This is a genomic window from Streptacidiphilus alkalitolerans (assembly GCF_042511045.1).
In the GTDB taxonomy this organism is placed as follows: Bacteria; Actinomycetota; Actinomycetes; order Streptomycetales; family Streptomycetaceae; genus Streptacidiphilus; species Streptacidiphilus alkalitolerans.
Genome location: NZ_JBHEZX010000008.1, coordinates 112042 through 168846, shown reverse-complemented (window position 1 = coordinate 168846; position 56805 = coordinate 112042). Strand labels below are relative to the sequence as shown.

The 56805-nt window shown below is 70.8% G+C and carries 48 protein-coding genes and 4 pseudogenes (1 of these 52 only partly in view); 25 read left to right on the top strand and 27 right to left on the bottom strand.

Features of this window, described 5'->3' with window-relative positions:
- Window positions 1-31: 31 nt before the first annotated feature.
- Both ACEZDG_RS20085 and ACEZDG_RS20080 read right to left on the bottom strand, forming a co-directional pair.
- Window positions 32-1393, bottom strand: a complete 1362-nt coding sequence (locus ACEZDG_RS20085) for a M20/M25/M40 family metallo-hydrolase (RefSeq protein ID WP_380511437.1) — start codon at window positions 1391-1393, stop codon at window positions 32-34.
- A gap of 77 nt (window positions 1394-1470) precedes the next feature.
- On the bottom strand, window positions 1471-1908 hold the full coding sequence (locus tag ACEZDG_RS20080; RefSeq protein WP_380511434.1) for a MarR family winged helix-turn-helix transcriptional regulator: 438 nt from the start codon (window positions 1906-1908) through the stop codon (window positions 1471-1473).
- Between the two features lie 78 nt (window positions 1909-1986).
- Here ACEZDG_RS20080 and ACEZDG_RS20075 point away from each other — a divergent pair, with 78 nt between their 5' ends.
- The gene (locus tag ACEZDG_RS20075) at window positions 1987-3624 is read left to right on the top strand and encodes an ABC-F family ATP-binding cassette domain-containing protein (RefSeq protein ID WP_380511431.1); all 1638 of its coding nucleotides are present in this window, start codon (window positions 1987-1989) and stop codon (window positions 3622-3624) included.
- 66 nt (window positions 3625-3690) lie between these two features.
- Here ACEZDG_RS20075 and ACEZDG_RS20070 read toward each other — a convergent pair whose 3' ends face one another.
- Window positions 3691-4368 carry a winged helix-turn-helix domain-containing protein gene (locus ACEZDG_RS20070; RefSeq protein WP_380511428.1) on the bottom strand — a complete coding sequence of 226 codons (678 nt, stop codon included), beginning with the start codon at window positions 4366-4368 and terminating at the stop codon, window positions 3691-3693.
- Window positions 4369-4814: 446 nt separating this feature from the next.
- On the opposite strand from ACEZDG_RS20070, the gene ACEZDG_RS20065 reads away from it, so the two are divergent.
- Window positions 4815-6443: an MFS transporter gene (locus tag ACEZDG_RS20065; RefSeq protein ID WP_380511425.1), complete on the top strand. Its 1629-nt coding sequence runs from the start codon at window positions 4815-4817 to the stop codon at window positions 6441-6443.
- Between the two features lie 98 nt (window positions 6444-6541).
- On the opposite strand, the gene ACEZDG_RS20060 is transcribed toward ACEZDG_RS20065, so the two are convergent.
- The gene (locus ACEZDG_RS20060; RefSeq protein ID WP_380511423.1) at window positions 6542-6820 is read right to left on the bottom strand and encodes an isoamylase early set domain-containing protein; all 279 of its coding nucleotides are present in this window, start codon (window positions 6818-6820) and stop codon (window positions 6542-6544) included.
- 300 nt (window positions 6821-7120) lie between these two features.
- Between ACEZDG_RS20060 and ACEZDG_RS20055 the strand changes: the two genes are divergently transcribed.
- The 3 genes from ACEZDG_RS20055 to ACEZDG_RS20045 all read left to right on the top strand — a co-directional run bounded on the left by ACEZDG_RS20055 (window position 7121) and on the right by ACEZDG_RS20045 (window position 9908).
- On the top strand, window positions 7121-8362 hold the full coding sequence (locus ACEZDG_RS20055) for a permease (RefSeq protein ID WP_380511420.1): 1242 nt from the start codon (window positions 7121-7123) through the stop codon (window positions 8360-8362).
- Window positions 8363-8370: 8 nt separating this feature from the next.
- Complete coding sequence (locus ACEZDG_RS20050; protein WP_380511417.1) at window positions 8371-8967, top strand: GNAT family N-acetyltransferase; 597 nt, start codon at window positions 8371-8373, stop codon at window positions 8965-8967.
- Window positions 8968-9098: 131 nt separating this feature from the next.
- Window positions 9099-9908, top strand: coding sequence for an exodeoxyribonuclease III (locus ACEZDG_RS20045; protein WP_380511414.1), 810 nt, complete (start codon window positions 9099-9101; stop codon window positions 9906-9908).
- A 218-nt stretch (window positions 9909-10126) separates the two neighbouring features.
- Here the strand turns inward: ACEZDG_RS20045 and ACEZDG_RS20040 are convergent.
- Window positions 10127-11317, bottom strand: a pseudogene (locus ACEZDG_RS20040) (IS3 family transposase).
- Between the two features lie 679 nt (window positions 11318-11996).
- On the opposite strand from ACEZDG_RS20040, the gene ACEZDG_RS20035 reads away from it, so the two are divergent.
- On the top strand, window positions 11997-12662 hold the full coding sequence (locus ACEZDG_RS20035) for a hypothetical protein (protein WP_380511411.1): 666 nt from the start codon (window positions 11997-11999) through the stop codon (window positions 12660-12662).
- 68 nt (window positions 12663-12730) lie between these two features.
- On the opposite strand, the gene ACEZDG_RS20030 is transcribed toward ACEZDG_RS20035, so the two are convergent.
- Window positions 12731-13798, bottom strand: a complete 1068-nt coding sequence (locus ACEZDG_RS20030; protein ID WP_380511877.1) for a polymorphic toxin-type HINT domain-containing protein — start codon at window positions 13796-13798, stop codon at window positions 12731-12733.
- Between the two features lie 134 nt (window positions 13799-13932).
- A pseudogene (locus tag ACEZDG_RS20025) lies at window positions 13933-15173 on the bottom strand (IS256 family transposase).
- Between the two features lie 78 nt (window positions 15174-15251).
- On the opposite strand from ACEZDG_RS20025, the gene ACEZDG_RS20020 reads away from it, so the two are divergent.
- The 4 genes and pseudogenes from ACEZDG_RS20020 to ACEZDG_RS20005 all read left to right on the top strand — a co-directional run.
- Window positions 15252-15986: an SDR family oxidoreductase gene (locus ACEZDG_RS20020; protein WP_380511875.1), complete on the top strand. Its 735-nt coding sequence runs from the start codon at window positions 15252-15254 to the stop codon at window positions 15984-15986.
- Window positions 15987-16013: 27 nt separating this feature from the next.
- Window positions 16014-16328, top strand: coding sequence for a cupin domain-containing protein (locus ACEZDG_RS20015; protein ID WP_380511408.1), 315 nt, complete (start codon window positions 16014-16016; stop codon window positions 16326-16328).
- A 16-nt stretch (window positions 16329-16344) separates the two neighbouring features.
- Window positions 16345-17217 (top strand): aldo/keto reductase, encoded by an 873-nt coding sequence (locus ACEZDG_RS20010; protein WP_380511406.1) that lies wholly within the window; start codon window positions 16345-16347, stop codon window positions 17215-17217.
- A gap of 551 nt (window positions 17218-17768) precedes the next feature.
- Window positions 17769-17969: pseudogene (locus ACEZDG_RS20005) on the top strand (hypothetical protein); the annotation flags it as partial.
- A 114-nt stretch (window positions 17970-18083) separates the two neighbouring features.
- On the opposite strand, the gene ACEZDG_RS20000 reads toward ACEZDG_RS20005, so the two are convergent.
- Window positions 18084-18443: a winged helix-turn-helix transcriptional regulator gene (locus ACEZDG_RS20000; protein WP_380511403.1), complete on the bottom strand. Its 360-nt coding sequence runs from the start codon at window positions 18441-18443 to the stop codon at window positions 18084-18086.
- Window positions 18444-18492: 49 nt separating this feature from the next.
- Between ACEZDG_RS20000 and ACEZDG_RS19995 the strand changes: the two genes are divergently transcribed.
- Window positions 18493-19227: an alpha/beta fold hydrolase gene (locus tag ACEZDG_RS19995; protein WP_380511400.1), complete on the top strand. Its 735-nt coding sequence runs from the start codon at window positions 18493-18495 to the stop codon at window positions 19225-19227.
- A 14-nt stretch (window positions 19228-19241) separates the two neighbouring features.
- Here ACEZDG_RS19995 and ACEZDG_RS19990 read toward each other — a convergent pair whose 3' ends face one another.
- Window positions 19242-21458, bottom strand: a complete 2217-nt coding sequence (locus ACEZDG_RS19990; RefSeq protein ID WP_380511397.1) for an MMPL family transporter — start codon at window positions 21456-21458, stop codon at window positions 19242-19244.
- 126 nt (window positions 21459-21584) lie between these two features.
- Here ACEZDG_RS19990 and ACEZDG_RS19985 point away from each other — a divergent pair, with 126 nt between their 5' ends.
- The gene (locus tag ACEZDG_RS19985; protein WP_380511394.1) at window positions 21585-22175 is read left to right on the top strand and encodes a TetR/AcrR family transcriptional regulator; all 591 of its coding nucleotides are present in this window, start codon (window positions 21585-21587) and stop codon (window positions 22173-22175) included.
- Between the two features lie 60 nt (window positions 22176-22235).
- Window positions 22236-22442: pseudogene (locus ACEZDG_RS19980) on the top strand (IS5/IS1182 family transposase); the annotation flags it as partial.
- Between the two features lie 42 nt (window positions 22443-22484).
- On the opposite strand, the gene ACEZDG_RS19975 reads toward ACEZDG_RS19980, so the two are convergent.
- The 3 genes from ACEZDG_RS19975 to ACEZDG_RS19965 form a co-directional block, all read right to left on the bottom strand.
- Window positions 22485-22883 (bottom strand): hypothetical protein, encoded by a 399-nt coding sequence (locus ACEZDG_RS19975; protein ID WP_380511391.1) that lies wholly within the window; start codon window positions 22881-22883, stop codon window positions 22485-22487.
- 147 nt (window positions 22884-23030) lie between these two features.
- Window positions 23031-23876, bottom strand: a complete 846-nt coding sequence (locus ACEZDG_RS19970; protein ID WP_380511388.1) for a helical backbone metal receptor — start codon at window positions 23874-23876, stop codon at window positions 23031-23033.
- 212 nt (window positions 23877-24088) lie between these two features.
- A complete protein-coding gene (locus ACEZDG_RS19965; RefSeq protein ID WP_380511385.1) occupies window positions 24089-24964 on the bottom strand; it encodes a hypothetical protein in 876 nt (291 codons plus the stop codon).
- Between the two features lie 291 nt (window positions 24965-25255).
- On the opposite strand from ACEZDG_RS19965, the gene ACEZDG_RS19960 reads away from it, so the two are divergent.
- From ACEZDG_RS19960 to ACEZDG_RS19950, 3 genes are all read left to right on the top strand, one after another.
- Window positions 25256-26950, top strand: a complete 1695-nt coding sequence (locus ACEZDG_RS19960) for a xylosidase (protein WP_380511382.1) — start codon at window positions 25256-25258, stop codon at window positions 26948-26950.
- A 224-nt stretch (window positions 26951-27174) separates the two neighbouring features.
- Window positions 27175-27303, top strand: coding sequence for a hypothetical protein (locus ACEZDG_RS19955; protein WP_380511379.1), 129 nt, complete (start codon window positions 27175-27177; stop codon window positions 27301-27303).
- The gene (locus tag ACEZDG_RS19950; protein ID WP_380511376.1) at window positions 27300-28274 is read left to right on the top strand and encodes an aldo/keto reductase; all 975 of its coding nucleotides are present in this window, start codon (window positions 27300-27302) and stop codon (window positions 28272-28274) included. Before ACEZDG_RS19955 ends, ACEZDG_RS19950 begins: the two co-directional genes overlap by 4 nt.
- 40 nt (window positions 28275-28314) lie before the next feature.
- On the opposite strand, the gene ACEZDG_RS19945 is transcribed toward ACEZDG_RS19950, so the two are convergent.
- From ACEZDG_RS19945 to ACEZDG_RS19935, 3 genes are read right to left on the bottom strand one after another with little or no spacing between them, the layout of a single operon-like run.
- A complete protein-coding gene (locus ACEZDG_RS19945; RefSeq protein ID WP_380511373.1) occupies window positions 28315-29067 on the bottom strand; it encodes a phosphotransferase family protein in 753 nt (250 codons plus the stop codon).
- 52 nt (window positions 29068-29119) lie between these two features.
- A complete protein-coding gene (locus ACEZDG_RS19940; protein WP_380511370.1) occupies window positions 29120-30388 on the bottom strand; it encodes an APC family permease in 1269 nt (422 codons plus the stop codon).
- 54 nt (window positions 30389-30442) lie between these two features.
- On the bottom strand, window positions 30443-32476 hold the full coding sequence (locus ACEZDG_RS19935) for a heavy metal translocating P-type ATPase (protein ID WP_380511367.1): 2034 nt from the start codon (window positions 32474-32476) through the stop codon (window positions 30443-30445).
- Between the two features lie 93 nt (window positions 32477-32569).
- Here ACEZDG_RS19935 and ACEZDG_RS19930 point away from each other — a divergent pair, with 93 nt between their 5' ends.
- Complete coding sequence (locus ACEZDG_RS19930) at window positions 32570-32944, top strand: ArsR/SmtB family transcription factor (protein WP_380511365.1); 375 nt, start codon at window positions 32570-32572, stop codon at window positions 32942-32944.
- Window positions 32945-33013: 69 nt separating this feature from the next.
- Here ACEZDG_RS19930 and ACEZDG_RS19925 read toward each other — a convergent pair whose 3' ends face one another.
- The 4 genes from ACEZDG_RS19925 to ACEZDG_RS19910 form a co-directional block, all read right to left on the bottom strand.
- The gene (locus ACEZDG_RS19925; protein WP_380511362.1) at window positions 33014-33838 is read right to left on the bottom strand and encodes a hypothetical protein; all 825 of its coding nucleotides are present in this window, start codon (window positions 33836-33838) and stop codon (window positions 33014-33016) included.
- 240 nt (window positions 33839-34078) lie between these two features.
- Window positions 34079-34513 carry a hypothetical protein gene (locus ACEZDG_RS19920; protein ID WP_380511359.1) on the bottom strand — a complete coding sequence of 145 codons (435 nt, stop codon included), beginning with the start codon at window positions 34511-34513 and terminating at the stop codon, window positions 34079-34081.
- A 229-nt stretch (window positions 34514-34742) separates the two neighbouring features.
- Entirely contained in the window at window positions 34743-34979 is a 237-nt protein-coding gene (locus ACEZDG_RS19915; RefSeq protein ID WP_380511356.1) for a hypothetical protein, read from the bottom strand.
- Entirely contained in the window at window positions 34963-35235 is a 273-nt protein-coding gene (locus ACEZDG_RS19910) for an alpha/beta hydrolase fold domain-containing protein (RefSeq protein WP_380511874.1), read from the bottom strand. The genes ACEZDG_RS19915 and ACEZDG_RS19910 overlap by 17 nt, the downstream gene beginning before the upstream one ends.
- A 675-nt stretch (window positions 35236-35910) precedes the next feature.
- On the opposite strand from ACEZDG_RS19910, the gene ACEZDG_RS19905 reads away from it, so the two are divergent.
- Window positions 35911-37833, top strand: a complete 1923-nt coding sequence (locus tag ACEZDG_RS19905; RefSeq protein WP_380511353.1) for a putative Ig domain-containing protein — start codon at window positions 35911-35913, stop codon at window positions 37831-37833.
- Window positions 37834-37924: 91 nt separating this feature from the next.
- A complete protein-coding gene (locus ACEZDG_RS19900; RefSeq protein ID WP_380511350.1) occupies window positions 37925-38383 on the top strand; it encodes a hypothetical protein in 459 nt (152 codons plus the stop codon).
- Window positions 38384-38404: 21 nt separating this feature from the next.
- Here the strand turns inward: ACEZDG_RS19900 and ACEZDG_RS19895 are convergent, their stop codons facing one another.
- From ACEZDG_RS19895 to ACEZDG_RS19885, 3 genes are read right to left on the bottom strand one after another with little or no spacing between them, the layout of a single operon-like run.
- Window positions 38405-39766 (bottom strand): sensor histidine kinase, encoded by a 1362-nt coding sequence (locus ACEZDG_RS19895; RefSeq protein WP_380511347.1) that lies wholly within the window; start codon window positions 39764-39766, stop codon window positions 38405-38407.
- Window positions 39767-39772: 6 nt separating this feature from the next.
- The gene (locus ACEZDG_RS19890) at window positions 39773-40465 is read right to left on the bottom strand and encodes a response regulator transcription factor (RefSeq protein ID WP_380511344.1); all 693 of its coding nucleotides are present in this window, start codon (window positions 40463-40465) and stop codon (window positions 39773-39775) included.
- Between the two features lie 27 nt (window positions 40466-40492).
- Window positions 40493-41362, bottom strand: a complete 870-nt coding sequence (locus tag ACEZDG_RS19885; RefSeq protein ID WP_380511341.1) for a helix-turn-helix transcriptional regulator — start codon at window positions 41360-41362, stop codon at window positions 40493-40495.
- 158 nt (window positions 41363-41520) lie between these two features.
- Here ACEZDG_RS19885 and ACEZDG_RS19880 point away from each other — a divergent pair, with 158 nt between their 5' ends.
- Window positions 41521-42363, top strand: coding sequence for an SDR family oxidoreductase (locus ACEZDG_RS19880; protein WP_380511338.1), 843 nt, complete (start codon window positions 41521-41523; stop codon window positions 42361-42363).
- Window positions 42364-42440: 77 nt separating this feature from the next.
- Here the strand turns inward: ACEZDG_RS19880 and ACEZDG_RS19875 are convergent, their stop codons facing one another.
- From ACEZDG_RS19875 to ACEZDG_RS19865, 3 genes are all read right to left on the bottom strand, one after another.
- Window positions 42441-43835, bottom strand: coding sequence for a glycoside hydrolase family 16 protein (locus ACEZDG_RS19875; protein ID WP_380511335.1), 1395 nt, complete (start codon window positions 43833-43835; stop codon window positions 42441-42443).
- A 393-nt stretch (window positions 43836-44228) separates the two neighbouring features.
- A complete protein-coding gene (locus ACEZDG_RS19870) occupies window positions 44229-45038 on the bottom strand; it encodes an alpha/beta fold hydrolase (RefSeq protein ID WP_380511332.1) in 810 nt (269 codons plus the stop codon).
- A gap of 13 nt (window positions 45039-45051) precedes the next feature.
- Complete coding sequence (locus ACEZDG_RS19865) at window positions 45052-46077, bottom strand: GNAT family N-acetyltransferase (protein ID WP_380511329.1); 1026 nt, start codon at window positions 46075-46077, stop codon at window positions 45052-45054.
- A gap of 129 nt (window positions 46078-46206) precedes the next feature.
- Between ACEZDG_RS19865 and ACEZDG_RS19860 the strand changes: the two genes are divergently transcribed.
- A complete protein-coding gene (locus ACEZDG_RS19860) occupies window positions 46207-48927 on the top strand; it encodes a helix-turn-helix transcriptional regulator (protein ID WP_380511326.1) in 2721 nt (906 codons plus the stop codon).
- A gap of 140 nt (window positions 48928-49067) precedes the next feature.
- A complete protein-coding gene (locus ACEZDG_RS19855) occupies window positions 49068-50099 on the top strand; it encodes a 2-dehydropantoate 2-reductase (protein WP_380511323.1) in 1032 nt (343 codons plus the stop codon).
- 16 nt (window positions 50100-50115) lie between these two features.
- Here the strand turns inward: ACEZDG_RS19855 and ACEZDG_RS19850 are convergent, their stop codons facing one another.
- On the bottom strand, window positions 50116-51003 hold the full coding sequence (locus ACEZDG_RS19850; RefSeq protein WP_380511320.1) for an alpha/beta hydrolase family protein: 888 nt from the start codon (window positions 51001-51003) through the stop codon (window positions 50116-50118).
- A 93-nt stretch (window positions 51004-51096) separates the two neighbouring features.
- Here ACEZDG_RS19850 and ACEZDG_RS19845 point away from each other — a divergent pair, with 93 nt between their 5' ends.
- Both ACEZDG_RS19845 and ACEZDG_RS19840 read left to right on the top strand, forming a co-directional pair.
- Window positions 51097-51879 (top strand): TetR/AcrR family transcriptional regulator, encoded by a 783-nt coding sequence (locus tag ACEZDG_RS19845; protein WP_380511317.1) that lies wholly within the window; start codon window positions 51097-51099, stop codon window positions 51877-51879.
- A gap of 16 nt (window positions 51880-51895) precedes the next feature.
- Window positions 51896-53647 (top strand): ATP-binding SpoIIE family protein phosphatase, encoded by a 1752-nt coding sequence (locus ACEZDG_RS19840; protein WP_380511314.1) that lies wholly within the window; start codon window positions 51896-51898, stop codon window positions 53645-53647.
- Between the two features lie 49 nt (window positions 53648-53696).
- Here the strand turns inward: ACEZDG_RS19840 and ACEZDG_RS19835 are convergent, their stop codons facing one another.
- Window positions 53697-56369: an ATP-binding protein gene (locus ACEZDG_RS19835; RefSeq protein ID WP_380511311.1), complete on the bottom strand. Its 2673-nt coding sequence runs from the start codon at window positions 56367-56369 to the stop codon at window positions 53697-53699.
- Between the two features lie 195 nt (window positions 56370-56564).
- On the opposite strand from ACEZDG_RS19835, the gene ACEZDG_RS19830 reads away from it, so the two are divergent.
- On the top strand, window positions 56565-56805 hold the 5' portion of the coding sequence (locus tag ACEZDG_RS19830) for a peptidase inhibitor family I36 protein (RefSeq protein WP_380511308.1). 158 nt of this gene lie beyond the right edge of the window; only the first 241 of its 399 coding nucleotides appear in the window; its start codon is at window positions 56565-56567; its stop codon lies off the right edge, out of view.

Below are 56805 nucleotides of genomic sequence, written 5' to 3'. Positions count from 1 at the left end.
GGTGGCGATTGTTCCGGATGGCCGGACCCGCCTACCCCAAGGTACTGAGGAAGTCGTCCAGCACCGCGGCACCGAAACGCAGCGCGTCGGCGGGCACCCGCTCGTCCACGCCGTGGAACAGTCCCTGGAAGTCGTAGCCGGGCGGCAGCCGCAGCGGCGAGAAGCCGTAGCCGTGGATGCCGAGCTGGGAGAACTGCTTGGCATCGGTCCCGCCGGTCATCGAGTAGGGCACCACCACCGCGCCCGGGTCGTGCGCCAGGACGGCGTCCCGCATCGCGGCGAAGATCGGCGCGTCGACGGGCGCGGTCAGGGCGGTGGAGCGGTGCAGGTAGTCCCAGTCGACGTCGGGCCCGGTCAGCAGGTCGAGTGCCGCCTCGAACTCGGCTGCCAGGCCCTCCCCGGGCAGGGTGCGCCCGTCCACCTGGCCGGTGGCCAGGCCGGGGATCACATTGGTCTTGTAGCCCGCCTGAAGCACCGTCGGATTGGCGCTGTTGCGCAGCGTTCCGGCGATCAGCTTGGCCGCCGCCGGGTCCAGCCGCTCCAGGTAGCCGTCCACGTCGAAGCCGGGGTCGTCGACCTGGTCCGGGCGCAGCGGTACGCCGGTCGCCGCGCCGAGCGCGAGCAGCGCCGCCCGTACGGTGGGGGTGATCCGGACCGGCCAGCGGTGCTCGCCGATCCGGGCCATCGCCGCGGAGAGCCTGGTCACGGCGTTGGCCTGGTTGGGCTTGGAGCCGTGTCCGGCCGTGCCCCGCGCGGTCAGCCGCAGCCACCCGGTGCCGCGCTCGCCGGCGCCGACCGGGTAGAGCCGCTGCCCGGCGGCGGTGTGCACGGTGTACGCGCCGGACTCGCCGATCGCCTCGGTGCAGCCCTCGAACAGGTCGGCGTGGTTCCGGACCAGCCAGTCGGCACCGGCCTCGGCGCTGTCCTCCTCGTCGGCGGTGAAGCAGAGCACCACGTCCCGGCGCGGGCCGCGTCCCTCACGCCCCCAGGCGCGGGCGACGGCGAGCATCATCGCGTCCATGCCCTTCATGTCGACGGCGCCGCGCCCCCACACCACGCCGTCGCGGATCTCGCCGCTGAAGGGGTGCACGCTCCAGTCGGACGCCTCGGCCGGGACCACGTCCAGGTGACCGTGCACCAGCAGCGCGGGCAGGCCGGGCTCGCTGCCGCGGATCCGGGTGACGACATTGGCCCGGCCCGGCGCGGACTCCAGCACCAGCGGGGACAGCCCCGCCTCGGCCAGCCGCTCGGCCGCGTACTCGGCGGCGGGGCGCTCCTTGCAGTCGCCGCCGCCCCGGTTGCTGGTGTCGATCCGGATCAGCTCGGAGGTGAAGCGCACGGCTTCCTCTCCCCTGGTCCTGCTGCCGGTGTTCTCGTCCGCGACCGTAACCATGCCACCCATGCTTCCCTCGACGTCCGGAGCCGTGACCACGCCACGCCACCCCGATGGTAGTCACCGGCCGCCGCGCCTCAGATGCTCTGGGCGAGCCGCTCCAGCAGCGGTGCGGCCGCCATCAGCTGTCCGAGTTCCTCCTGGGTGAACCCGGTCGAGAGGGCCTGCGCCAGCTGCTCGGTCCGCGCGGTCCGGCGCTTCTGCAGGGCCTGCCGCCCAGACGTGGTGAGCGAGATGACGATCCGTCGGCCGTCCTCCGGGTCCGGACGCCGCTGGACCAGGCCGCGCGACTCCAGCGCGCCCAGCGTCGCGCCCATCGACTGCGGGCTGATCTGCTCCAGCTTGGCGAGCGCGCTGGACGTGGCCGGGCCGCTGCGGTCCAGCCGGGCGAGCGCCGCGGTCTCCGGCAGCGTCAGTTCGCCGTCGGCCTGCGTCTGGCGCAGCCGACGCCGGAGCAGCCCGATGCTCACCTGAAGCGCACCGGCCACGAGATCGGCATCGAGATCCTGATTCATCTCGTCAAGCTAGCCTTATCAGTCTGGGCTTAGCAAATACATATTGCGCGGTTTCGCGCCGGATATGATCGGTCCCTCATGACTGCCACCCTCGTCGCCAAAGACCTCGCCGCCGGCCACGGCGAACGCGTCCTGTTCACCGACCTCGACCTGGTCGTCGCCCCCGGCGACGTGATCGGTCTGGTCGGCGTGAACGGCGCGGGAAAGTCCACGCTGCTGCGCCTACTGGCCGGCCTGGACACCCCCGAGTCGGGCACCCTGCGGCTCAGTCCGCCCACCGCGACCGTCGGCCACCTCCCGCAGGAGCCCGAGCGCCGCCCGGGCGAGTCCGTACGCGCCTTCCTCGGCCGCCGCACCGGCGTGACCGCCGCCCAGGCCGAGTTGGACGCCGCCACCCAGGGCCTGGTCGACGGTACCCCTGGCGCCGACGACGCCTACTCCGCCACGCTGGAGCGCTGGCTCGACCTCGGCGGCGCCGACCTGGACGAGCGCGCCGAGGAGGTGGCCGGCGACCTCGGCCTGACCGTCAGCCTCGACCTGCCGATGACCGCCCTCTCCGGCGGCCAGGCCGCCCGCGCGGGCCTGGCCTCGCTGCTGCTCAGCCGGTACGACGTCTTCCTGCTGGACGAGCCCACCAACGACCTGGACCTGGACGGCCTGGACCGGCTGGAGTCCTTCGTCACCAGTCTCCGCGCCGGCACCGTCCTGATCAGCCACGACCGCGAGTTCCTGACCCGTACCGTGACCAGGGTGCTGGAGCTGGACCTGGCGCAGCAGCAGGTCAACCACTTCGGCGGCGGCTACGCCTCCTACCTGGAGGAGCGCGAGCGGGCCCGGCGCCACGCCCGCGCCGAGTTCGACGAGTACGCCGACACGGTGTCCTCGCTGGAGGCCCGCGCCCGTACCCAGCGGGCCTGGATGGAGAAGGGCGTCAAGAACGCCCGCCGCAAGTCCCCCGACAACGACAAGATCGGCAAGGCTTTCCGCAGCGAGTCGTCCGAGAAGCAGGCCGCCAAGGCCCGGCAGACCCAGCGGATGATCGAACGGCTGGATGTCGTGGACGAGCCCCGCAAGGAGTGGGAGCTGCGGATGGAGATCGCCGCCGCACCCCGCTCGGGAGCGGTGGTGGCCACCCTCAACAACGCCAGGGTGCAGCTCGGCGACTTCGCCTTCGGCCCGGTGGACCTGCAGATCGACTGGGCCGACCGGGTCGCGATCACCGGCGCCAACGGCTCCGGCAAGTCCACCCTGCTGGCCGCCCTGCTGGGCCGGCTGCCGCTGGACTCGGGCCAGGCGTCACTGGGCCCGGGCGTGGTCGTGGGCGAGGTCGACCAGGTGCGCGGACTGTTCCTGGGGGACCAGCCACTGCTGGACGCCTTCGGCGCGGCCGTCCCCGATCTGCCCCCGGCGGAGGTCCGCACCCTGCTGGCCAAGTTCGGCCTGCGCGCCGCGCATGTGCTGCGCCCGGCGGCGACCCTCTCCCCCGGCGAGCGCACCCGCGCCGCGCTGGCGCTGCTCCAGGGCCGAGGGGTGAACCTGCTGGTCCTGGACGAGCCCACGAACCACCTGGACCTGGCCGCGATCGAGCAGTTGGAGTCCGCGCTCGCCTCCTACACCGGCACACTGCTGCTGGTCACCCACGACCGGCGGATGCTGGACGCGGTGGAGACCACCCGCCGGATCGCCGTCGCCGACGGGCGGGTCAGCGAGAGCTGACCCGCCCCGCGGTTCACCGTTACGGCGGGCCCGTCGTTGGGATGGGCCCATTGTTGTGATGGTCCGTCAGCCCTGCTTTGGTGGAACGTACTTGTAGCCGACCCGGCGGACCGTCACGATCCCGGCCCGGTAGCGGGCGCCCAGCTTGCGGCGCAGCCGGGCGACGTGGACGTCCACGGTGCGGCCGTCGCCGATGTGCCCGTACCCCCACACGGCGGTGACCAGGTGGTCCCGGGTGTGGACCCGGTGCGGGTTCGCGGTGAGGTGGGCCAGCAGCTCGAACTCCAGGTAGGTGAGCTCGACCAGCTCGCCGTCGATCCGTGCGGTGCGCCGCTCCAGGTCCAGCTGGATCCCGCCGGACACCGACCGCAGCGGCGGCACGGCGGCCACCGGCACGGCGGCCACCGGCGCGGCGGCGGCCGAACGGTCGGCAGTCGAACGGTCGGCGGAGGGACGGCCGGCGGAGAGACGGTCGGCGGAGACCTGGTTGACCGGCACGCGGTCGGCGGCCACGCGGTCGACCGGAACCCGGTCGGCGGGGACCAGGACCAGGTAGCCGACCATCGGCACATCGCCCCCGATCAGCTCCGCAGGCAGCCCCGCCTGCGGCCACGGGGCCACGATCGCCCCTTCCGGCAGCCGCAGCACCCCCTCGGCGACGGTGGGGACGGCCCGGACCGGGCTCGGCAGGACGGCGGTGACGGTGCGGAGGTGCGGGGTGGCCAGCTGGGAGACGTTCGACATGGCGGGACTCGCTTTCGCGCAAGCAGGAGGGGAGAGAACAGCGACATCAGCGGTCGTCTGCGCGCGAAAGTGAGGTAGTCGGCAAATGCACCGGGCCGGGTCGAAACCCTGTTCAGACGCCCGTGCGAACCTTGCGGACCTGCGCGCCAAGGTCGCGACAACAGGTCTCGTCGAAGTGGAACGGCTGCCGTGACGGCCAGAACGGCTCGAGGTCGAGGGCATGACGCCTCGTCCTCACGCTCCGGACCGCGTCAGCGGCATAGGTCTCCATGGCCCCCATTCAATCAGACCCGGCCCTGCCTGGACACCACCGGCCCACAAACTCCGCCTGACCGCCCTTCCCCCTTGCCCTGCCCTTTGCCTTCCCTTCTTTCTGACGGTCTGTTAGATACTTGGTGCGGAAGACCCACCAGGCGCCCTCCGCCCACTCTGCGAGGAGCCGCCCCGTGACCCAAGCCCAGGTTCCCGACCTTGCGTCCCCCGACCCCGAGCCGCCGCTGCCCCGCCTGGAGGGTGCCTCCCGGCTGAGGATCTTCACCGTCATCGGCATCGTTGTGCTCTTCGCCGAGATCGCCGCGCTGCAGTACACCATGGTCGCTTCGGCCGCCCGCGACATAGCGCCGTCCTTCCCCGGCGTGGGGGCCAACATCAGCTGGATGGTGATCATCTTCGGCCTGGTCGGCGCGGCGACCACCCCGATCTTCGGCAAGATGTCCGACCTGTGGGGCAAGCGGCTGATGATGCTGATCGCCGGCGCCTCCTTCGCGGTCGGCACCCTGATCTGCGCGCTCACCTCCTCCTGGGCCCTGTTCCTGGTCGGCCGCGCCCTGGAGGCCGTCGCCATCAGCGCGCCCACGGTCGCGTACGGGCTGTTCCGCGACATCCTGCCGCGCCGCTACATCCCGGCCTCGATCGGCGTGATCGCCACCGGGCTGGGCATGTCGGCGCTGGTCGCGCCGCTGCTCGGCGGCTGGCTGCTGGACCACTACTCCTGGCGCTCACTGTTCTGGTTCCTGCTGATCTTCGTCGCCGTGGTCGTTCCGCTGCTGTGGCTGCTGGTCCCGGAGACACCACTGCGGACCCACCAGAAGCTGGACGTCTCCGGCGCGCTGCTGCTCGCCACCGGCGTCGGCTTCGTCCTGGTCTACCTCTCCAACGGCGCGACCTGGGGCTGGGGCCGTCCCACCGCCTGGGGCTGGATGGCCGGCGGGGTCGTGCTGCTGCTGGCCTTCATCGCGGTCGAACGCCGCACCAGCCAGCCGATCATGGACCTGCGGCTGCTGTTCTCACCCAAGGTCACCATGGTGCTGCTGGCGGCGATGCTCGGCAGCATCGTGATCGGCGTGCAGGGCTACTCCATCCCCTACATGCTGCAGACCCCCAGCCACGACCAGCTGACCCACCTGGTCACCGGCCAGGTCGTCGCCGCGTCGCACGGCCAGCTCACCCCGGCCCTGGTACCGATGGTGCACATCGGCTTCAACGGACTGATGGCCTACGGCCTCGGCGCGACCCTGCTGGGCTACGGCCTGCACTCCGCCGTCTTCTCCGGCGGCACCGGGATGCTGGCCGGCGGGGCGGCCGGCGAATGGGCCCGCAAGGTGGGGCCGCGCTACCCGCTGATCCTGGCCATGGCCACCTTCACCGTCTCCACCCTGCTCTACGCCTTCTACGCGCACTCGTCCTGGCAGTACGCGGTGATCGCGGTGGTCTTCGGGCTGGGCTTCGGCTCCTTCTACGCCGCCGCGCCCAACCTCATCGTCGAAGCCGTGCCCGCACGCCAACAGGGCATCAGCGCCGGGATGCTGGGCGTCGTCAACAGCCTCGCCACCTCCGTCGGCACCGCCGCGCTGACCGCGTTCCTGGCCGCGAACCCGGCGAAGTTCAAGGTCACCATCCCTGGTGTGTCCGCCTCCCTGACCGGCGGATACAACACGCTCCCCGGCCTCTACACGGATGCCGGCTACCGCAACGGCCTGCTGTTCGCGGCGGGTGCCGGGTTCATCGGCCTGGTGGTGGCCGTCCTGATGCGCCACGGCCGGCGTCCCGCGACCGGTGGCGAGGCCAGCGGCTGAGGCTCCGCCGCCGGGAATGGGAACTGGTGGAACTGGCCGGACCTGGTGGAGCCGGCTGGACTTGCCGGCTGGACCTGCTAGCTGGACCTGGTGGGCGGTCATCCCACCCGGATGAGACTCCCCTGCGGGTCTATCCGGTCCGCGCTGTCGTCGTCGAACCACAGCCCGCCGGTGGCGAGGTACCGGAAACGGTGCTCCCCCGGCGGGAAGGTCAGCGTGACCGTCCTGGTGCCGTTGCGCCTGCGCACCAACTCGGCCGCGCCCGGCTGCCATCCGTTGAAGTCGCCCACCACACTCACCGTCCCGTCGGGCTGCTCCTCAGCCAGCCGGAACGTCACCCTGGTCCGTCCACCGAACAGACGGGTACGTGTCAGCAACGCCGCTCACTCCCTCCGTGTACTCGAACTCCTGAGGTACTGAAGACTACTGGGATCGGAGTACTGCAGAGCACAGCATGACCGAAGGCCGGCCCCGGGCGGAAGACACCCACGAGTCAAGCCTGAGGTCCGATTGCGACGGCTTCAGCCTTCCTGACGTAGGCCTGACGTAATGCCTGACATAGAACCCGGCATAGAACTTGTCGCATCATCGGAATACCCCTAGGGGGTATCGTCGTTCCCGTTCACGTTCATGTTCCCGAACGGCCCGACGACGGCACCTTCACCCCAGGAGCGACGATGCAGGCGATCCAGCACGCGCTGTCCATTACCGGCTCCATGACCTGGGAGATCACCTGGGCCCTGATCCTCGGCTTCGCCCTCTCGGCCGTCGTCCAGGCCGTCGTACGCAAGTCGACCATCGTCCGACTGCTGGGCGACGACCGTCCCCGCACCCTGGCCGTGGCGTCCCTGCTGGGCGCGGCCTCCTCCTCGTGCTCGTACGCGGCGGTGGCGCTGGCGCGGTCGCTGTTCCGGAAAGGGGCGAACTTCACCGCCGCGATGGCCTTCGAGATCGCGTCCACCAACCTGGTGGTCGAACTCGGAGTGATTCTGGCCCTGTTGATGGGATGGCAGTTCACCGCGGCCGAGTTCGTCGGTGGGCCGATCATGATCGTGGTCCTGGCGGTGCTGTTCCGGCTCCTCCTGCGCGACAAACTGCTGCGCGAAGCCCGGGAACAGGCCGAGCGCGGAATGGCCGGATCCATGGAGGGCCACGCGGCGATGGACATGTCCGTCCAGGGGGAAGGGTCCTTCAGCAAGCGGCTGTTCTCGCGCGAGGGCTACACCTCGGTCGCGCACGTCTTCGTCATGGAGTGGGCCGCGATCCTGCGCGACCTGGTCATCGGACTGCTCATCGCGGGCGCGATCGCCGCATGGGTGCCCGACAGCTTCTGGCGCACCTTCTTCTTCGACGGTCATCCGCTGGCGGCGAAGCTCTGGGGTCCGGTCATCGGCCCGCTGGTCGCGGTGGTGTCCTTCGTCTGCTCCATCGGCAACGTCCCGCTGGCGGTGGTGCTCTGGAAGGGCGGGATCAGCTTCGGCGGCGTGGTCGCCTTCATCTTCGCCGACCTGCTGATCCTCCCGATCCTGGCCATCTACCGGAAGTACTACGGATGGCGGATGACCGCGTTCCTCGCCGCCACCTTCTACGCCGCCATGGTCGTCGCCGGATACGCCGTCGAGTTCCTCTTCGGCGGCCTCGGACTCGTCCCCGACCAGTCCACGGCGAAGATCCCCATGGAGGGGGTGAGTTGGAACTACACCACCTTCCTCAACATCGCCTTCCTGCTACTGGCGGTAGCTTTGCTGATCCGCTTCGCCCGCACCGGCGGACGGGAGATGCTCCGCATGATGGGCGGCTCCCCGGACGCCGACCACGGCGGTGGGCACGCGCGCGGGCACGACCACGAGCAGGGGCACGGGCACGGGCACGGGCACGGGCACGACCTGGGCCACGGCCACAATCACGGACAGGGGTAGGAACACAGGTGACACGTCCACGGATCCTCGCCTTCGCCGAGTCGGACGTACCCGCCGATCTCCGGGCCCAGGCGCTCGACCTGCAGCAACAGGCCTGGCCCAGCGCATCGGGCGAACCCGAGGACAGCCGCCACGATCCGGCCCTCGCCCCGCTCTGCCTGTTCCTGCTCACCGACGACTCCGACGACGCCCGCACCGTGCTGGCCTCGCTGGACATCCTCTCCAAACGGCTCACCCACCAGGGCCGCGACTACGCCGCCTCGGGCCTCAGCCGCGTCGTGTCCTCCCCCGCGCACCGCGGCAGGGGCCACGGCCGCCGCCTGGTCGCCGCCGCCCGCGACACCATCGAGCGCTCCGGTGCCGACCTGGGCCTGTTCACCTGCGACAGCCCGCTCCGCGGCTTCTACGAAAGCGCGGGCTGGCAGTTCCTCCCGGGCACCGCTCTGATCGGCGGTACCCGGGAGGACCCCTTCCCCAGCGACCGACCCGGCTTCGACAAGGTCACCATGGCCGCCTTCCTCACCCCGCACGCCCGTGCCCACGCCGCCACCTTCACCGGCGCCCGGATCGCCCTCCACCCCGGCCCCATCGACCGCCTCTGGTAACCCCGGCGGCTGGCCGCGCCCGCCGCCGATCGGCCGCGTGCCGCACTCGGATAGCCTGGCGGTCAACGAGAACAAGCCAACGCCAACGCATCCGCAACGGCGACCCCGTCCGCCCGATCCAGCAGGGAACCATGAGTACGACGCTCACCGTCTCCACCGCCAACGTCAACGGCCTCCGCGCCGCCACCGGCAAGGGCTACGTCGAGTGGCTGGCCACGACCGAGGCCGACGTGGTCTGCCTGCAGGAGGTACGGGCCGAACCGGCGCAGCTCGCCGCACACGTCCGCGACCCCGAGGGCTGGCACACGCTGTGGGCCCCCTCAGCCGCGAAGGGCCGCGCGGGCGTCGCCGTCCTCTCCCGGGCCGAGCCGCAGGCCCAGCGGATCGGCTTCGGTTCCACCGAGTTCGACGCCACCGGCCGCTACGCCGAGATCGACCTGCCGGGCCTGACCGTCGCCAGCCTCTACCTCCCCTCCGGCGAGGTGGGCACTCCGCGCCAGGACGAGAAGGAACGCTTCCTGGCCGAGTTCCTGGACCACCTCAAGACCCTCCGCCAGCGCGCCGCGGACGACGGCCGCGAGGTCCTGGTCTGCGGCGACTGGAACATCGCGCACCACGAGGTGGACCTGAAGAACTGGAAGACCAACCAGAAGAACGCCGGCTTCCTCCCCGAGGAACGCGCCTGGCTCACCCGCGTCCTGGACGAGGCCGGCTACGTCGACGTGGTCCGCCGCCTCCACCCCGACGTCGCCGGCCCCTACTCCTGGTGGTCCTACCGCGGCCGCGCCTTCGACAACGACGCCGGCTGGCGGATCGACTACCAGATGGCCACCCCCGGCCTGGCTGCAAGGGCCGTATCGGCAACGGTGGAGCGCGCCGCCACCCACCCGGAGCGCTGGTCCGACCACGCACCCGTCACCGCAGTCTTCAACCTTGAGTAACGTGCCCACAGAAGCGGGTAGTTGAGCACGATCAACCAGCTCCCCGCTCTACGGTCTCCGCCGGGCCGAGGCTGCCTCACAGGACCACCTCGAGGCCGTGACGGCAGAATCTCACCGCGAGGCCCCACCCCCGAGCCACAGAACCAACGACTCGCACACCGGCTCCGGCCAGCGCAAAGTGAGCTGCCCGTAGCTTCGTAGAGTCCGGTGATGTTGGTTCAGGCGGACTGTTCGACGGCTTCCTGGCGGTTATGCCAATCGCGTTCGTACTCGGCAGGTAGCAGGTAGCCGAGGGCGGAGCGGAGACGTTCCTCGTTGTACCACGCGACCCATGGAACAAGGGCGCGTTCGAGCTGGCAAAGTCTCGCCAGGGGCCCTGCATCTCGATCAGCTCGGCCTTGAACGTGCCGTTCAGGGCCTCGGCCATCGCATTGTCGTAGGAATCGGCGACGGAGCCGACCGAGGCAGATGCGCCGATGTCGGCCAGCCGCTCCGAGTACCGAATTGATACGTATTGCGACCCTCTGTCGCTGTGGTGGATCAGCCCGGAGTCCTTCTTGATCCGCCGTCGCCACAGCGCCATCTCCGGCGCGTCCAGCGGCAGTTCGGTGCGCATGTGGTTCGCGGCCCGCCAGCCGACGATGGTGCGGGAGAACACGTCCAGGGCGAACGCCACGTAGACCCAGTCGGCCTAGGTACGCACGTAGGTCATGTCCGCGACCGACAACTGGTCGGGGCGCTCGGCGGTGAAGCGGCGGTCGACCAGATCCGGCGGCCGCGGAGCGGCTGGCTCGGGAATCGGGGTGCGGCGCCGCCTGCCGCGGACGACGCCCTCGATGCCGAAGCTCGGCCATCAGCCGCTCCACGGTGCACCGGGCGACCTGGTAGCCGCAGCGCGCAGTGCGTGGGTGACCCGCCGGGCGCCGTAGGTGGCCGCGGACTCGGCGTGGACCTGGGCGATCAGCGGCAGCAGTTCCTCGTCGCGCAGCCTGCGGGAGGACTTCGGCCTGTACTTGCGGGCGAAGTACGTCGAGGGCGAGGGGTCCAGCACCCGGCATACGGGATCGACCCCGGAGCAGTCACGCAGGTGGTCGATCACCTGCTCGGCCTCGTCCGGGGACGGTCGATCTCCTGGGCAAAAAACACGCTGGCAGCTTTGCCAGGATCTCGTTGGCCCGCCGCAACTCCGCGTTCTCCTTGCGCAGTTGCCTCAGCTCCTCCGCCTCGGCGGTGGTGGGCCGGTCGCCGCGTTCACCGGCGTCCGCCTTGGCCTGGCGAACCCAGTTGCGCAGGGCCTCCTTGTGGATGCTCAGGTCGCGCGCGACGTGCGCAACACGCCGGCCGCTGGAGCGGACCTCGCGGATCGCGCGCTCCCGCAGTTCATCGGGATACTTCCGTAGTGCAGGCACAGCGTGGATCTCTCTTAAGCCAAGATCATAACCTGGCTTCAAGGACTCCACGAACATCAGTGCAGCTCACCAGGACTGGCTGGACGTCTCCAGTTCCCCTCGGACGCGCCGGACCCGGACCCGTAGGAGGGAATCTGGTCACTGGTCAAGCCGGGCTCGGCGAACTACGCCGCCGCCAACCTAGACCACCTCGTCCGAGTCATGAAGCGCAAGATCAAGAAGATCCATTACCACCCGCACCTGATCGTGATCGACGCCTCCCTCGCCGAGACCGGACTGAATATCGAGCCCCGGTGATCAGCGAGGAGCCATCATGCCTTCAAGCTCAGCGGTCCTGGTGCTCCACGAAGAACTCCGCTCAGGTGTGTGCCCAGATTGTCCCACACCAGCACGATCGGCGCGCCGAGTTGGGTGTGGATGACGGTGCCTGCGCATACCTCATCGCTACGGCATGCCGCAGGGATCATGAACCGTTTGCCCCACCCGCCATAACGAGATTAAATGCAGCGGTGCGCTGCCACCTGTGGCTTTACAGTTGGCCGCCCACCAACCCACGACTAGACCAACGATTGTGAAGTGTGAGAAAGTCCCTGCGTAAGCGAGCACCCGCGCGGTCGTCTGCGGTAGCTACGGCAGGCGGGTGAGAAATTCCCCTCGAACCCGTGGCATAATAGCAACCATGATTGATCCGATGAGTATCGACCTGCCTCGATTCCTTGCTGGGTGGTACGGTTCCCCCGATCTTCCGGCACGCCGTCCCATCGATAGCTACTCTTGGCTGCCTGAGCCATTGAAGGATTGGTACGAGCTTTCGTCTCAATGGACTAGGCCACTGATGAGCATCAAGAGAATGCGGAGGCCGGAAGAGATTACCATAAAAGACGGAAATGCCATCTTCATGGAAGATCCGGGTGACCAGATTTGGGCATTCGATCCAGACAGCCCCATGGATGTCTATGAAGGTGAGCTATACGAACGACCGGAAAAGGTCGCGGAACAGTTTCCAGAATTCTTGATCCATAATGCCCTGAACGAAGCTGCCTATACCGGCGCGTCTCGGCGAGCTTGCGATGAGGTAGAAGAGAGCAGACTGCTGGAGATTTTGGCCCCAATGACAGAGGTGGCGTTCGGCGGTTGGCGCTGGCCCCGCCCCGGTCACAGAATCTTCGTTGCCGACTCACTGGTAGCTGACGTGGGACCAGCCTTGGAGGATCATTCTCCTTGGGGGAACAGAGCGGGCTATACAAACGTCCAAATTGGGTGCAGCGATCCGACTGCTCTGCTCTATCTCGATGAGTTGCCCGGTCTCAGCTGGATCAAATCCGGGTCACGGAATAGCCAATAACAAACTTTGGATCCGACGCGTAGAAATGCTCCCGGCAGGCCTGCTCTGTCGGGAGCATTGCATTCATTCTATCCTGCGCCCGTGTACGGGATGGTCTGGATACTTCCGTCGCTCTTCTGAAAAGTGACCCTTAGGGTAGCTCCTGGGGGAAGCATTTTGGATAGATTGTCGGAACATGCACCGCAAACATAGTCGCCACTGATGAATAGTTGCCCGTCCATAACACCGGTCTTCCGCATCTGGGCAGCTGCCTGAGCCTCCAAGTGGTGATAGAAATCACCGGACCCCGGCGGTCGCGCGTAATCATCACCAACATTTCCCCGACCCGACGACAACGCTATCGGATCGTCGTGCCCCTCGAGATAGAGAGCCCCACTCATGTTGCCCGGCTTGTCGAATTGACTGCTTGCCGAATTGGCAGAAGCGAGCCCTTCCTCGTCAGTGAGAATGCAAGATCCAGTGTTGTGGACCAGCACTGGGACATTCCCGGCCAGTATGTAGTACGTGTGGAGCTGCCGCACCGTCAGGTTGTAGCGGTTGGCTACGCCCGGCGTGCTCCTGACCGTACGCACAGTGGGGTGCCGGCCTTGGGTGCTAGCGAGGGCGTGACCCGGCTTGAGATCGCCCGCTGCGACCCAGCCGTGTGTGGTGTCATCCCAGAAAGGGTGGTTGGCGGTCGTGTGGATGATGGAGGTGTGCCCACCGCCGGTGGAGACTCCAATGTCGAGGAGGTCGTTGTCATGGTTGATCCAGACATGCTGGACGGCCCGGCCGCCCTCTTCCTTACCAGTGCTGGGGTCGGCTGCCTCGACCTTGTCGCCGACCTTTAGGTCGCCGATGGGTTTTGCTTTTCCATTGGCCAGGAGAACCGGTGTGGTCGGAGCGAAACTGCACGCGCCGCCAACTCCCGTTTCGCCGTCGATTCCTGCAACTGCCAGGAGGGCCGGCAGGTCCTGACACAGGGAAGTGAGGGCGCAGGGATTGTCGGGGATCCCGTGCACGTCCTTGTAGTTGTGGTAAAAGCGGTCGATGAGGTCGCAGTCGACCTCGCTGCCTGCGCATTTTGCGCGGAAGAACAGTTCGACGTTGTAGGAGTACGACAGGTCGGGGTAGTAGTCCCCTTCCTGCTTCATCATGTTCACGGTCGGGAAGGGGTGGCTGGGGTTCCACTTCTTCAGGATCGTGAGCGGCGGCAGGTCCCTGACCGGGCCTGTCTTGATCTTTGTGTATGGCCGGTGTGGTGATTCCTGGGTGTGGTGCTGGGTGGTGCTTACTGCTGGGTGACGCGGTCGCCGTAGAACTCGGCGAGGGTGTTGATGGCTTCCTTCCAGTCGCGGGTGCGGCCGGTGACGTTGGGCTTGCCCTGCTGTGGGTTGCGGATCACCAGGTAGAGGACCTTGATCGCGAAGTCGTCGTCGGGGAAGTGTCCGCGGCGGCGGGTGGCCTGGCGGAAGCGGGCGTTGAGGGACTCGATCATGTTGGTGGTGTAGACGACCTTGCGGATGGCGGGTGGGAAGCGCAGGAACACGATGAAGTGCTCCCAACTGCGCCGAAGTGTGGCGATCATGGCTGGGTAGAGACCGCCCCAGGTGGCCTCGAACTCTTCGAACTGTGCCTCGGCGGCGTCGGCGGTGGGGGCGGTGTAGACCGCGCGCAGGTCCTTCGCGATCGGCCCCCAGTGCTTCTTGGAGGCGAACCGCAGGCTGGAGCGGACTACGTGAACGACGCAGAGTTGCACGTCCGCGAGCGGCCAGACCGCGTTGATCGACTCCGGCAGGCCCTTCAGCCCGTCGCAGCACGCCACCAGGACGTCCTGGACGCCGCGGTTGCGCAGTTCCGTCAGCCAGGTGAGCCAGGTCTTGGCGCCCTCGCCGCCGGGTACCCACCCACATGCCCAGGACGTCGCGCTCGCCCTCCAGGTTGATCCCGACCGCGACGTAGACGGGTTTGTTCGTCACCGCGCCATCGCGGATCTTCACGTAGATCGCGTCGATCAGCACGACCGCGTACACGCGGTCCAGCGGGCGCTGGCGCCACGCGGTGACCTCGTCCTGAACCCCGCTGGTGGCGCGGGAGACCAGGTCCCGGGACACCTCGATGCCGTAGACCTCGGACAGGTGGCCCTGAATCTCACCGGTCGTCAGCCCCCGCGCGTACTAGGGACAGCACCGCCGCGTCGAAGCCCTCCACCCGGCGCCGGTGCTTGGGCACGATCTGCGGGTCGAACCGGCCGGCCCGGTCCCGCGGGATCTCCAGCTCGACCGGGCCGACCTCGGTCAGGACCCGCTTGCGCGAGGTCCCGTTGCGGGCGTTGCCCGATCCGGCCCCGCCCTGGTCGCCCTTCTCGTAGCCCAGGTGCTCGGCCATCTCGGCCTGCAGCGCGCTCTCCAGGACCATCTTGACCAGCCCCGTCAGCAGCCCGCCCTCGCCGGTCAGCTGCAGGCCCTCCCGCCTGGCCCGCTCCACCAGCGACTCCGCCAGCCCCCGGTCCAGCTCAGCCAGTTCCGCCATCTCCGCCCCCGTCCGCACCGTGCTCTCGCGGGACACCTCGTCCTTGCTGCCCATAAGTGATCCTTCCCGACAGAGACCCTGTCTCATGCCTTACTGGGTCACACCGGGGCATACACAAAATCGCGGACAGTCCCCGTCCTGGACGTCACCGACACCGCCGCCGTCCGCAAGACCGTCGACGAAGCGTTCGCCGCGGGCCGGGTCGACGTGGTGGTCTCCAATGCCGGCTACGGCCTGTTCGGCGCGGCCGAGGAGATCACCGACGCCCAGGTGGACCACATCATCGCCACCAACCTCACCGGCTCCATCACCCTGATCCGCGCCGCGCTGCCGCACCTGCGCGCCCAGGGCGGCGGACGCATCGTGCAACTGTCCACCTACGGTGGCCAGGTCGCCTTCCCCGGCAACTCCATGTACCACGCCACCAAGTGGGGCATCGAAGGCTTCGCCGAGTCCGTCGCCCAGGAAGTCGCCCCCTTCGACATCGGGGTGACCATCGTGGAGCCGGGAGGGGCCCGTACCGAGTTCCGCACCGGCAGCGCCCAGATCGCCGATCCCCTGGACGCCTACCAGGACAACCCCGCCCACGGCTTCCAAGCCATGCTCGACCCTGCCGCCCCTCCCGCACCCGGTGACCCGCAGCGCATGGCCGCCCGCATCATCGAATCCGTCGACACCGAACCCGCCCCGCTGCGCATCGTGCTCGGCTCCCAGGCCCTGGACGCCACCCTCGGTGCGCTGCGCAAGCGGATCGAGGGCTTCGAGGCCCAGCATGACCTGGCCGCCTCCACCGACTTCCCCGCCGGGGAATGACCGACCAACGAGAGCGAGGAGCACCCCGTGGAGTTCGTGAAACCCAAGCCCACCGGTAAGGGCCCCGAGGACTGGTTCAACGGCGACGTCTGGTTCGACGTCATCCACGCCGGGACCGCTCTGATCGGCACCCGCGACGGCACCGTCTACGAGACCCACCCCGACGAGACGGTCACCTGCCCACCCGGCGAAGAACACTGGCACGGCGCCACCGCAGACCGCTTCATGCAGCACCTCGCCCTGTGGGACGCCGTCGCACCCGACGACGACCGCCCCGAGACCACCTGGCTCGAACACGTCACCGACGAGCAGTACCAAGCCCCCCGCACCCGCAGCAACTGAACCGAAGGAAACCGGAATGGACCAGACCCTCAACAACGGCGTGACCATGCCTGCCCTGGGCTTCGGCGTCTTCCAGACACCCCCGGACGAGACGATCGCCGCCGTCACCACTGCCCTGGAGACCGGCTACCGGCTGATCGACACCGCGGCCGCCTACGGCAACGAGCGCGAAGTCGGCGAGGCGATCCGACGCTCCGGTGTGCCGCGCGAGGAGGTGTTCATCGAGACCAAGGTCTGGATCAGTGACTACGGCTACGACCAGACCCTGCACGCCTTCGACAAGAGCGCCGGAAAGCTCGGCGTCGGCACCATCGACCTGTTGATCCTGCACCAGGCTCTCCCCGGCCGCTTCGACCTCACCCAGGAGGCGTACCGGGCCCTGGAGACCCTGCTCGCCGACGGCAAGGTGCGCGCGATCGGCGTCAGCAACTTCATGCCCGACCACCTCGACGCCCTCCTCAAGCAGGCGACCGTGGTCCCGGCCGTCAACCAGGTCGAGCTCCACCCCTACTTCACCCAGCCCGCCGTCCAGGCCGCCGACGCCGCCCACGGCATCCTCACCCAGGCGTGGTCGCCCATCGGCGGCATCACCAGCTACCGCGGCACCGGCACCAGCACCTTCGAGGACCCCGCCATCACCGCCATCGCCACCGCCCACGGCAAGACCCCCGCCCAGGTCATGCTCCGCTGGCACCTCCAGCAGGGCCGCAACGCCATTCCCAAGTCCGTCCGCCCGCAGCGCATCGCCGAGAACATCGACATCTTCGACTTCCAGCTCACCCCCGCCGAACTCGAAGCCCTCGACAACCTCGACACAGGTACCCGCGGCGGCCCCGAACCCGAAGCCATCACCCTCGAAGCCTTCGGCCGCGACATCCCCGAAGCCTGACCCAAGAGCCCCGCACGCACAGAAGCGTGCAAAACACCTCTCTACGCCTGCGGGCTCCCCGCCCATCCGGCGGGGAGCCCGCGCTTCCCCAAGCCATGGTCCGTTCGCGACGGTCCTGGTCGGCCCGGGCCCAGACATCAGCGAAGGTCTGACCCGTCTCCACCTCCACCCAAGCCGCAGGACGCTGCGGAAGAGCGGCCAGCCGCCGACGCTCGGGGCGGCCGAGTCGGCCGTCGTCCCCACCTGAGCGCACCCTCCCGACCTGGTACGCGACCGGATACGGACGTGGGGGCGCCGAACAGCGCAGGGGTCGTCGGCTGAAACGGCGGCACCGCGGTGCGGCCATGGCTCCTCGCCGTCCCCAACAGCGGTGGCGCGCCCCGGAACTCGACCCTTGGGGCGCGATGATCACCGCTCCAGGGTTCCTACCGCTCGCAGGGTGTGGAAACGCTGGGCAAACCCCATCCCCGCTTCGTGCGGATATCGTGTACCGATCATGGCGGAATGCAGCGGGACGCATGCGTGAGACACGTGAGGCAGAGGAGAGGGCGATGACGACCAGCCTGCCCGGCTGGCTGCGCGTCCCCGTCGGGCTGCACTCGGAGCGCTGGGCCACGCGCGGCGACCTGCGCCGGGTCCTGCTGGTCGTGCACAACGTGACGTCGGCGACACGGCTCCTGGACATCCTTCCGTTGTTCCACGACGACCTGCGGGTTCAACTGCTGGCCACTTGCCCGGGGTCCTCCCCTTTCACGCCAGTGACGGCGCACTTCGGGAAACCCGAGTACGTGTCCGGGGGTTCGACGGTGTCGACGGACCCGCGCCGGCGATGGGGTGACCGGGTTCCGTCCCGGTACTACCCCTTGCTACCCCTCGATCGCCTCGCGGAAGGTGGCGATCGCATCGCCGTTGGACCGTGCCCATGCGGTCAGTGCTCCGATGGGCTCCCTGAGCGTGTTCCCGAGCTCGGTCAGGCTGTACTCCACCCGTGGTGGCGCTTCCGCGTACACGCGCCGTTCGACAAGCCCGTTGTCCTGGAGCCGGCGCAACGTCTGCGTCAGGACTTTGCGCGAGACGCCGCCGATCAGCTCGACCAACTCGCCGTGCCGCAGCGGGCCATCGCTCAGCGCGAACAGCGTGACCACGGCCCATTTGCTGGCAATGATCTCGATGGCCAGCCTGGCCGGGCAGTCGGCGAGGAAGACGGTTCCGGGGCGGAGGCTCATGACCCGAAGGGTACCTACAGGTACCTCACGGCTCACTAACGTCGATGCCATGCCTCCCACCAACACCTACGTCCTCGTCCACGGCGCCTGGCACGACGGACAGTCGTGGAACCGCGTCGCCGCGCTGCTCACCGCCCAGGGCCACCGCGTCCTGGCACCGTCCCTCACCGGCCACGGGGACAAGGCCCACCTGCTCGGCCCCGAGGTCGGGCTCACCACCCACGTCGACGACATCGTCGACCTGGTCCTCGACCAGGACCTGAACGACATCGTGCTCGTCGGGCACAGCTACGCCGGCCTGATCATCTCCAGCGTGGCGAACCGGATCCCGCACCGCGTCTCGCGCCTGGTGTACGTCGACGCGATGGTGCCGACGCACGGCGAGAACGCCATCGACGTCATGCCGCTCACGCAGTCCCTGATCGACAGCGCCGCCGCCACCGCCCAGCCCTGGCGCATTCCGCCGCTGCCCCAATTCCCCGCGCCGTTCGGGCTGTTCGGCGTCACCGACCCCGACGACACCGCCTGGCTCAGGAGCACGCTCACCGACGAATCGGTCCTCTGCTTTCAACAGCCGGTCGAGCTGGACAACCCCGCGCAGGCCCTGATCCCCCGGGTCCACATCCTGTGTGTCGGCAGTGCACCCGAGGGCGTCACCCGGCGGCCCCTCCCACCGACCCAGCCCAACGGCGAGCCGTCCCGGGTCCACGAACTACGGAGCGGTCACGACTGCATGATCATCAAGCCTGCGGAGCTCAGCAGTCTGCTGCTCCAGGAGGCCTGAGCAGCCGCACCCGTTCAGACGTGGGTGGTGAGGCGGTGCTTCTCGTCACCGGGCCTGTCGTCACTGGGCTTGTCGTCACCGAGCTTGTCGTCGAGGCGTTCGCCTTCGATGTCGGGGTCCGGAACGTAGCGGGAGAACCAGCGGGGGTGGTACCAGGCCTTGGCCCCGAGCACGGCCATGGCGGCGGGGACCAGGGTGAGGCGGACGACGAAGGCGTCGACCAGGACTCCGACCGCGAAGCTGAAGCCGATCTCCTTGATGGTCGGTTCAGGAGCGAAGACGAACGACACGAAGATGGACGCCATGATCAGTGCCGCCGCGCTGACGACGCGGGCGGACTGGCCGGTGCCCAGGGTGACCGCGCGGCGGGCGTCACCGGTCCTGGTGAACTGCTCCTTGATCCGGGAGACGACGAAGACCTCGTAGTCGCTGGACAGCCCGAACATGATCGCCAGCAGGATGACGGGCAGGAAGCTGAGGGTCTGGGTCGGCTCGATGCCCAGCAGGCTCTTGCCCCAGCCCCATTGGAAGACGGCGACCTGGGCGCCGAACGCGGCGCCGGCCGACAGCAGGAATCCGATGATGGACTTGATCGGCACGATGATGGTGCGGAAGGCGAAGGTGAGCAGCACGAACGCCAGGGCCACCACGGTGAACAGGAAGATCGGAAGAGCGCCGCCAAGTTTGGCGGACACGTCGATGTTGGTGGCGGTGAGGCCGCCGACCAGCAGGTGGGCGCCGGTGCCGGCCTCCAGGGCGGTGCGCTGGTCGCGGATGTGGTGAACCAGGTCGGTGGTGGCGGGGTCGTTGGGGCCGGTGGTCGGGACGACATTGATCAGGGCGATGTCATTGGTGGTCACGGCGACCGAGGACGAGGCGACGCCGGGGACCTTGCTGATCGCGTCGCTGACCCGCTGGGCCTGTCCGGAGGTGGTCACATCGTCCGCCACCACGGTCAGGGCGCCGTTGTAGCCGGGGCCGAAATGCGCGGTGGTCAGGTCGTAGGCGCGGCGGGAAGTGTCGCTGGTGGAAAGCGAGTTGCTGCCCGGTATGCCGAGGTCCATGCTCGCCACCGGGACGGTCAGGACGCCCAGCGCGAGGACGCCGATGACCAGGACGGGGATGCGGCGGCGTACGACCCAGCGGGCCCAGCGGGTGCCGGCCAGCCTGTCGGGGTCGGTGGCGGCGGTGCGCCCGGCGGGTGCGGCCCGCCGGAGCAGGGGCAGGCGGCTGAAGCGGGCCGCGCGCCTGCCGAGGACGCCGAAAGCGGCCGGGACCAGGGTCAGCGCCACGAGCAGGGCCAGCGCGACGGTGGCTGCGGCGGCCAGGCCCATCGTGGTCAGGAAGGGGATCCCGACGACCGAGAGTCCGCACAGGGCGATGATGACGCTCAGCGCGGCGAAGACGACGGAACTCCCGGCGGTGCCCGCTGCGCGGCCGGCGGCGTCCCCTGGTTCGTGGCCCTCCAGCAGGTAGCTGCGGTAGCGGGCCAGGATGAACACGGCGTAGTCGATCCCGCAGGACAGGCCGAGCATGGTGGCCACCGAGGTCGCCGACGAGGCGATGTCGGTGACCGCGGCGAGTGCGGTGATACCCATCATCGTGGTGATCAGGCCGAAGAAGGCGGTGATGATCGGCAGGCCGGCCGCGACCAGCGATCCGAAGGTCAGGCACAGGATGACCAGCGCGACGGCGATCCCGATGGCCTCGGAGTTGGCGCCGACGGCGGCCTTGGGATAGACCGCGCCGCCGAACTCCACCTGGACCCCGGCGTCCCGGGCCGCCGAGACGGCCGGCTCCAACTGGTCCACGGTGCTCGTCCTGACCTCCGCGGCCTGCGCGTTGTAGGTGACGCTGCCCAGCGCGACCCGCTTGTCCGGTGAGACGGCCCCGGCCTGGAAGGGGTTGGTGGCGCTGGTGACCTGGCTGACCTTGCCCAGCGCCGTGACGGCCCGGTCGATCGCGGCCTGGTGCGCGGCGCTGGTGATGTCCCCATCCTTGACCGCGAACACCACCTGCGTGGAGGCCCCGGAGGCGGCGGGCAGCCTGTCCTTCAGCAGGGTCGCGGCCTGCTGCGCCTCGGTGCCGGGAATGGTCAGGGCGTCGTTGGTCTTGCCGCCGCTCACACCGGCGATGACCACCGCGGCGAGGACGACCGCCACCCAGGCGGCCAGGGTCTTCCAGCGGTTGCGGAAGCACCAGCGGGCAAGGCGGTACAGATAGGTGGACACGACAGGAACTCCTCGTTCGTCCGGGAAGGGAGGCGCAGCGGTCGCGTCCCCCACCACCGCCTTAATTGCCACCATAGGCAAAAGTATCCTGAGTGGCAAATATGCCGCTCCTGCTAGAGTGCTGCTATGGCTGAAGCGGCGACATCCCTGCGTGAACGCTCCAAGGCCAAGCGCCGGGCGGCCATCCAGCGCGCCGCGATTCGCCTGTTCACCGAGCGCGGCTACGAGGGCGCCACCATCGCCGACATCGCCGAGGCGGCCGAGGTCGCGCCGCGCACCGTGCGGATGTACTTCCCCAACAAGATCGATATCGCGACGTCGGCCGCCGACGACATCACCGTCCGCCTGGCCTCGACCTTCAAGGACCACCCGGACCTGTCGTTCAGCGAGGTCATCGACCGATGGATGCTCGGCGAGGCCGAGACCACGGATCCGGAACACGCACGGCTGGTGGCCGCCATGTACGAAGCCAACCCGGCGCTGCAGGCCGTCTCCACCACCCATATGGCCGACGTCGGACGCCTCAGCGGATCCGCCCTCATGGCGGAACTCGGCCTCGCCCCCGAGGACCCGCTCACCGCCGTCGCCAACGCGGCCGTGAGCGCCGCCGTCGGCGACTACGTGATGGTCGCCCTCAAGAACGGCGTACCGCGCGAACCGCACCAGCAGTTCATGCGCTACCTGCGCGCCATCATCGGCGCAGCCCGCGACAGTTGACCGCCTGCGGCAGGCATGGGTCGGCCTAGCTTGACTTGGCAGCACTTCGCCGAGGTCGGGCGCCGGGCAGGCCGCCGAAGCAGAGGATCGCGCGGCGGACGGCCACCGGGCTTCGACGAGGACCGGTACAAGAAACGCAACACCGTGGAGCGGGCCATCAACAAGCTGGAGAACCACCGCGCCGTCGCCACCCGCTACGACAAGCGCGGATACGTTCTCCTCGGCACCGTCACCGCAGCCGCACTCGTCATCTGGCTCCGGGCCTGACCACGCTCCCCGCTCGAACCGTCAACGCCGCCTGCGCCTGACCTAGTCCTCCTCGCCCTTGATGAACGCACTCGCCTGCTCACGCACCATTCGAAGCCACCCCTGCGGATCCGCATCGTAGCGAGCGCACTTCTCCTGCCACCGGGTGAGCTGGCTCGCGATGTCATCGGGCGAGTGACACCACTCGCCCTCACCCGACGTGCCGTGCCAGACGACACCGGGACGGCCTGGAGCCCGGCAGAGGTCGAAACCGTGCAGGTGCTGCAGGGCGGTTACCACCAAAGGGTCCTCGAAGTCAGCGGAGGCCCCGTCGCCCTCCACCCATGGAGTTGCCCACGCGTGCGCCGCTTCACGGGTCACCGTCCCCTGGACAAGTGCGCACCATTGGACGGCCACTTCCACACGTCCGGGCGGTGGTGACGTCGTGTCCAGATCGCTCATGAGCCCACCCTCCCAGCCCAGCAGCCAAAGAGGCCACACCAATGCACCTCAGGATCGACCGGACAGCTTCTGGTTGACGGGGTGAACCAACCGCGTCGCCCACCCTGGCCACCGGCGCCGAACCGGTCGACCGGCGACTGGCCGGGGTCAGGTCAGTGGGTGGCGCAGCTGGTGGGCGAGGAGTGCGGGCGCTTGGACCAGGGAGGGGCCGTACCAGGTCAGGTGGCGTCCGCTGACCAGCGCGGCGGGCAGGCCGGGGAACGCTTCGGGGCCGTCGGCGGCGGTGAAGCGGTAGGGCTCGTCGGGCAGGACGACCAGGTCCGGTGCGGTGGCGTTCAACTGGTCCAGCTCGATGGCGGGGTAACGGTCGCGGTGGTCGGCGTAGATCTGCTCGACGCCCAGGTGTCGCAACAGGTCGCCGGCGAAGGTGTCGCGTCCGAGCACCATCCACGGTCGACGCCAGATCGGCACCACGGCGCGCGGCGCCCTGCCGGTGGCGACGCCACTGGTCGTGGCGACGCCACTGGTCGCGGTCCAGGCGGAGCGGGCCTGCTCCAGCCAGGCGGGTGCGGGCAGGCGGCAGCCGTGCACGAGCATCCGCTCCAGGGACAGCAGCGCCTGGTCCAGGGTGCGGATCCGGGTGGCCCACACCGCGATACCCGCCGCGCGCAGGGCGTCGAGGTCGACGGCGCGGTTCTCCTCCTCGTTGGCCAGGACCAGGTCCGGGGCCAGGGCCAGGATGGCGGGCAGGTCCGGATTCTTGGTTCCCCCGATGCGCACCACGTCCAGGTCTGCGGGTTCGGTGCACCATGCGGTGGCGCCGACCAGCAGGTCCGGTGCGGTGGCCGCCACGGCTTCGGTCAGGGAGGGGACCAGCGACACCACCCGCCGGATCTCGCCCGTGCGTACCGGGAACCCCAGGTCGTCAGCCTGCTCGGCGCGGGCGGCTGTTTCGGCGCGGGCGGCTGTTTCGGGCGGTGTCGGCTGCTGCATGCCACGAGGCTAGGCGACCGACCCGGGCAGGCACGGGAGCCTCGTCCAGCGGAGTTGATGCGGCTGCTTGCGACATCAGCGTGGCCGCGGTCGTTGTCGCCATGGAGGGCTGACCGGCGACGGCCGGGGCGCGGTGGCGCGGTGGGGTGGCAGCCTGACGCACCATCAACTCCCGATCAACTGCCGGGCGATGGTTCCGAGCTCAGCAGCCACTAGTTGGCCCCGACGACCTTGAAGTTCTGGTCCACGAAGATGTGGTGCGGCCAGTTGACGCCGATGTAGTGGACCTCGTACTCGCCGCCGCTCAACTGCACCACACGGTCGACCACGCCGCCGGGGTAGGCGGCCAGGGCGGCCTCGGTCGCCTGGTTCGCCGCCGTCCCGCTGACGATCGTCCCCGAACCCTCGGTGTAGTTCGCCGGGATCTGGCCGTCCTGCTTCGCCGTGGACGGCGCGCCCTGCTGGAAGGGGACCACCCCCGAGGAGGAGGCGGAGCCGCCACTGCCGGTTGGCTGCACCGTGACCTGCGTGGCCGTGATGGTCGTTCCGTTGGTCGTCCCGAGCACGAGGACACTTTCACCCTCGGTCACGGCACTCGCCGAGGTCGCGGTCGCGGTCGCCGCCGCGGTCGAGGTCGTCCCCTTCTCGTACGTCGTCGAGGACGCCTCGTTGACGGTCACCTTCTGGCCCGCCGACGTCGTCAGGGTGAAGCCCGACGTGGACACACTGCCGACAGTGCCGGACGAGCCCCCGGCAGCCGGTCCGGACCGGGCGTTGGATCCACCGCCACCCGACTCCCCGCCGGGCGCCGCCGCGCCACCGGGCGCCCCACCGGCGGCCGCACGGCCGCCGCCGAAACCGCCACCGGTGCGGGGCCCTGCTGTCGCCGAGGGGGACGTGGCGAGAGCGACGGAAAGCCCGACCACCGCGCACAGCAGTGCGGCGGCCACCACCCATCCGCTCCTCCTGCTCGACAGCAGCCGGCGGATCCAGGGCCGGCGCGGCTGCCCGTCCATGGTCACCGGGGCCAGGCCTGACGTCGCGCCCGATTCGTCGGGGCTGGTGGTCGGGTCGTCTGCGTTCACCATGGCGCTCCTCCTGTTCGGTGGACTGTGACCAAATCCTGCCTACCGTCCGTGTGAGGGGCCTTTGGGAAGTATGTGGCCATTCCGAGAATTCCTTGAAAAGGCCCTCGGATCTCGCCTCCGGGTACGGCACAGGGGCGATTCCACCGCCGCTCATAACAGAAATCAGGCAGATGGAGCGGTATCCCACATTCGCGGGGAGCCGCTTGACCCACCGTCATCCGCGGACGTTGAATCCCTTCCACCGCTACAGCCAGTGATCGCCCGCCCGTTCGAAACACGGAGAACCACGCCATGTCAGTGAATCACCGCAGGCAGATCTGGTCCCGTCGCCGGGTCCTCACCACCGCGCTCGGCGGTTCCGCCGCCGCCGCGGCCGGTGCGTTCGGCATCGCCAAGGCCGCTACCGCGAGCACCACGGCCGCGACCGCGGCGAGCCCGGCCGGGGACGTCGTCGGCAAGATCACGGTGGGCTACCAGGGCTGGTTCGCCGCGCCCGGTGACGGCTCCCCCATCAACGCCTGGTGGCACTGGAGCGCCGACCAGAGCAAGGCGCCGTCCCCCTCGAACACCAACCTCAAGTGCTGGCCGGACAACCGGGAGTACGCCAAGACGTACCAGAGCGGGTACGCCGCGCTGGGCAACGGCCAGCCGGCGACGCTGTTCTCCTCCTACGACCAGCAGACCGTGGACACCCACTTCCTGTGGATGCAGCAGAACAACATCGACACCGCGGCCCTGCAGCGGTTCAACCCCACCGGCGGCGAGGGCCCGACCCGCGACGGCATGGCCACCAAGGTCCGCAGTTCGGCGGAGTCCCACGGGCGCAAGTTCTACATCATGTACGACGCCACCGGCTGGACGAACATGCAGTCCGAGATGAAGGCGGACTGGACCAACAAAATGAAGGCCCACACCGCCTCCAGCGCGTACGCGATGCAGAACGGCAAGCCGGTGGTGTGCATCTGGGGCTTCGGCTTCAACGACAACAACCACCCCTGGGACGCCGCGACCTGCCTGGACGTCGTCAACTGGTTCAAGAGCCAGGGCTGCTACGTCATCGGCGGAGTCCCGCGCGAATGGCGCACCGGGGTGAACGGCTCCCGCGCCGGCTTCAGCGGGGTCTACCACGCCTTCAACATGCTCTCCCCGTGGATGGTCGGCGCGATCGGCAACGCGGCTGACTCCGACTCGGTGTACCAGAACATCAACGTGCCCGACCAGGCCGACTGCAACGCCAACGGGATCGACTACCAGCCCTGCGTGCTGCCCGGCGACCTCTCCGGGCGCCAGCGCGCCCACGGCGACTTCATGTGGCGGCAGTTCTACAACATGGTCCGGGTCGGCGCCCAGGGCATCTACATCTCGATGTTCGACGAGTACGGCGAGGGCAACCAGATCGCCAAGACCGCCGAGACCCAGGCCTGGTCACCGACCAACTCCGGCTTCCTCACTCTCGACGAGGACGGCACCGCCTGCTCCGCCGACTACTACCTGCGCCTGACCGGCGACGGCGGCCGGATGCTCAAGGGCCAGATCGCGCTGACCGCCACCCGCCCCACCCAGCCGGTCGTCGCCAGCACAGCTCCCGCCCTCAGGACGATCTCACTGCGCTCCAGGGCCGACAACGACTACGTGACCGCCGAGAACGCCGGCGCCGCCTCGCTGATCGCCAACCGCACCGCCGTCGGCCCCTGGGAGCAGTTCGACGTGGTCGACGCCGGCAACGGCAACATCGCGCTGCGCGCCAGGATCAACGGCCAGTACGTCACCGCGGAGAACGCCGGCGCAAGCCCGCTGATCGCCAACCGCGCCGCGGTCGGCGCCTGGGAGACCTTCAAACTGGTCACCAACTCCAACGGGACGGTCAGTCTGCTCGCCCAGGTCAACGGCAAGTACGTCACTGCCGACAACGCGGGCGCCAGCCCGCTGATCGCCAACCGCACCAGCATCGGCACCTGGGAACAGTTCGACCAGGCCACCGTGTGAGCGCGGCCCCGGGCACAACTCTGTTGTGCCCGGGGTGCCTTCGAGCTGCACGCCCTGGAAGTCGAGGGTGATCTCGCCGGCCCGGGGGTGGTGGAAGGCCACGCAGGCGAGCGACACAGCCGCGGATCTGGGTGTCCCAGTCGCGGTAGAGGTTGTGGGGTGCGGCTGGAGGCGGCGGTTGCGGCTGGGGGGGTCGGCGGTTGCGGGGCGGGGCGTGCGGCCTCATGCCGCACATCCTGGACGGCAGCAGCCGTCCCGGCCGCGTGTTCGACCACACTGTGGCCCTGGAGGAAGTCGCCGAGGGCTACCGTCTGATGAACGACCGCGAAGCCCTGGAAGAGGACACCTCATGAAGCACATTCGTCTGCGTGACCTGGACGTCTCCCGCATCGGTCTGGGAGCCATGGGCATGTCCCACGGTTACACCGGCTTCGGCACCGACGACGAGCAGTCCGTGCGCACCATCCACCGCGCCATCGAGCTGGGCGTCACCCTGATCGACACCGCCGAGGTCTACGGCCCTTACACCAACGAGGAGTTGGTGGGCCGCGCACTGAAGGGCCGCCGGGACCAAGTGGTGCTGGCCACCAAGTTCGGTCTGATCTCGCACTCCGGTCGTGAGAGCGGGCCGGACAGCAGCCCCGCGAGCGTCCGCGCCGCCGTCGAGGGCTCGCTCACCCGTCTGGGCACCGACTACATCGACCTGTACTACCAGCACCGGGTGGACCCCGGCACGCCGATCGAGGAGACCGTCGGAGCGCTGGCCGAGCTGGTGGCCGAGGGAAAGATCCGGCACATCGGCCTGTCCGAGGCCGGGCCCGACACCATCGCCCGCGCCCACGCCGTGCACCCGGTCACCGCCGTGCAGTCCGAGTACTCGCTGTTCACCCGCGATCCCGAGGCCCGCGTGCTGCCGGTGCTGCGCGAGCTGAACATCGGCTTCGTGCCGTTCTCCCCGCTCGGCCGCGGCTTCCTGACCGGCGCGATCCGCTCCCCCGAGCAGTTCGCCGCGGACGACTTCCGCAACGACAACCCCCGCTTCTCCGGCGAGAACTTCCAGCACAACCTGGACCTGGCCGACCGGGTCGCCGCCATCGCCGCCGAGATCGGCGCCACCCCCGGACAGGTCGCCCTGGCGTGGCTGCTGGCCCAGGGCCAGGACATCGCGCCCATCCCCGGCACCCGCCGGGTCGCCCGCGTCGAGGAGAACACCGCCGCCGACTCCCTCCAGCTCACCGAGGAGCAGCTGGCCCGGCTCAGCGCCCTGCCCGCAGCCGCCGGAGACACCCACAACCCGGCCCAGATGAAGCTGATGGAGCGTTGATGAAGCGTTGACGACCGGCACCGGCCGGGCGGGCGCGGCCTCACATCCGGGACCTCAGCACGTCGACCTCGCAGCCCGGTGCGAACGGGTCGAAGCCGTGCTCCAGCAGCCAGCGAACCACCAGCAGGCTTCGCAACGACCACCACGCGCGGATCACGTCGAGGTCGAGGTCGACGTCGGTGCCGTAGCCGGTGACGACGTCACCGAGGTGCTCCTCGTGTCCGAGGGTGAACGTGGCGAGGTCGAACAGGGCGTCGCCCTGGCCCGCCTCGGACCAGTCGATGATGCCGGTGACCTCGTCGCCGTCGACGAACACGTGCGCGATCTGCAGGTCGCCGTGCGTGAACGCCGGGGTCCACGGCCGGAGCGCGGCCTCGGCGACCCGGCGGTTGCGGGCGACCAGCTCGGCGGGCAGAAGGCCGCCTGCCACCAGCAACGCGCACTCCGCGTCGAGTTCCGCCGTCAGCGCGCCGACGCTCCGGCCGGCCTGGCCCGGCCAGGGCGGCGGCGGGGTGTCGTGCAGCTTCCGGATGGCGGCCCCCGCCGCGGCCCACCCCGCCGACGACCCGGTCGAGGGCCCGCCGAGGCGGCCGAGCGTCCTCCCCGGGACCGCGGCGATGGCGAGCACCGGCGGCTTGCGCCACAGCACTTCCGGGGTCGGGACCGGCGCCAGCGCCATCGCCTCGACCTCCACGTCGATGCGCCCCTGATCGGCGTCCACCTTCAGGAACACGTCCCCGACGCGCAGGGTCGCCCGCTCGGAATGGGCGACGACAACTTCGACCTCATCCATGGACGACCAGTATCCCGGGGAACCCCGAGGAAACCCGGGGAACCCGAAACCCTCAGCTGCGGCGTTCCGCTACCCTGCGCAGGCCGTAGAGGGCGGCGCCGAGCGTGACCACCCCGGCTCCCCACAGCACCGAGCCCGCAGGCAGGGCGAAGGCCAGGACCAGGCAGCCGAGGGTGCCGACGATCGGCACGGCCCTGGCGGGGCGGCCCTCGGCCGGGGTCAGCGTCCAGGCGGAGGCGTTGGCCACGGCGTAGTAGGCGAGCACCCCGAAGGAGGAGAAGCCGATCGCGCCGCGTACATCCGTGGTGGCAGCGAGGACGGCGACCACCGCGCCGATCACCAGTTCGGCCCGGTGCGGTACGTGGAAGCGGGGGTGGACGGCGGCCAGCGCCTGCGGCAGGTGCCGGTCCCGGGCCATGGCCAGGGTGGTGCGCGAGACGCCGAGGATCAGTGCCAGGAGCGAGCCGAGTGCCGCGACCGCCGCTCCGACCCGCACCACCGGCACCAGGCCCGGGACGCCGGCCGCCCGGACGGCATCGGCCAGCGGCGCCGTGCTGTGGGCAAGACGGTCCGGGCCGAGCACGGCCAGGACCGCGAGGGCCACAGCCGCGTACACGACCAGGGTGATGCCCAGCGCGGCCGGGATCGCGCGCGGGATGGTGCGCTGCGGGTCGCGGACCTCCTCACCGAGGGTGGCGATCCGCGCGTAGCCGGCGAAGGCGAAGAACAGCATCCCGGCCGCTCGCAGCACGCCGCCGAACGTGGCGTCCGCCCCCACGTCCAGATGCGCGGCCTCGGCCCCTCCTGCGGTTAGGCAGGCGGTGACCACGGCGGCCAGCACCGCCAGGACGACCGCCACGATCCCCCGGGTCAGCCACGCCGCCTTCCGCACGCCCACGTAGTTCACCGCGGTCAGCGCCACCACCGCCGCCACCGCCACCGCGTGGGCCTGGCCGGGCCACACGTAGGAGCCGACGGTCAGTGCCATCGCCGCGCAGGAGGCGGTCTTGCCGACCACGAACGCCCAGCCGGCCAGGTACCCCCAGAAGTCCCCGAGCCGCTCACGGCCGTAGACATACGTGCCCCCGGACTGCGGGTAGCGGGCGGCCAGCCGGGCGGAGGAGGTGGCGTTGCAGTAGGCGACGACCGCGGCCAGCGCCAGGCCCAGCAGCAGTCCGGACCCGGCCACCGCGGCGGCCGGAGCGAGCGCGGCGAAAACCCCCGCGCCGATCATCGATCCCAGGCCGATCACCACCGCGTCGAACACGCCCAGGTGCCGCTTCAGCTCCCCCGTGCCCGCGGACGCAGCCGACGTACCCATGACCCACTCCAAGCCCAGAACCGCGACCACACCGTGCCCCTGTGTCGGCGCACGCTATCGGAACCGGGCCCCGAGCGGGCGGTCCGCGAGGTGAAACCGAGCCGAAGGGTTGGCGGCCCGCTGCCAAGCGGCGTCGCGCAGCAGTCGCAGGCCGTTGAGGCCCACGATCACGGTGGAGCCCTCGTGGCCCAGGACGCCCAGGGGCAGCGGGAGATGTCCGGCCAGGTCCCAGACGACCAGCCCGGAGATGAACACCGAGGCGATGACCAGGTTCTGGACCACCAGCCTGCGGGCACGTCGGGACAGGGCGACCACCGCGGGGACGGTGGCCAGTTCGTCGCGCACGATGACCGCGTCGGCGGTCTCCAGGGCGAGGTCGGAGCCGGCCCGGCCCATGGCGATGCCGGTGTGCGCGGCGGCCAGCGCGGGGGCGTCGTTGACACCGTCGCCGATGACCAGCACCTTGGCCCCGGCCCGCTCGAGGCGGCGCACGGCCTCGACCTTCTCCTGCGGCAGCAGGCCGGCGTGGACGTCGTCGCCGGTGATGCCGACCTCGGCGGCCAGGCGGGCGGCGGGACGCGGGTTGTCGCCGGTGACCAGCACCGGGCCGGTACCGGTCAGCGCCTTCAACGCGGCGACCGTCGCAGCGGCGTCCGGGCGAAGCCGGTCGGCGATGCCCAGGATGCCGACCGGGACGCCGTCCCGCGCGACCAGGACCGCGGTACGGCCGCCGCGCTCCAGTTCCTCGGCGACAGCGGTGGCCGCGGCGGACAGCGTGTCGGTGGCGCCGTTGATGAGCCGGGCCGGTGCGCCGACGGCGACCGCGGCGCCCTCGACGGTGGCGGTGACCCCGATACCGGGAGTGGAGCTGAAGTCCTCGGCGCCCGGGATCCGCAGCGCACGTTCGCGGGCCGCGTCCACCACGGCCCGCGCCAGCGGGTGCTCGCTGGAATGCTCGGCGGATGCCGCCAGGGCCAGCAGTTGATTCTCGCTCAGGCCGCTGCCGGCCAGGGGGCGGATACCGGTGACGCGGGGAACGCCCTCGGTCAGGGTGCCGGTCTTGTCCAGCGCGACCGCGTCGACCTGGCCCAACTGCTCCATCACCACGGCGGACTTGACCAGCACGCCGTGACGCCCCGCGGTGGCGATGGCGGACAGCAGCGGCGGCATGGTCGCCAGGACCACCGCACAGGGCGAGGCCACGATCATGAAGGTCATCGCGCGCAGCAGCGAGCCGGTCAGCTGCGCGCCGAAGGCCAGGGGGACCAGGAAGACCGCGAGGGTGGCGACGACCATGCCCACCGAGTAGCGCTGTTCGACCTTCTCGATGAACAGCTGGGTGGGAGCCTTGGTCCCGCTCGCCTCCTCGACCATCCTGACGATCCGGGCGATGACCGAGTCGGAGGCGTCGCGTTCGACCGCGACCCGCAGCGCGCCGGTGCCGTTCAAGGTGCCGGCGAAGACCTCGTCGCCCGCCTCCTTGACGACCGGCAACGGTTCTCCGGTGATGGTGGCCTGGTCCACCTCGCTGGCACCGTCCAGGACCCGGCCGTCAGCGCCCACCCGCTCACCGGGCCGTACCAGGACGATGTGGCCCACGGTCAGGGCCCCGGTGGCCACCAGCTCCTCGCTGCCGTCGTCCAGCAGCCGGGTGGCGGTGCTGGGGGCCAGGTCCAGCAGGCCCCGGACCGAGTCCTGGGTGCGGGCGGTGGCCAGGGCCTCCAGCGCGCCGGAGGTGGCGAAGATGACGATCAGCAGCGCGCCGTCCATGACCTGTCCGATCGACGCCGCGCCGATCGCGGCGACGATCATCAGCAGGTCCACGTCCAGGGTCTTCGCCCGCAACGCCTGCACCCCGGCCCAACCGGGCTCCCAGCCGCCGGTCACGTAGGCGACCGCGTACAGCGGCGCCCAGAGCCAGGCGCTCACGCCGGTCAGCTGCAGCGGCAGCGCGATCAGGAACGCCAGTGCGGCCACGGCCGCCCAGCGGGCCTCGGCCAGCGCGAACACCTTGGTGCGCCGTCCGGAAGCCTGCGAGCCACGGCGGGGCGCGACCGGTGCGGGCCGCCGGGTCAGGGTCGTGGACATCGGTGGTTCCTTCGCACGGGCAGGACGGGGAGACCGGTCCACCATAGCGGAATGATTGAACATCTATTCACGCATCATCGGTAGGATGCGGCTATGGGACACGGAGTCGAGGAGAGAGCGCGAGCCAGCGCGCGTGAACGCCTGGACCACGTCGGCAGCGCGAGTGTGGCCACCATGCTCCAGGCCCTGGCCACCCCGTCCCGACTGCTGATCCTCGCCCGCCTGGTCGAAGGACCGTGCGCGGCCAGCGACCTGGCCGCGGCCGCAGGCCTGGAGCGCTCCGCCTGCTCACACCAACTGCGCCTGCTGAAGAACCTCGGCCTGGTCGTCGCCGAGCGGCACGGGCGCTCGATGGTCTACGCCCTGTACGACAACCACGTCGCCGAACTCCTGGACCAGGCCGTCTACCACGTCGAACACCTGAGACTCGGCCTGCCCGACACCGAGGACGTCGCCCCGCGCGAGTGAGCCGGCCCGGTCAGCGCCGGCCGCGGTGCGGGGCGCCATCGCTGGGGCGGCGCCCCGGACCGCCCCGTGTCAGCTCACGTGCACGGTGACGGCGGCGGTGTGCAGCGTTCCCGCGGTCTGGAACTGGAGGAACAGCCGCCAGTCGCCGGGCCTGGTCAGCTCGGCGTGGAAGGACAGGGTCGGACCGCCGTGGCCGGCGGTCACCGTGGCGGTGGGATGCAGGTGCGCGAAGGCACCGTCGCCCTGGTGGAAGGCGGTCAGATGGGCATAGCTGTCCAGATAGGGCTGGAGGTCGGTGACCGGTGTGCCGCCCCTGGCGACGGTGACGGTCAACGGGTGGACCATGCCTGCCGTCAGGTCACCGGTCAGGGTGACGGTGTAGCCGTCGACGGTGGTACGGGTCGACGCCGCCGGCAGGGCCGTGTCCACCGCCTTGCCGGGAACGGTCACCGTGCGGCTGAGGACGAAGTCGGTGTCCTTGCCGGAACCGGAGTCGGGGGTGAAGGTGGCGACCAGCCGCCAGGTCCCGGCGCTGAGGGCGGCCAGGGGTGCGGTCCAGGTCCCGTCGGCGGCCATGGTGGGGTGAACGTGCTGAAACCCGGTCAGGTCGGATCGGATCGCGTAGAAGTGCAGCCTCTTGGTCTGGTCGACGGCGAAGCCGGTGATCGGCCTGCGGTCCGGGCCGACGATCGTGAACCGGTAGCCGAACGCCTTCGCGGCGGGCAGCCTGGTGGTGGCGGAGCTGAGGGTGTAGCCGTTGCGGGTCGCGGAGAGCCCGTCGCCCGACGTCATCGCCCCCATACCGTCCATGCTGGGCATCGCGGACGCCGGGACCGACGCGGACGCGGACATGGACGTGGACGTGGACGTGGACGGCATGGCACCGACGGGCATCCCGGACATCCCGGGCATGGCCGAACCGCCCCCGGAACCGGAGCTGCAAGCGGCCAGGGTCAGGGTCAGGGCCACGGCGGACGCTGCCAGGGCCGCGGCCCCCGCTCGCCGACGGGAAAGGGGCAGCAGGAATGAAGACATGGGTGTGCTCTCTCAGGTGGGCGCCGGAACGCGGCGCACGGACAGTGCGGGACCAGCCCCGGCACCCCTCGCGTCGAGCGAGGGGTCCGGTGGGTCCTGTCAGGTCCGGGCGATGCACACCTGGAGAAGTAGCTGTCGACCGCCGGTCGGCGGCGGGCCTCGGCGCCGGGCGGCGGGTCCGGCGCCGAAGCGACCGGTCCCGATCAGCACACTCAGCCCGGCCAGGACCGCGAACGCCAGCAGGGGGGCGGGGGCTGCCGGGCGCGTGAGGTGGTCGCGGGTCGCTGTGGACACGCAACTGGTGCCCTGTGAACCGGTCACCGTGCCGCCTGGCCGCTGCGCCTGCGCGGCAGGCCGTGCGGCGACGGGCGCGGCGGCGGCCATCGGATGCGCGCCTGGCAGGGTCAGGGACATCGCGTCGTGGCAGTCGCCCATCGCGGTGATGGGGGCGCCGTGCATGAGGAACATGCCGACCAGGACCGCGAGCACGGCAAGCAGGCGGGCCGGGCCCGTGTGCCTACGCGTGCCGTCCACCGCCGTTGGTCCCCGTCCTCGCCCCGGTACTGCTTGCAGTCGCCCATCGACCGTAGCAGCCACCGGATCCCGCCCGGGGCACTGCCCGAGTGACGGCGGGTCAGCGTGCGGGTGGAAGGCGTTGACCTTGCAGTCAGATCTGGTTGAGGCCGCCGCGGAGCGAGGCCGGTGATCCCGTGATGTCCACGGGCACCGGAGCGCGCGCATAACTGTCGGCACGACGGCGAACCTAGCTGTGCAGGTGGCGGCGCAGGTAGTCGTGCCAGGTGTGTTCGAAGGTCTTGGCGAGTGCGGACTGGCGGGCCAGAACGTCCCAGGCGTGGAAGGCGTGGGCGTAGAGGTGTTCGGGCAGGCCGGACAGGTCGGTGGCGCGGGCGGGGGCGCAGTAGGGGTGGACGTCGTCGGTGCCTGCGCGGTCGCCGAGGACCGCTTGCCAGGCGTAGAGGCATTCACGGCGGTCGCACACGCCCAGGTCGGTGATCTCGTGGCTGGACGGCGTCTCGTTGCGGTCGTCGAGCGGCCGCGCCCGGGGCCTGGGTCTCGGGGGCGAGGCGGTAGTCGACCACGGCCAGCACGGCGTCCAACTCCAGGGCCATACGCGCGGCGCAGGGGTGGCCGACGGCGTCGTGGGCGCTACCCAGGACCTGGCCGCCGGCATGGAAGTACAGCAGCGCCGGGCGGGCCCGCTCGGCGTCGCCGGGGTGGACCCCGGGGTGGAACATGACCACGTCGAGCACGGTGCCGTCCTCGCGGGGGATGCCGAGGGTGGGCACAGCGACGCGGTCCTTCGGGCCGAGTTGGAGCAGCAGTTGCCGACCCGCACCGGACGGGCCGGGTGGGCGCTCGCCGCCGCCCCGGTGGCCGCGGCCTGAATGCTGGCGCTGCCGGCCGACGGTGCCGCTGCTCGCGCGGGGGAGGAGACCGCTCGGCTCGGATCCTGTGCGTGGCTTGTCTTTATTTTATGGGGTACTGACGGGCCTTCATCTGCAATCTTAGTGAGTTCTTAGTAATTGACCTTGCATTAGCACCGCAGCCTGGGTATTGACCCGTTCCCAACAACTCTGCTTTGCTTCTGCGCGGCAGCCCATACACCACTTGAGGTGGTGTCACCTGGGAACCTTCCACCGGCCTTCCGGTCAGATACTCCACGACAGCTCTGCGGACAACGCAGGCCCCGCCCGCCTCCGGTCATGTCGAAATCTCTGCGAGGCGAATCCCTGCCTCGTACAAGGGGGGATTTCGACAAGGTCGGTGCGTATGCGGAGGAGTCCGCAGGGCTGTCGTGGCCCGGGGTGCCCGCGAAGGCAGCCGGCGTCACCCGCACCTCCCGTTCCATGCACGTGATCCCGTGTCGCCCACCGGCAGACACGCCATCAGCATGAGAGGAACCCTCAACCATGGGGACACCCCACACCCCGCGCCGAGCGGTCCTGACCGGACTCCTAGGCGTCGCGCTCGCGGCGGCGGCACTCACCGCCACGGCACCCCAGGCGGTGGCCGCCGCACCGGCTCCGTCGTCCGCGCACGGCAGTTCCGTCGCCAACCCGTACAGCCCGGCGTACCAGCACGCCTACCGGCACGGCGTGGTGCCGACCCTCCAGCAGAACAGCAAGATGAAGTCCTGGGCGGCGAACCAGGTCACGCCCAACGTCGCCACCGGCCCGGAGACGCTGTCCTACGGCGGCGGCATCGACGGCATCGGCGTCGAGGACGGGCACTCCAAGGTCTACCTGGTGTTCTACGGAAACCAGTGGGGCACCCAGAGCACCAACTCCAGTGGCGACGCGACCTTCTCCGGTGACGCCAAGGGCGCCGCGCCCGTGGCCCAGGAGATGTTCAAGGGCATCGGCACCGGCAACGAACTCTGGTCCGCCGACCTGACCCAGTGGTGCGACGGCCCCAACGTGTCCGTCGGCGCGACGAGTTGCCCCTCGAACGCCAGCTTCGTCCCGTACCAGACCGGCGGAGTGCTCGCCGGGGTCTGGTACGACAACGCGGGCGCCTCGCCCAGCGCCGCGAGCGGACACCAGCTCGGCGTGGAGGCCGTCAACGCGGCCGCCCACTTCGGCAACACCACCGCCGCCGCGAACCGCAACGCCTACTACGTGATCCTGTCGCCGCACGGCACCAACCCGGACAGTTACCAGGGCCAGTACTGCGCCTGGCACGACTACAACGGCGACAGCACCCTGACCGGCGGCGCGGTGACGTCCAACTACGGCGACATCGCGTTCAGCAACCAGCCGTACAACATGGACTCGGGCGCCGGCTGCGGCGTGGGCTTCATCAACTCGCCCGGAACGCTCGACGGTTGGACCATGACCCTCGGCCATGAGTGGCACGAGATGATGTCGGACCAGAACCCGGCCGGGGGCTGGACCAACAACACCGGCAGCTCGTACAACGGCCAGGAGAACTCCGACGAGTGCGCCTGGCTCAACCCCGGCACCGCGGGCGGCGCCGCCAACGTCACCATGGGCACCGGCACCTTCGCCGAGCAGGCCAGTTGGTCCAACGACACCAACGCCTGCGCCATCTCGCACCCGATCGTCGGCGGCGGCAGCACCGGCAACACGGTCACCGTGACCAATCCCGGCAGCCAGAGCAGCACCGTCAACACCGCGGTCTCGCTGCAGATCCACGCCACCGACTCGGGCTCCGGCCAGACCCTGACCTACAGCGCCAGCGGGCTGCCCGCCGGACTGTCCATCAACTCCTCCACCGGCCTGATCTCGGGCACCCCGACCGCCACCGGCACCTCCTCGGTCACCGTCACCGCCAAGGACGGCACCAACGCGAGCGGGTCCGCTTCCTTCAGCTGGACCGTCTCCACCGCCGGCGGTGGCGGCTGCACGGCCTCCCAGCTGCTCGGCAACCCCGGCTTCGAGACCGGCAGCGCCTCGCCCTGGACGGCCAGCTCGGGCGTCGTCGACAACAGCAGCGGTGAGGCCGCCCACTCCGGCAGCTGGAAGGCCTGGCTGAACGGCTACGGCACCACCCACACCGACACCCTGTCCCAGTCGGTCACCATCCCGGCCGGCTGCACCAGCGCCACGCTGACCTACTACCTCCACATCGACACCGCGGAGACCACGACCACCACGGCGTACGACACCCTCAAGGTCACCGGCACCAGCGGTGGCACCGCCACCACGCTGGCGACCTACTCCAACCTCAACAAGGCCACCGGCTACACCCTGCGCACCGTCAACCTCTCCTCCTACGTGGGGAAGACCGTGACGCTGACGTTCACTGGCACCGAGGACAGCAGCCTGCAGACCAGCTTCGTCATCGACGACACCGCGGTCAACGTCTCCTGACCGCACGGCAGTGAGCCCAGGTTGTGCCCCGGGAGGGAACCCCTTCCGGGGCACAGCCTGTCCCATCGGAGAACCGACAGGAAGGGCGACCATGATCCCGTGGCGTAGCGCAGCAGGCCTGCTCCTCACCCTGGTGACGCTCGCCGGTTGCGCGTCGGGCAGCACCGGCGCGGGGCCGGGAGCCCCGGCCTCCCCGCCGAGCGGCTCCGGCGGCCGGACCGCCTCGCTGGACGAGCACGCCGCAGGCTCCACCGTCTCCGTCCCCCGCGGCACCACCGTCCTGCTCACCCTGCACAGCACCTACTGGGCGCCACCGCGAAGCTCGGCGCCGGCGCTGCTGCAGCCGCTGGGCGGGGCGACGTCCTCGGCCGCCGCTGTCGGCCCGGGCTGCCGGCCGGGCGCCGGCTGCGGCACCGTCGTCAGCCGCTTCCTGGCGCTCCGCGGCGGCCGGGTCACCCTGAGCTCGGCGCGGACCAGTTGCGGCGAGGCCATGGCCTGCCGGCCCGCGGAGCGGACCTTCCGGGTCACGGTCGTGGTCACCGCGCCATGACCACGACGCTCCCCGGGCGGCTCAGTCCCGGCCCGCCGCGGGCAGTTCCAGCAGCACGGTCAGGCCGCCGCCCGGGGTGTCCTCCAGCCGTGCCGTGCCGCCGTTGGCGGTGACCAGGCGGTGCACGATGGCCAGCCCCAGCCCGGATCCCCGGGCCTCCGGGTTGCCGAAGCGGCGGAACGCGGCCTCCCTGGCCCGCGGGGTCATCCCCGGACCCCCGTCGACCACCCGCAGCCGGATCGTACGCCGCCCCAGCGAGCCCGGTCCCGAGGTCCCCTCGATCCGGACCCGGCCCCCGGCCGGAACCGCCTCCAGGGCGTTGGCGATCAGATTGTCGAGCACCTGCTCCAGGTCGCCCTCGCCGAGCATCGTGCTCAACCCGTCGGGGCAGTGCGCGGTCAGGGCCACCTGCCGCTCGTCCGCCACCGGTTCCCAGGCCGCCACCCGTTCCGCGACCACCTCGTCGACCCGGACCGGCCGGGGCAGGGGCACCGCGCTCTCCGCGCGGGCCACCGCGAGCAGTCCGTCCACCAGGCGTGACAGCCGGGCGATCTCCTCCTGGGCTCCCGTCAGTTCCAGTGCCGCGTCGCCGTCGACGTCTCCGGCCAGCAGGTCCAGCCGGAGCCGGAGCGCCGCCAGCGGGGTCCGCAACTGGTGCGACACATCGGCGATGACGGTGCGGTGGCCGTGGACCAAGGCCTCGTTGCGGGCCGCCATGGTATTGAAGGTCGCCGCCAGCCGACGCACCTCCGGCGGCCCGCTGCCCGTCTCGGCCCTCACCTCGAGGGCACCTTCGCCCAACCGCTGGGCGACCTGGTCCACCGCGTGCAGCGGACGGCCCACCCAGCGGGCCAGCCGGACCGAGACCAGGGTCCCGGCGACCAGGCCCGCGACGGCGATCAGCGCCAACCAGCCCCAGACGGCCCAGATCCGGTCGTGCAGCGGATCCAGTGAGCGGGCCAGCACCGCGACGCCGACCGCGTCCTCGGTGTCCCCGATCGGCTCGGCCACCGTCAGACGGCCCTGGGCGTCCTCGGTGCGCGACATCTGGTCGGCGAGGGTGGCGGTGACCAGTGCCCCGGCGGTCCCCGTCGTGGCGCCGGCGCACGAGGTACGGGCGAGCACCGCGCCGTGCGCGCCGTAGACCGCCGCGCAGTCGCCCCGCTGCTGGGCCTGGGCGAGGAGTCGCAGTGTCAGGGCGTCGGACTTGTGGTCGGAGAGATGCTCCTCCGCCGCCGCGGAGATCGCGCGCGTGTCGGCCTGCGCGGTGCTGCGGTAGGAGGTCTGCTCGCGCTCCGTCAGCAGCCAGCCCAGCGGCACCATGGCCAGCAGCAGCAGTACCGTGACCAGAGCCAGCACCGTCAGCGCGATGCGGCGGGTCATCGGCGCTCAGTCCGGCTCGCCGAGGCGGAAGCCCCGGCCGTAGACCGTCTCGACCATCCCCGGGACGCCGAGCTTGCGGCGCAGCGCCGCCATGTGGACGTCCAGGACCTTGCTGGGGCCGTACCAGTCCGCGTCCCAGGCCCGCTTCAGGATCTCCTGACGGGTCACCACCCGCCCCGGGTCGACGGCCAGGCACTCCAGGATGTCGAACTCCTTGGCGGTCAGCAGGACCTCCTGGTCGGCGACGGTCACCTTGCGGGTTCGCGGATCGACGGCCAGCGGACCGTGCCGCAGCAGCTCCGGCACGGTCGGGCGGGTGCGGCGCAGTACCGCCCGGATCCGGGCCAGCAGTTCGGACAGGCCGAACGGTTTGACCAGGTAGTCGTCCGCGCCCCCGTCGAGCGCGGACACCCGGTCGCCCTCCTCGCCGCGCGCCGTCACCACGATGATCGCCAGGTCCGAGCGGCGCCGCAGCAGGCGGCAGACCTCCACCCCGTCCAGGTCCAGCAGCCCCAGGTCCAGCAGCACCACGTCCGGCAGCGGTTCGGTCACCAGCGCGGCCCGGCCGGAATCGACGCACCGCGCCGCGTAGCCGGCCCGCTCCAGCCCGCGGACCAGCGACCGGGCGATCCCGGGATCGTCCTCGACCACCAGCACCCGCACGATCCCCGCGCCCGCGTCTGAGCCCGACTCGTCCATCCGCCCAGCCTAGGGGGTGTCTGACCGTCAGTTCCTGGTGGAACGGTGCCGGTTCCGGGGTGGCTGGTCGGGTGTGATGTCGGCGGCCAGGGCGGAGAGCAGGGCCAGCGACTGTTCGGTGCTGCTGCCTGGTTCCGCGTGGTAGATGACGAGGGTGAGCCCTTCGGAGCCGTTGACGGCGAATTTGTCATAGTCGAGTTCGAGGTCGCCGACGGCGGGGTGGTGCATGTGGTGGGTGCCGCCGCCCGCCAGCGGGCGGACGTCGTGCCGGGACCAGATCCGGGTGAACGCGGGGCTCTTGACGGCGAGTTCGCCGACCAGTTCCATCAGCCGCGGGTCCTCGACCTCGGGTCCCACCGTGGAGCGCAGGCCCGCGATGAGGGTCTCCACCTTCGTCTCCCAGTCCGGCATGAGCGCGTGCATGGCGGGGTCCAGGAACGTCGCTCGCAGCAGGTTCGTGCCGGGGGTGTAGACCGGCGAGAGCGCCCGGGCGATGGCGTTGGAGGCCAGGATGTCCAGGTGGGGGCCCTGCACATAGGCGGGTGTCGCCTGCCAGGAGTCGATCAGCTGCAGCAGGCTGGGACGCACCCGTTCCGGGGTACGCGGCGCGCGCCGCCTCGCGGGCGCCGGCGCGGCGAGCTGGTACAGGTGGGTGCGGGCGTCGTCGTCCAGGCGCAGGGCCCGTGCCACGGCGTCCAGGACCTGGGGGGACGGGTTCTGGTCCCGGCCCTGTTCGAGCCGGGTGTAGTACTCGGTGCTGATGCCCGCGAGCATCGCGAGCTCGTCACGGCGCAGACCGGGCACGCGGCGGCGCCCGTTGTCGCGCAGACCGACCTGCTCCGGGCGGACCTGGTCACGCCTGGCACGGAGGTAGTCCCCGATCTGGTTTCCGCTCATGGATCCACGGTAAGGGCGATTCCCCGCGACTGGGTGTCCCTGCTGGGGAGGGTCTCAGCAGGGCAATCGCTAACCGCACGCTTGCGGCGAAGACTCCTTGCAGGGTGGTTCTCAGGGCGGCGAAAGGCCGCCCGGTCCACCAGGAAGAGGAGATTCCCATGACTGTGCGTACCTGGTTCATCACTGGTGTCAACAGCGGCTTCGGCCGCGAGATGACCGAGCAGCTGCTGCGGCGCGGCGACCGCGTCGCGGGCACCGTGCGCAAGCCGGACGCCGTCGCGGACCTGAAGGAGAAGTACGGCGACCAGTTCTGGGTCGCCCATCTGGACCTGACCGACGTCGCGGAGATCAAGGCCGTCGTCGGCCGGGCGTTCGCCGAGCTCGGCAGCATCGACGTGGTGGTCAACAACGCCGGCTACGGCCTGTTCGGCGCCGCCGAGGAGCTCACCGACGCGCAGATCGACCACATCATCGCGACCAATCTGACCGGCTCCATCCAGGTCACCCGCGCGGCGCTGCCGCACCTGCGCGCCCAGCAGGGGGCCCGGATCATCCAGATCTCCACCTTCGGCGGCCAGGCCGCGTTCCCGGGCGCCTCGATGTACCACGCCACCAAGTGGGCCATCGAGGGCTTCACCGAGGCCGTCGCACGCGAGGTCGCCGGCTTCGGCATCGGGGTGACGATCATCGAGCCCGGCGGGGCCCGCACCCGGTTCCGCTACGGCTCCGCCCAGCTGGGCCCGGCCCTCGACGCCTACGCCGACACCCCGGTCGCCGCAGTCCGCGGCATGATCGAGAACGGTCGGGCGCTGCCGCCCGGCGACCCGGCCAAGATGGCCGCGGTCATCATCGCCAGCGCCGAGCAGAGCCCGGCACCGCTGCGGATCGCGCTGGGCACGGACTCCTTCGGCATCATCCGCACGTCACTCGCCGACCGCCTGGCCGCCCTGGAGGCGCAGCAGGACCTCGCGACCTCGACCGACTTCCCGGCCGACGCGTAGCCGGTCGGCTGTTGTGTCGGCTGCGGGCGGTCGCCGTGCGGCGGCGCCCGCAGCCGTGCTCCCTGCCAGGGGCGGGTCTAGCTCTGCGTGTAGGTGTAGTGCGGGGAATCGTACTGGGGCCCGTTCTTCTCGTAGGTGAACCAGTAGGTGATGACGTTGCCGGCGCTGAGACCGCTCACGGTCTGGGTCCAGGTGCCGGCGTTGTTGGTCATCCGGAAGTTCTGCTGGTTGGCGTTGTTGACCAGGTAGTGGACGTCCACGTAGGCGGCCGGGGTGGTCGGCTTGAAGGTGATCTGGGCCTGGGTGGCGTTGAGTTGGACAGCGGCGGCGGTGCCGTCAGCCGTGGTCCCGCCCGAACCGCCGGTCGTGCTCCCACCCGTGGTGGTCCCGCCGGTCGTGGTCCCGCCGGTGGTCCCACCCGTGGTCGTGCCACCGGTCGTGCCACCGGTCGTGGTTCCGCCCGTGGTGGTCGTCCCGCCCGTGGTGGAACCGCTGCCCGCCGCCTTCTGGTACACGGCGAACCAGTCCACGCTCATGCCCGCCCCGGAGGTGATCCCGGCTCCGGTGGTGGTGCAGGCACAGACCTTGTTGGGGTAGGAGCCGGCGATGGCCAGGTCGAAGATGGCGAAGAAGCCGTGGTCCACGGCTGCCTGCCAGGTGCCGACCGATACCTGGTTCTCGTTGACGGTGTAGGTGAGGGTGTTGTCCAGGTAGAACCGCAACTGCTCAGCAGCCGTGTTGGTGCGGTCGATGATCACCGAGTACGTGTGGTACGCGGTCTGGCAGCCCGGGCACGACTGCAACCCGCTGCTGATCCCGTCCGGGTCGTGGCACTCGCCCGCCCAGACACCGCAGTGGAAGGTGGTCGAGTGCTGGCTCAGCGCGTTGACGTCCTCCATGATGTCGATCTCGCCGATGCTCGGCCAGTTGGTCGCGCCGACCGGACGGGCAGCCGCGCCCATGGCCCAGAACGCCGGCCAGTAGCCAAGACCGCTCGCCGGGTTCGGCTGCTGGAGGGAGGCGCTCAACTCCAGTTCACCACCGGCCGGGGCCTGGAAGTCGGTGCGCTGGGTCTCGATGCGACCCGAGGTCCAGTGCCCCGCAGCGTCCCTGATCGGCTTGATCACCAGGTGGCCCGAGCCGTCCTGGTAGACGTTGGCGGTGGAGTTGGTCGCCGTCTCGACCTCTCCGGTGCCCCAGTTGGCGGCCGAACCTGGGTAGCTGTAGGAAGTCCCGGTGTCGTAGAGCCAGTTGGACGTGTTCAGGCCCGTGCCGGACGCCCCGTTGAAGTCGTCGCTGAAGACCGTGGTCCAGCCGGAGGGTGGCGCGGGTACCGCCGCTGCCGCCGGGTTCGCCCCGGTGACCAGCACCAGCAGCCCGGCCACCAGCGAGAGCACCGCGGAGGCGGCGATCGCGGCTCGCCTGCGGTGCTGGCGAACCGGCCAGGATCTGATCGATCTGAGAGTGTTCATGGGTGTGGGAGCCTCTCTGGGTGGAGTGAGGGGGGACCGCAGTTTTGACTCGCCGACGGATACCGCTTCGTGGAGGTGCGCGTTGAAGGGTGGTTCTGCGCATGGTGACGAGTCCTCTCAGTAACTTCACTTACTGAAGGAAGGCAGCAGGGCACGGCCGGCCGCAAGCACATGCCCTGGACGGAGAGGGGCCGTTCGTCCTTCCGCTACCTTTGAATAGTTCTTTGGGAGCGCTTTCAATCGAAGGACTCAGGGGCCGCCTGTCTCTAGGAGTGTCAGCGCAGCCTCGCCCATGCGTCAATAACCCTTACCAGCTTCACTTCTTGAACGCATTGGCGGCAACTCCCCCGGACCAAGGACCCCGCACCGGCTGCCGGCCGCCGGGCCTGACGGTCAGTTCGGGAGGGCGGTCACTTCGCGTACGGCCTTGGCAACCGCCGGGGCGTCCTTCTTGAGGATCGCGTCGTGGTTGCTGGCGACCTTGGCGCTGATCCTGATGTGGGGGTTGCGGAGCACCACGCCGTCCAGGCTGGCGCGGATCTGTTCCTGCTCGTCGCCCTTGCTGCCCAGCGAGTTGCCCGAGGCGACGACGTACCGGGTCGGGACGGTGATGGCGTCCAGCACGGGGGCCAGGTTGGCGGCGCGGGCGAGTCTGCCGAGTTCGATGTTGCTGTCGGCCATCTGTTCGGCGTTCAGCCGCGGGGTCAGGCCGGTGGGGCGCAGCAGCGGCATGAGCAGGCCCAGTCGTCGGAAGGTCTTGCGGATCCTCAGTTCCATGGCGTCGTCGAGCCAGTCGTGCGGTTGTGCGCCTTCGACCAGGACCGTGCCCAGGGTGCGGTCGGGGTTGCGGGCGGCCCAGTGGGCCGCGACGAACGCCCCGTAGGACCAGCCGGCCACCAGCACCCGGTCCACGCCCCGGGCCGCGAGGACGGCGTCGACGTCGCGGACGGCAGCCTCGAAGGAGTAGTCCGCGGAGCGCTTGGACTTCCGGCCGCGGGCCCGTTCGTCGTAGGTGATGTGCCGGTAGTCCGTTCCGAGTTCGGCGATGACGCGTCGCCAGTAGCCCTGGGTGGCGAACTGGCCGTTGAGGTAGACCACGGGGATGCCGGGGCCGCCGGTGTCGGTGACGGCCAGGGCGGTGTCCTCGACCGGCACCATGCCGGTCCAGGCCGTGGCGGTCGAGGACGTGCTGTTCTTCGTCATGTGTTCCTCCTGGTCAGATGGGACGGGTTGCGGTCAGGTCGAGTTGGAACTCGTGCGTGCGTCGGTACGAGCGGAAGCCCAGTGCGAGATTGACCGCGAGCATGTGGCTGTTGTCCTCGGCGTTGTCGGTCTCGATCTCGACGACCTGGGGGTGCTCGGCCCGCAGCCGACGCACCATCGCCGCCTTGATCCACAGTCCGAGACCTCGGCCCCGGTGCGCGGGCACGACCGCGGTGTCGTACTGCTGGGCCCGTGGCGGCGTGCCCTGGGGGAGCAGGATCTCGGTGTAGCCGGCCATGGTGCCGTCGTCGTGGACGGCGGCGACGGTCAGCAGGGTGTCGCCACGATGGGCGATCACCTGGGCCATGGTCCGGACCCGCTCGGCGTCCCAGTCCACGCTGCCGTAGTCCAGGTCTCCGACGGGCATGTCGTTCATCGCGTTCTTGGCCGTCGCGAAGGCGTCCGCGAGTTCGTTTGGCACCGTGCCGGTCCAGCCGGTCAGCCGGTAGCCGAGGTGCTCGGCGTCGTTGGTCTCGGCGTCGTTGGTCTCGGCGATGGTGGCCCCGTCCGTCCGGTCGAGGCGCAGGATCAGGTGGTCCAGCGTCAGGGCCCGCCGGAAGCCCCACCGCTCGCAGAAGGCCTCGCCCGGGCTGTCGCCCGGGACTTCGACCACCAGGCTGCGCCGCTTCTCGGTGCGGCAGGCCGCCACCACGGTCGACAGCAGGCGTGAGCCGGTCCCCCGGCGCCGGTGTTCGGGTTCGACGTGGAGTTCCAGTTCGGCCAGATGATCCCTCCCCGGCGAGGTGAACAGCCGCAGGCCGGCGACTCCCACCGGGCTGCCGCCCGGATCGGTGGCCATCCAGGTCAGCCGATGACTGTCCAGGGTGGGCTTGGTGAGCTGGGCATGGATCTTCCCCGGCCCGGGAAGCGGCACTCCGGGCAGGTCGTGGGTCATCGAGGCGGCCAGGACCTGATGCCACGCGGCGGCGTGGGTGACCGAAATGCGATGGAGCGGCGTGAGGTGAACCTGTTCACTCAAGGCGGTACTCCCGAAGTCGAGCGGGGTGACGACGTGTCCGAACCTAGGAGGGCGCGATGATCCGGCGCATCGGTCGGCATGACGTAACGCGATGCTCGGGCGCGCGGGAGCGTTGGGTAGGTTGGCTCCATGCTGTACGGGCGGGCGGCCGAGCAGGACCGGATACACCAGCTGCTTTCGCGTGCCCGGGAGGGCGTGAGCAGTGCGCTGGTGATCCACGGTGAGGCCGGAATCGGCAAGACGGCGCTGCTGGGGTACGCCGCCGACGCCGCGTCACCGGGGCGCGTGCTGCGGACCGTGGGCATCGAGACGGAGATGGAGCTGGCTTTCGGGGGTCTGCATGCGCTACTGACCCCTGTCGCCGACCGCGTGGACCGGTTGCCCGAGCCACAGGCCGCCGCCCTGAAAGCCGCGTTCGGGCTGTCCGGCGCGGTGGTGCGGGACCGGCTCGCCCTGGGGGTGGCGGTGCTCAGCAGCTTGTCGCAGGCCGCGGACGGCGGCTCGCTGCTGTGTCTGATCGACGACGCGCAGTGGCTGGACCAGGCGTCGCTGGACGCCCTGACGTTCGCCGCCCGCCGGCTCCGCGGTGAGGGCGTGGTGATGCTGTTCGCCCTCCGCGACAGCGTTCCGGGCGGACAGATCACCGGTCTGCCGCGCCTGCGACTGCAGGGCCTCGACTCCGCGTCCGCCGACGCTCTCCTCACCGGCCACGTCGCCGACCTGTCACCGAACGCGCGGGACCAGATCGTCGAGCAGGCGCAGGGCAATCCGCTGGCGCTGCTGGAACTTCCCGCGGCGCTCACGGTCGAGCAGCGAGCCGGCCGGGTGAACCCGGTCACCCTCCCCGCCGGGCCGGCGTCGCCCACAAGCCGCATCCAGGAGACCTTCCAGGAGCAGCTCCGGCGCCTCCCCGACGCCACCCGATCGATGCTGCTGGTGGCCGCCGCTGACGACTCCGGTGACCTCGACCTGGTTCTGCGGGCGTCGACCCGGTTCGGCGCCACTCTGGAGGACCTGGAACCGGCGGAGCGCGCCAGGCTCGTCCTGCTGGCCGACAACACCCTGTCCTTCCGCCACCCCCTCATCAGATCGGTCACCTACCAGGACACGCCCCTGGCCCGTCGTCTCGCGGCCCATCGGGCGTTGGCCGACGCCTGGGGCGACACGATGGCCGGCGAGCAGCAGGCCGACCGCCGGGCCTGGCACCTGGCCGCCGCCACGACCGGAACCGACGAGGACGTCGCCGACGCCATGGTGGGCGTCGCGCAGCGGGCCGGAGGCCGACAGGGGACCGCCTCCGCCTCGGCCGCGTACGAACGCGCCGCGCAGCTCACCACGGTCCCGGCCAGACGCGCCAAACTGCTTGCCTCCGCGGCCTTCACCTCGGCCGAGGCCGGGCAGTTCCACCGCACAGCGGCCCTCACCGACCGGATCAACGCGCTCGCCCTGGATCCGGCGATGCTCGCCGACTTCGCCCGGGTCCGCGCCATCGTGGAGCTGGACCGCGGGACGCCGCACCAGGCCACTCGTATTCTGCTCGCATGCGCGGACCGGCTCGGCTCCTCCGCCGACCTGGCTCCGGTGCTGGCCGAGGCGGTGGCGACGGCGCAGTCGTCGGGCGACCGCTCGCTGATGACCGAGGTCGCGGCTCGGATCCCCGCCTCGTCGGAGCACTCGATCGCGAGGGCGATGGCGGACCCCGGCGGCAGCGACACCGGGTACCCGACCGGGCTGACACCGGCCCAGGACGCAGGGTTCGCCGAGCGGATCCTGGCCGGGACCTACCACCGGCTGATCGCGGACCACCACACCGCTCTCCAGGTCGCCGCCGCTTGCGTACGCGACTGCCGGGACCATGACGTGGTCGGCTGGCTCCCCACCTCGCTGCACCTCCTCGCCGAGGCCCAGATGTACCTGGGGCTGCACGAAGAGGCCGGCAGCACCGCCGCGGAGGGGCTCGCCCTCGCCGAGCGGTTCGGCCGCAACCACCGGGCGACGTACCTGCGCGGAACCCTGGCCGCACACGCCGCCCTCCGCGGGGAGCGGGACCGGTGCACCGGCCTGAGCGGCGTGGCCCTGCGCCATGCCGACGCCCATGGGATCGAGCAGGCCGGCGCGCACGCGCACCGGGCTCTCGGCCTGCTCGACCTCGGCCTCGGCCAGGCGGAGAGCGCTCTTGAACACCTGGAGGCCGCGAGAGCCCGAGTGGAGCACCCCGTACTGTCGGCCTTCCTCCTGCCCGATCTCGTGGAGGCCGCGATCCGCGCGGGTCAGCCGGACCGGGCGTCGGGGCCGGTGCTGGCGCTGACGGCATGGGCGCAGGCCACGGGCCGCCCCGCCGCCGTCGCACTCGCCCGGCGCTGCCAGGCCATGACCGCCCCGGACGACGCCACCGAGCAGCACTTCACCACCGCGCTGCGCCTGCACGGCAGGAGCTCGGCCCAACCCTTCGAACGGGCTCGCACCGAGCTGCTGTACGGGGAATGGCTGCGTCGTGAAAGGCGTCGAACCGACGCCCGCCACCAGCTTCACGGCGCACTGGAAACCTTCGAGGAGCTCGGCGCCCTGCCGTGGGCGGCCAGGGCCCGCACCGAACTCCAGGCCTGCGGTGGGGCTGCCGACCTCGACAGCCCCACCAACACCCGGTTCGGTCGGCTCAGTCCGCAGGAGCGGGAGGTCGTACGGCTGGCGGCCACCGGCGCCACCAACCGTGAGATCGCCGCCCAGCTCTTCCTGAGCCCCAGGACCGTCGGTCACCACCTCTACCGCGCCTTCCCCAAACTCGGCATCAGCTCCCGCACCGAACTCCCCCAGGTCCTCCTTCGCGACGACGCTCCGGCGGATCTCTAGGCGTGTCCGCCTCTCCTCGATCCGGGGAAATCGTGGTTTGATACTCGCCGGTAGCCTCCGCCGCCGGCCGGAGCAGGACGCGCGGTCCGGCGGGCAACGCCGACGCACAGGTGGTACCCCTACCGGACCGGGAGCACTGCATGGCCGAGACCGCCCGCCCCACCGTCGCCGTGTTCGGCGCCGGCAGCATCGGCTGCCATCTGGGCGGTGCGCTCGCCGACGTCGCCGACGTCACCCTGATCGGACGGGCCCCCGCGATGGACGTCCTGCGTGAGCACGGCCTGACGATCAGCGCGGCGGGCCGCGCTCCCCGCCGCATCGGACCGGACCGACTGCGCCTCGCGACCGGCCCGGACGCGGCGGCGGACGCGGACTTCGTCCTCATCACGGTGAAGACGGCCGCAACCGCCGAGGCGGGCCGGCAACTGGCGCCGCACCTGCGCTCCGACGCGGTGGTGGTGAGCTTCCAGAACGGTCTGCACAACCCGGACACCCTGCGCGCGGAGCTGCCCGGCCGCACGGTCCTGGCGGGCATGGTCCCGTACAACGTCGTGCAGACCGGACCGGGAACCGTCCACCAGGGCATGCCCGGCACGCTGATGGTCGAACAGGCCGCCGCCGTCGAGGAGTTGACCCGTCTGTGCACGGCGGCGGGGCTGCCGGTCGAGGCTCGCGCCGACATCCGCGAGGTCCAGTACGGCAAGCTCCTGATGAACCTCAACAACGCGGTGAACGCCCTGTCCGGGCTGCCGCTGCGGGAGCAACTGGGCCTGCGCGCCTACCGGCTGTGCCTGGCCCTGTGCCAACGCGAGGCACTGGCCGCGTACCGGGCCGCCGGAGTGCGGCCGACCCGGCTCGGTCCGGTGCCGGCCGCGCTCACGCCGTACGTCCTGCGCCTGCCCGATGCCCTCTTCCGACGCCTGGCCGCCTCGACGCTGGACATCAACGCGCACGCCCGCTCCTCGATGTGGGAGGACCTGGAGCGCGGCCGACCCACCGAGATCGACTCCCTGCAGGGCGAGATCGTCGCCCTGGCCGCCCGGCACGGCCTGCCCGCACCGGCCAACGCCTGCCTGACCGACCTGGTCCACCAGGCAGAGACCGCGCCCGACACCCTCCCCTGGACCGGGGAACGCCTGCTCCAGCAACTGCGGTCGGCGACCCGCGCCTGAGTCACGCCAGAGCTGCTCAGCCCCGCAGGTGGCGGTCGAGGAAGTCTCGGATCAGGGTCATGACCTGCAGTGAGGTCCACTGTCGCGCCTGTTGCCCGCTGAGGGCCAGCTGCCCGTGGCCGGCACCCCGCAGCAGGTAGCGGGTGCTGTCGGCCCCTGCGGCCCGGAGGGCCTGGTGCAGTTCCAGGGTCTGCGCGGGCGGGATCACCCGGTCGTCGTCGCCGTGCAGCAGCAGGAAGGCGGGAGCTCCGGAGTGGGCAAGGTCGGCCGGATTGGCTTCGGCCGCACGGTAGCGGTGGACGGCATGGTCCGGGTCGTCGAGGAAGGTGCGCATCCGCCGGTCGAAGCCGTCGGCGAGGCGGGAGACGTCCGCGGCGCCGAACTTGTCGACGACGGCGCGGATCCGGTCGTCCTTCAGGCCGACCAGTGAGGCCATATAGCCGCCGGCCGACTCGCCCCACACCGCGATCCGCTCCGGGTCGATCGCGAACTCCTCGGCGTGCCCGGTCAGATGGGTGATCGCCGCCTGCGCATCCGCCAGCCCCTGACGGTACGTCGCCCTCTGGCGCGTGGTGCGGTACTGCACGGACGCGACCGCGTAGCCCGAGGCGGCGATGAAGGCCCGCTCACGCCGTGCCATCGCCCTCGGCGCGACGGCGAAGCCGCCGCCTGGCAGGTAGACCACCAGCGGGTGGGGCCCGGGCGCGGTCGGGGTGTGCAGATCGAGCCGCAGTCCCTCGTGGTAGCGCAGCCCGCGGCGCAGCGTGACGCCCTCCGCCCTGCGGGGGACCTGCTCGCCGGCGGCCACGGTGATCCGCAGCACGCCGTCCTGGCCCTCGGGCTCGGCGGCCGGGGTGGTGGAGTACTCCACGCCGGGAAGCACACGCAGGTACCTGAGATTCACGGGAGTCTCCCTCGCCGTCGGATATCTCCGGAATAGCTATTCCACCAGGCTACATCGGAACAGCTATTCCGCAAGCGCGGTAGCATCGTCCGCATGGCGCGAGACGTGTCCGAACGCATCCTGGCCGCCGCCACGGCGGTCTTCGCCGAGCAGGGCCTCGGCGCGACCCTGGCCGACGTCGCCGAGCGCGCGGGCGTGGGGGTGGCGAGCGTGTACCGGCGCTTCGCCAACAAGGACGACCTCATCCTGGAACTGTTCGCCGGCCGCTTCCAGGACTGGGAGGCCCAGGCCCGCGAGGCCGCGCAGGCCGCGGACCCGTGGGAGGGGTTTGTGCGCTACTTCGAGCAGTCGAGCGCCGAGTTGGCCACCGACCGGGGCTTCCGCGAGCTGGTGCTCGGTGCCTACACCGCCACCGCGGGCTGGGCGCGCGGCAGCGCGCCGGAGCGGCTGAACGAGCTGTTCGCCGCGACCGAGGCGTCCCTGCGGGTCCACCACACCCGGCTGGTGCGACGTGCCCAGGCCGCGGGCCGGCTGCGCGCGGACATCGAGCCCACCGACATGCTGATGCTGACGATGTCCGTCCACGCGACCCTGTCGCTGCGGGCCGCCGCCGTACGCCCCGACCTGTACCGGCGGGTGCTGGGCGTGGTCCTGGACGGCCTCCGCCCGGCCCGCACCGGGCCCACCCCGCTGCCCGTGGGCCCGCTCACCGACGCCGACCTCGGCGCGCCTCCGGCGGGGCCGACCACGGCTGCCGACGAGCGTCCCGCACGGTCGCACGGACCGGGGCACGCGACCAGCCGCGCTGCAGAGACCGCCGTCCCGACGGAGCATGGTACGGACGGCAGGCGGCTGGACGGACCGGTCGGCGCGTGAGTCGAAGGGGCCGCGGATGAACGATCACGACGACGGCCCCCAGACACAGGCTGCCGACTCGCCCCGGCAGCGCGACGCCACGCTGATCGGCGTGGGCCGGGCGCTGGCCGAGGCGGCGTCCGTGGAGGAGGTCTTCAAGGCGGTGGGCTCCCTCGACTCGCCGGAATTCCCGCTGGACGGCATGGCCGTCTTCGATGTCACCGAAAAGTGGCTGAGCCTGCTGGGCCGGTACGGATACCGGTCCGGCCACGGCCGCACCGTCCGGATGCCGATCGCCACCGACCATCCGGCGACGGAGGTGCTGCGCACCGGCCACGCGGTCTACGTGCCAACCGTCGAGGAGTACCGCGAGCGCTTCCCGGCCACCTGGCGGCTGGCGGCCCGCAAGGGCAGCCTCTCCTGGGCGTTCCTGCCGCTGGTCAGCACGGGCCGGATCACCGGGGTCTGGCTGGTGGCCTTCGTCGACCGGGTCGACTTCGACAGCGGTATGCGCAACACCCTGCTCACCCTGGCCCAGCTGATCTCCGACGCACTCGACCGGGCCCGGACCGGCGAGGCGGAGCTGGCCCTGTCGCGCGGGCTGCGGAGCAGCATGGGACGGGGCGCGTCGGAGTACCACGGGATGACCGTGGCCTCCCGCTACGTGCCGACCGGCGGCGGACAGCTCGTCGGCGGCGACTGGTACGACGTCATCGACCTGCCGTCCAACCGGCTGGCCCTGGTCATCGGCGACGTCCAGGGCCACGATCTGCGCGCCGCGAGCCTGATGGCGCAGCTCCGTACCGCGGTACACGCCTACGCGGCCGAGGGGCACGGGCCCGACGCCGTGCTGTCGCGCACCTCGCGCTTCCTGACCTCGCTGGACGAGGACAGATTCGCCACCTGCATCTACATCGAGGCCGACCCGGCGTCCGGCACGCTGCACGTGGCGCGGGCCGGACATCCGCACCCCGTGCTCCGGATGGCCGACGGCACCTGCCTGACCAAGCACATCAAGGGCGGGCTGCCGCTGGGGCTGATGCCCGACGAGGACGACTACCCGGTCAACGTGATGGTTCTGCAGGCCGGGGAAATCATGATGCTGTGCACGGACGGCCTGATCGAGACCGGTGGCCGCGACATGCACACCGGCTGGGCCCGGGTGCGGGAGGCGATGGCCCCCGGCCCGACCGGCGACCTGGAGGGGATGGCCGACCGGCTGATCCAGAGCGTGGCCGGCCCGGTGACGGAGAATGGCGAGGAACGCCCGACCCCGCGCAACGAGGACGACATCGCGCTGCTCATGCTGCGCCGCGACACCAGCACCCAGCAGCCGGTACGGCCGGTGCGGCGGGTGCTGATCACCATCGAGCAGGACCAGGCGGAGGGCCTGGCCGAGGCACGGTCGGAACTGCGGGCGCTGCTGCACGACTGGGGGCAGTCCGACCTGGTGGACACCGCCGTGCTGCTGGCGTCCGAGCTGCTCGGCAATGTGCTGGTGCACACCGACCAGGCCGCGGTGCTCATCGCCGCGGTGTCGGGCGAACCCGGCCGGCACACGCTGCGCGTGGAGGTCTCCGACAGCGGCGACGAACTGCCCCACCAGCGCACCCCCGGCGAACTGGCGTCCTCGGGGCGCGGGCTGGTCCTGCTCGACATCCTCTCCGACCAGTGGAGCGTGCGGCCGGAGTCGGAAGGCAAGACGGTGTGGTTCGAACTGACCGAGGAGCCCGGCCCGAGCCCGGACCCCGCCGCAGACCCGGACCCGCCTCCGGGCACCGCCCGCTGACGGCGGCTCACCCGGACGCCGGCCCTCGCCCCGTCGCCCCCTCGCCCCCTCACCCCCGCTCGCCCACCGCCCGCAGCGCGGACAGCCGGGCGGCTGCCTCCGCCTCCGCGGGTGAGTCGAGTCGGCGGTAGAGGGCGACCAGGTCCTCCAAGTGGGCCTGGGCGCCGGCGCGGTCGCCGAGGGCGAGGGCACAGCGGGCGGCTCCGTCCAGGGCGTGCGCCTGGTCCAGCGCCCGGTCGGTGTCGCGGGCGAGCGCCAGCGCCTGCTGGTGCAGCGGCAGCGCCGCACCCGGGCCGGTGGTCCGCTCGGTCAGCGCCGCCAGGTCCAGCAGGGTGGTGGTCTCGCCGAGCCGGCCGCCGATCTCCCGGTAGAGGGCCAGCGCCTGCTGGTAGAGCGCGATGGCCTCGCGGCTGTCGCCCAGCGCTTCGCGGGCCTGGCCGAGGCCGCGCAGCGAGTCGGCCTCCCCGTGCCGGCTGCCCGCCTCGCGGCAGGCGTCCAGGGAGCGCTGGTGCAGCTCGGCCGCGCCCTGGTGGTCCCCCGCGGCGCGCTGGACCCGGCCCAGGCCGCGCAGGGTGTTGGCCACACCCTGGACGCTGTTGAGGTCCTGATAGATCGTCAGCGCCTCCTGGTAGAACTTGCCGGCACCGCCCCAGTCGCCCGTCTCGTCGAGGACGAAGGCCAGGTCGTGCAGGGCGGCGGCCTCGCCCCGGCGGTCGCCCATGATCCGATAGAGGTCGAGCACCTGCAAGGACAGCTCGACCGCGCCGGGGGAATCGCCCAGGGAGTGCCGGGCCCGGCCCAGGTCGCACAGCGCGCGGGCCTCGCCCAGCCGGTCGCCGAGGGCCCGGAAGGTGGCCAGGGCCCGTTCGTGCAGCCAGGCGGCTTCCCGGATCTCCCCGGTCAGCAGCCGGATCCGGCCGAGTTCGTGCAGGTCGTTGGCTTCGCCATGGCGGTCGCCGAGCTTCTGGTGGATCGTCAGGGCCTGCTCGTACAGCTCCGCGGCGGCGTGGTAGTCGCCGGTCGCGTGCCGGACCCGGCCCAGGTCGCACAGGGCGTCCGGCTCGCCGCCGCGGTCGCCTGCGGCGGCCGCCGCGGTCACCGCGGACTGGTGCAGGGCGGCGGCCTGGCCCCAGCGCCCCTCCATCAGCAGGAAGGCCGCCAGGTCGGCGGAGAGCGACACGGTGAACCAGGGCATGGACGCGGCGACGGGGTGGCCGAGCAGCGCCAGCAGGTTCTGGTACTCGCTGCGCATCCAGCCGAGTGCCCCGGCCCGGTCGGTCGGGGCGGGGAGGGTGACGGAGACCGCCGGTGCGAGGTGCCGACCCGGGCGGGTGTGGCGTGCCAGGTGCTCGTTGGCCTGCGCGGCGGCCTGCTGGTAGTACCCGGCCAGCCGGTGCAGCGGGGCGTCCGGGTCCTCGTCCGCGGCCTTCGCGCCCGCCCCGGCCTGCGGCTCCTCGACCGTCGACCGGGCGTAGAGCCCGACCAGGTCGTGGAACAGATAGCGGCCGGGGACCCGCTGGACCATCAGGTTGTGGTCGAGCAGGCTCTCCAGCAGCTGCTCCGCCGTGCGCTGGTCGGTGTCGGCCAGGGCGGCGACGGCGTAGGAGTCCACGTCGTGGCCGGGGACCCGGGCCAGCAGGCGCAGCAGGTTCTGCTCGGCGGGGGCGAGGGAGGCGAAGGAGGTGGCGAAGACGGCGGTCAGGCTCCGGTCCTCGTCGGTCAGGTGGGTCAGCCGGTGGTGCTCGTCCCGGAGCAGCTCCACCAGGCTCTCCAGCCGCAGGCCGCGCTGGTGCCGCAACCGGGCGGCGGCGATGCGGATCGCCAGGGGCAGCCGTCCGCACAGCTCGACGAGCTCGTCGGCCGCCGGATCGTCGGCGGGGACACGCCCCGGGCCCGCGGCTTCGCGAAGCAGCGCGACGGCGTCCGGGCCGGGGAGCAGGTCGACGGCGAGGCTGTGGGCGTCGTCCAGCCCGGTCAGCCGCCTGCGGCTGGTGATCAGGACCAGGCAGCCGGACGTCCCCGGCAGCAGCGGGCGGACCTGCGCGCTGCTGGCGGCGTTGTCGAGGATGATCAGGGTGCGGGTGTCGGCGAGCCTTTCCCGGTACAGGGCGGCGCGGGTGCTCAGGTCCTCGGGGATCTGCTGCGGCGGCACGCCCAGTGAGCGCAGCAGCCAGTCCAGGGCGTCGGCGGGGCTGACCGGGGCGGTGCCGGCCGTGTGGCCGTGCAGGTCGACGAAGAGCTGCCCGTCCGGGAACTGGGCCCGGGCCCGGTGCGCGGCCCGGACCGCCAGCGCGGACTTGCCCACCCCGCCCATGCCGTCGATGGCGGAGATCACCACCATGCCGCAGGCGCTACCCGCGGGCGCGGACCTGGCCAGCGACAGCAGCTGGTCGAGCTCCCGGGCCCGTCCGGTGAACAGCCGCGTGTCGTAGGGCAGCTGGCAGGGAGCGTTCGGGCGGGCCTGGACCGGTTCGGGACCGACCCGCGGCCGGGCCGGGGCCGAGACGGTACGGGCCGCCGCGAGCAGCTGTTCGCGGCGGCGCGCGGCGAGCCCGAGGGCGTCGGCGAGCCGGGCCACCGACGACAGCCGCGGCTGCCGGCGCCCCGCCTCCAGCACGCTGATCGAGTGGACCGACACCCCTGAGCGGTCGGCGAGTTCGTCCTGCGTCCAGCCGACCGAAAGTCGACAGTCGCGCAGCAGATCACCGAAGGCACTCCCCACCACTTGTTCCCCCTGGAAGTGGTCTATTACCCGAATCCTCCGGATACAGACTCTACGGGCCGTCCGTACCGAAACACCATACGAACGCCAGATCAACGCCATGGTCCGACGATCCCCCCGGAACCAGGATGGTCACTGGTCAGAGCGGTCCAGAGGCCCCTCGGACCAGGACACCGACACCCACAGGGGGATCTGATGAAACGACAGATGGCAGTCGGCGTGGTCGCGGTCGCCGCAGCCGCCATGCTCACCGGAATGACTGGCTCCGCTTATGCCGCGGGGCCGTCGGGGGCGGAGGCCTGCCCCAGCGGCAACTTCTGCCTCTACTACAACTCCCCCGGGTACGGCTGGGGCTCGTTCGAGCACTGGAGCCCCGGCAATTTCCCCGACCTCGGGCAGTACTCCTTCAGGGACTGGGGCAACGGATCCGGCTACG

Coding starts and splice junctions, on each gene's coding strand:
- ACEZDG_RS19895 (WP_380511347.1), bottom strand. CDS start 39,766: ATGACCCGCCGCATCGCGCTGACGGTGCTGGCTCTGGTCACGGTACTG.
- ACEZDG_RS19945 (WP_380511373.1), bottom strand. CDS start 29,067: ATGGATGAGGTCGAAGTTGTCGTCGCCCATTCCGAGCGGGCGACCCTG.
- ACEZDG_RS19925 (WP_380511362.1), bottom strand. CDS start 33,838: ATGCCCGTCGGTGCCATGCCGTCCACGTCCACGTCCACGTCCATGTCC.
- ACEZDG_RS19995 (WP_380511400.1), top strand. CDS start 18,493: ATGCCTCCCACCAACACCTACGTCCTCGTCCACGGCGCCTGGCACGAC.
- ACEZDG_RS20030 (WP_380511877.1), bottom strand. CDS start 13,798: ATGATGAAGCAGGAAGGGGACTACTACCCCGACCTGTCGTACTCCTAC.
- ACEZDG_RS19970 (WP_380511388.1), bottom strand. CDS start 23,876: ATGCAGCAGCCGACACCGCCCGAAACAGCCGCCCGCGCCGAAACAGCC.
- ACEZDG_RS19910 (WP_380511874.1), bottom strand. CDS start 35,235: ATGTTCCACCCCGGGGTCCACCCCGGCGACGCCGAGCGGGCCCGCCCG.
- ACEZDG_RS19875 (WP_380511335.1), bottom strand. CDS start 43,835: ATGAACACTCTCAGATCGATCAGATCCTGGCCGGTTCGCCAGCACCGC.
- ACEZDG_RS20080 (WP_380511434.1), bottom strand. CDS start 1,908: ATGAATCAGGATCTCGATGCCGATCTCGTGGCCGGTGCGCTTCAGGTG.
- ACEZDG_RS19870 (WP_380511332.1), bottom strand. CDS start 45,038: ATGACGAAGAACAGCACGTCCTCGACCGCCACGGCCTGGACCGGCATG.
- ACEZDG_RS19950 (WP_380511376.1), top strand. CDS start 27,300: ATGAAGCACATTCGTCTGCGTGACCTGGACGTCTCCCGCATCGGTCTG.
- ACEZDG_RS20010 (WP_380511406.1), top strand. CDS start 16,345: ATGGACCAGACCCTCAACAACGGCGTGACCATGCCTGCCCTGGGCTTC.
- ACEZDG_RS19930 (WP_380511365.1), top strand. CDS start 32,570: ATGGGACACGGAGTCGAGGAGAGAGCGCGAGCCAGCGCGCGTGAACGC.
- ACEZDG_RS19855 (WP_380511323.1), top strand. CDS start 49,068: ATGGCCGAGACCGCCCGCCCCACCGTCGCCGTGTTCGGCGCCGGCAGC.
- ACEZDG_RS19940 (WP_380511370.1), bottom strand. CDS start 30,388: ATGGGTACGTCGGCTGCGTCCGCGGGCACGGGGGAGCTGAAGCGGCAC.
- ACEZDG_RS19985 (WP_380511394.1), top strand. CDS start 21,585: ATGGCTGAAGCGGCGACATCCCTGCGTGAACGCTCCAAGGCCAAGCGC.
- ACEZDG_RS19965 (WP_380511385.1), bottom strand. CDS start 24,964: ATGGTGAACGCAGACGACCCGACCACCAGCCCCGACGAATCGGGCGCG.
- ACEZDG_RS19960 (WP_380511382.1), top strand. CDS start 25,256: ATGTCAGTGAATCACCGCAGGCAGATCTGGTCCCGTCGCCGGGTCCTC.
- ACEZDG_RS20055 (WP_380511420.1), top strand. CDS start 7,121: ATGCAGGCGATCCAGCACGCGCTGTCCATTACCGGCTCCATGACCTGG.
- ACEZDG_RS19900 (WP_380511350.1), top strand. CDS start 37,925: ATGATCCCGTGGCGTAGCGCAGCAGGCCTGCTCCTCACCCTGGTGACG.
- ACEZDG_RS20070 (WP_380511428.1), bottom strand. CDS start 4,368: ATGTCGAACGTCTCCCAGCTGGCCACCCCGCACCTCCGCACCGTCACC.
- ACEZDG_RS20000 (WP_380511403.1), bottom strand. CDS start 18,443: ATGAGCCTCCGCCCCGGAACCGTCTTCCTCGCCGACTGCCCGGCCAGG.
- ACEZDG_RS20035 (WP_380511411.1), top strand. CDS start 11,997: ATGATTGATCCGATGAGTATCGACCTGCCTCGATTCCTTGCTGGGTGG.
- ACEZDG_RS19905 (WP_380511353.1), top strand. CDS start 35,911: ATGGGGACACCCCACACCCCGCGCCGAGCGGTCCTGACCGGACTCCTA.
- ACEZDG_RS19880 (WP_380511338.1), top strand. CDS start 41,521: ATGACTGTGCGTACCTGGTTCATCACTGGTGTCAACAGCGGCTTCGGC.
- ACEZDG_RS19840 (WP_380511314.1), top strand. CDS start 51,896: ATGAACGATCACGACGACGGCCCCCAGACACAGGCTGCCGACTCGCCC.
- ACEZDG_RS20045 (WP_380511414.1), top strand. CDS start 9,099: ATGAGTACGACGCTCACCGTCTCCACCGCCAACGTCAACGGCCTCCGC.
- ACEZDG_RS19935 (WP_380511367.1), bottom strand. CDS start 32,476: ATGTCCACGACCCTGACCCGGCGGCCCGCACCGGTCGCGCCCCGCCGT.
- ACEZDG_RS19890 (WP_380511344.1), bottom strand. CDS start 40,465: ATGGACGAGTCGGGCTCAGACGCGGGCGCGGGGATCGTGCGGGTGCTG.
- ACEZDG_RS19860 (WP_380511326.1), top strand. CDS start 46,207: ATGCTGTACGGGCGGGCGGCCGAGCAGGACCGGATACACCAGCTGCTT.
- ACEZDG_RS19955 (WP_380511379.1), top strand. CDS start 27,175: ATGCCGCACATCCTGGACGGCAGCAGCCGTCCCGGCCGCGTGTTCGAC.
- ACEZDG_RS20085 (WP_380511437.1), bottom strand. CDS start 1,393: ATGGTTACGGTCGCGGACGAGAACACCGGCAGCAGGACCAGGGGAGAG.
- ACEZDG_RS19845 (WP_380511317.1), top strand. CDS start 51,097: ATGGCGCGAGACGTGTCCGAACGCATCCTGGCCGCCGCCACGGCGGTC.
- ACEZDG_RS20075 (WP_380511431.1), top strand. CDS start 1,987: ATGACTGCCACCCTCGTCGCCAAAGACCTCGCCGCCGGCCACGGCGAA.
- ACEZDG_RS19975 (WP_380511391.1), bottom strand. CDS start 22,883: ATGAGCGATCTGGACACGACGTCACCACCGCCCGGACGTGTGGAAGTG.
- ACEZDG_RS19885 (WP_380511341.1), bottom strand. CDS start 41,362: ATGAGCGGAAACCAGATCGGGGACTACCTCCGTGCCAGGCGTGACCAG.